The organism is Nocardia sp. 2TAF39 (genome assembly GCF_052114905.1).
Lineage (GTDB): Bacteria > Actinomycetota > Actinomycetes > Mycobacteriales > Mycobacteriaceae > Nocardia.
Genome location: NZ_JBFRFQ010000042.1, coordinates 1 through 56,581 on the forward strand (window position 1 = coordinate 1; position 56,581 = coordinate 56,581).

Here is a 56,581-nt window from a genome sequence, read left to right on the forward strand (position 1 = left end):
TGCACTGGAGCAATGGTCCAACTGAGGGCACCGTGAACAAGGTCAAGGCCCTCAAAAGGCAGTGCTTCGGAAGGTCGAACCTGGACCTGCTCCGGAAGCGAATACTACTCAGCCACAACGAGTCCGGCTCGACTGCGGAAATTCTGCGGTTCCCGGAATGATCACGCTATCTGCGTCAGAACCCTTCCTCCTGGCAGCCGACAGGGGTTGTCTGGCGCCGCAACATCCACACCCACTGCTCGGTGTCGACATCACCGACGCGGCAACCGGAGACTTCACCTATCCGGGTTGCCGTGCACGCGGCGAACACCACCGACTCACCCCAACCCTGGTACCGCCTGCTCGACATCGATGGATGGGACTGCCCGCGAGCCCGCTGGTGATCGGATGCCCGACCTCCATCGCGCCGCCGGCGGGATCGTCGGCTAGCTCGGTGGGCATCATGTTCGTCGACTTAGGCGACCTGCCCGACCGCCCCCAAGATGAGGCTGCCGAACGCTGACCACTTCGCGTAGCTGCGGGTTCGGTCCGAACGGATCCGTCCCGACAGCCAGACGTACAGCGCGTAGGAGGCGTAGGCCTCCATGCCGACCGGCAGGGTGATCGCGGTGTTGACCACGAAATCGTCCGCGATGCCCGTCAAGGGATGGACCGGACCGAACCCGCGGGCACCGACCAGACCGATCCCGGCAACCGGCTGTCGGTGATCTCCCGCTCGACCAAAGCGGCGAAGTCCCATCTGGCGACCCTGCCGCACGAAGCCCTGGTGAGCCACTCGATCCTCGCCATGGCACCCCACAAGCTCCGGCAACTCGTCCCCGGCGCGGTCGGACGCTTCGCGCCGATGTTCAACCTGATCGTCTCGAATGTCCCGGGCCCGGACCGGCCCTGCTACCTCGCCGGAGCGCGGATGGTCGGGCTGTATCCGCTGTCACTGGTGTTCAAAGGGGAGGGACTCAACATCACCGCTGTGTCCTACGACGGGCGAATGCACCTGGGATTCACCGCGACCGGAACAGCGCTCTCTTGGTCCGTCTCTTCGGTCGCTATCTCGAAGACGCGATCGACGAGCTCGAAAACCGCTACACCGCAGGGATTTCCGATCTCTCTCGCCCCGCGTGAAAGCGTCTCCGAGCGCGTCGTCGGACCGACGGTGGTGTCATTCGGTGCGGATCACGGCGACCGAGCGCTCGATCGTGTAGGCGTGGGCCGCGGTGAGCACTCGGGCTTGATCGTCAATGACGGCCGAAACGCCTGGCGAGGCGAGCAGCTCCGTCAGGTGGTCGCGGCTGCTCGCGCCGATCACGATCGCACCGTGGTACCGGCGATGCGTCGGATTGTCATGGGAAACACCGGGAGTCATGTGGGCGAGTGGGGTGTAGGGCAAGAACGTGTACGTCCTGAGGTCGCGGGCGCCCGCCGCGTACAGGGCCGGACCGAGCTCCTCGTGGAGGAAGCGGCGGAAGGCGCGGCCACTCACGCCCCGGCGTCGCCGCAGCAGCACGGCGGTCCGATGCGCCACGGCATCGTCGTGGCCGGTGGTCCACCACCGTCCGCCGCGCGGGCCGGTCAGGTGCCCGAGGACTCGCTGGAAAGCGTTCTGCTCGTCGAGGAAGACTCCCCGCATGTGCATCGGCGTGGTCAACGCCGCGACAGTCAAGCTGCGCAGCCGTACCTCGGCGAACCCGTCCACCCGCCACGCCGGAGCAATCAGGGTCCCGACCCGTGGCGTCACCGGCCAGTATCCGTGGCCGGAGGGTGAGAACTGACGCTGGATGTAGTCGAGGATGTGTCGATGCCGCCGCACGATTTCGGCATGCGGTCCGGCCCAGTAGTCCGTGGCGATCTCGCGGGGCGTGTCGTCACGCAGCGACACCGGATACAACGCGGAGCTCGTGCGGAGGAAACCTGTCATCGTCGAGCCTCCCTATCAGCCAGGTCCAGCACCTGAGCGAATCGACCACTGCGCGTCAACGTCCGCTCGCTCAGCGGCGACCAGATCCCGCGCAATACCTCGAGCGCTCGCCACCTCGCCGGAAACACCAGCGTATCGGTGCCCGTCACCATGGCCGCGGCCATCGCTTTTCCGACTGCTTGCGGGGTGACGTGGCGTTTGAGCGGCCGCGGAACCGTCTTCTCGTATTCGCGGGCCACCTCACCGGTGCGGAAGGTGGCGAGCATTTCGGTGTCGACGTAGCCGGGGTACACGATCGTCACACCGACGTGATGCGGTGCGAGTTCGACTCGCAGTGCGCGACCCAATGCTTCGAGCCCGGCCTTGGAGGCCGCGTAAGGCGACTGCAGCGCGCCGTTGTTGAAGGCCAGCACTGAGGCGACCACCAGGAATTGGCCGGAACCCGCCAGCACTGCCGGCAGCGTGGCGCGGACCGTATTGGCGGCGCCCACCAGGTTCACCTCGATCACGCTGGCGAACTGCTCCGCCGTGGTAGCACGGAACGTACGGTGCCCGACCCCGACACCCGGGTTGACCAGCACTGTGTCGTAACCGCCGAACCGGTCCTCGACAGCGGCCAGGGCCGCGCCGAGCGCGGACGGGACGTCGGCCGCGAATCCTTGGGCCATGGAAGTGCCCGCGCCGCGGCCGATGCGGATGGTGGTCATGGCGGCGATGACGACGTTCTCTCCAATCGCGACGTCGTCGCCGATGACGATGCGCCCGCCGTGGTTGGCTCGCAGGGTGGTGCCGCGGCGGATGCTGACCCGGTCGCCGATGGTGATGGTGGCGTCGGTGTCGATGATGATGTCGACGTCGTCGGCGATGTCGCAGTTCGCGCCGATGCGCACCGCGTCACCGTGGCGAGTGCGGATCCGGTCGTTGGTGGCGATCGTGTCGGTGTCGGTCAGACTGGTGACATAGCGGTATTGCCATCCTGCGGTTTTCGGTGGACAGCGCCGGCTTCGTCGCGGACATCGGCGGCGGCGTGGGGTGCCGAATCGGTCCGCGCCGGAATGGCGAGGTCGTGGCTGTATCAGGTTCGGAGGCGTTCTCGCAGTTCGGCGTTCAATTGTGCGGTGGCGTCGAGCAGTGCCTCGAGCAATGAGGCGGTGGTCGGTGCCAGGGGTGTGAGCCAGGCCCGTGTGGCGCGTCGCGGCGGGGTCCCGCACCGCCGGGATTCCCGCTGCCTCGCACGCTTCCGCTGCTGGACACTGTCGTCGGGCTGACACTCGTTGCGGCGCATACGACTACGGTGAAGATCGCCAGCGGCATCATCATCCTGCCCCTGCGCAATGCCGTGGTGCTGGCCAAGGAGTTGACCAGCCTCGACCGAGTGGCCGCCGGCAGACTGATCGTCGGCGTCGGGCCGAGCTACATGCCGGAGGAATTTGCCGCCGTTGGTGTCGCCGTGTCCGGGTGGGCGGCCCGCGCCGCCGCCAGCGCCGCTGTGTCCACCAGCACGCTGCCCGTCGCCCGCGCCAGCGACTCCTGCACCCGCTCCGGCAGTTGCGCTTCCGTCACATCCACACCGAAATGCCAACCGTGCGCAGGCCTGTCGGAGACGGCAAACCTGATCGCTACCGACCGCCGATATCACCGCGGCCGCCGGACACACCGCGTAGCCTGAAAGGCGATCAGCCAAATGCTCACCAGCGCAACGTTCTTGCGCACGAGCCCGTCGACGGAGGGGAGCATCTCGAATGTCCGACTCGACCCACAACCTCGAAGACCAGTCGGTTACATCTGTCATCAGCCGGGTTGTCAGAGCAGACGACTTCAACGACGGTGCAGGTTCCGGATTGGAGACCAAGACCGACGGCGCTGACGTCGTCGCCATCTCCGCGGGGGATAACCACGACTTGGCGCTGACCGCCGACGGCCATGTCATCGCCGCGGGCTACAAGAGGGCGTCGGAGATCCTGGCCAAGACCGAAGGCGAGCGCATCGTCGCCATCTCTGCGGGATTTCGCTACGATCTGGCGCTGACCGCCGACGGTCGGGTCGTCGGCGCAGGCGACGACCGGTACAAGCAGGTTTCCGGCATCGAAGCCGCAACCAAGGGCAAGCGCATCGTCGCCATCGCCGCGGGAGACGAAAAAAGCGTGGCGCTGACCGCCGAAGGTCGCGTCATCGCAGTCGGAGACGACTATTTCAAGGATGTATCCGGCATCCTGGCCAAGACCGAGGGCAAGCGCATCGTCGCCATCGCCAGCGGCTTTATCACCATTTTGGCGCTGACGGCCGACGGCCAGGTGGTGGCCGCAGGCGACAACGATTTCAAGCAGGTTTCCGGCATCGAGGCCGCAACCGAGGGCAAACGCATCGTCGCCATCGCCGCGGGACCGAACCACAGCCTGGCGTTGACAGCCGACGGCGACGTCATCGCCGTCGGCTGGGACGAAGGCGGTGAGGTTTCCGGCATCGTGGCCAACACCAAGGGCAAGCGCATTGTGGCCATCGCCGCGGGAGACGGGGAAAGCCTGGCGCTGACCGCCGGCGGTCATGTCATCGCCGCAGGCCGGGGCTCCAGGCTCGTGGCCAAGACCGGCGGTAAACGTGTCACCGCCGTCTCTGTCGGGCCGTACCACAGTCTGGCGCTAGTTCAACAGGTGCCGGTGATGTCCGGGCATGCGGCGGTGGCAGACCTGCCGCGGGCCACGGCGCCCCACGAACTTGTCTCCTCCGACATCGGTCGATCGGCCGTCGCGGTCTCGCAACATACCGCTGCTGCCAACGGGACGCTGACCAACGGGCATGATCAGTCGGTTCAGATATCGAGTGGCGCAAGCGAACTCTCCGGCACTGTCAGCGGTGACATCCGCACCGTGCACGGGACAGTCACCGCGGCAACCGCACAGGCCGGAACCAACGCCCCGCTGGTGGCCGCTGCCACCGCCATGAACCTCGATGTCACCGTCACCGCAGCCCACGGCGGCACTGCCACCCCTGCTGTGCGCCTGACATTTCAAGAGCTTCAGATCAATGGCCAGGCACAGCCGACGACGCCTGCGCCCAACACGACCGTCGCACTCGACGGCGGCGCCAAGGTCGTACTCAACCGCCAGCAACCTTTCAGGGACGGAATCGATGTCACCGCTGTCGCCCTGTACGACAGCACTGGTGAGGTGATGCGCCTGGGGCACATCAGCGCCCACCTGCCCACTGACGACGCCCAGGCGACGTCGGAGCGATGATCCGGGATCCAGCTGCGTCAGGGTCGAGGCGCTGGCCTGGACTGCCGGTGCACTCGGCGAGGCCGAGCGGGCCACCGTTCTGATGGCAGCCGCACAGCGTATCTGGCCGGCGGCAAACAGCGTATCGACGGTCTTTCCGAACCTGTCGCGCTTCCATGAGGAATGCGAGCGGGCGGCACGTCGCACCCTCGGCGCACGCGGATTCGACGCCGCTCGCCGGCAAGGCCGGGCTATGGGCATGGAAGTCGCCGCAGCATACGGCCTCGGGGAGCCCACCGACACCACATCGGCGTCGAGCCCGTCGGTGAAATTGACCCAGCGTGAATGCGAGATCGCCGACCTTGTCGCCCAAGGACTCAGCAATAAGCAGATCGCCGCCAAACTGGTGATCTCGCAACGCACCGCCCAAGGCCACGTCGAACACATCCTTGCCAAACTGGGATTCACCTCCGTACTCAGATCGCAGCCTGGATAGTCGAAGAGACCAAACACGGGAGTCCGTGAACCGCCGAACTACTCGAAGTCCACTGACACCAAACTGACGCGGTTCCCTCATGCAGCCGGGCAATGCCATCAGGCAGCCGTCGAGGGATTCGCCGGACGGCTTGGTCATCCGGCTTTCACTGCGGCAAGGTCCGACTCGACCTCGGGCGGCACCGTCCGATAACACAATCAGACCGCACCAAGCGCTCGGCGATCGAACGCCCAGCGCGGCCTACACCGGCCCAGACCAGCGTCAAAGCGCGCAATAATCGGCACGAGCGGACGCGGCCACTCAGCACGCAGGACGACATCCAGACGGCCGTCAACTCAAAGCGCACCTGGTCATCGGGTCTGCTCAGCCACAGCGACGACCACATGGACGAAGGAATCGGACCGGATTCCCGGCAGCTGCCCCGACGTTCAGTTGTCGATGTATCGCGATAGTTCGATAAGGTTCTGGTCAGGGTCGCGAAGGTAGACGCTCAGGATCGGCCCGCGGGCGCCGGTGCGTTCGACCGGTCCCTCTACGATCGCGATACCGTGCTCGGTCAACTCGGCGATCACGTCCTCGAGGGCATCGTCGACGATGAGGCAGAGGTCGGCGCTGCCGGGGGTCGGCGGGTTGGCCTTGGGCTCGAACTCGTTGCCGTGTTGGTGCCGGTTGATCTTGGCGGCACCGGCGACGCGGCATCGCACGAGCGCTTCTGCACAGCGTGCGATCACAGGCGGAGGAGTGGGGGTGCGAGCGCCTCTATCTGACATCCGAGCCCGAGAACCAGGCAGCTCACACCAGTTGGACCGCTCTCGGCTTCGACAACGTGCCCGGCGACCGCGAGATCAATGGAATCTCGATCATCACCGACTTCAAAGCACCGGGCCGCAGCCGGTCCGTCTACGAACTGCCCCTGACTTGAACGGCGGCGCCGGCCCGATCGCGATCCATTCAAGACGCTGCATCAGCTATCTCCAGCTCCGGACTTCCGAAACCCGGCTCATGTTATTCCGAAACACCAGCGCTGTGCGCGAATGGGTTGCTGGTCGGGCAACGATGTGTCAGGCCGGTATCACCGAATTGTTCGTGGTGGCGGCGCCCTTCCTGGTGAGGGTGTATGCGATTGGCCGGGCCGCGGGTGGCAGGCGGAGCTCGTTGTCTGCATCCAGCGATGGGAAGCGCCAGTCGTGGTATGCCGACTACCGTGCCCGGGGAACCGTTCCACCGAGCTGGGTGCACTGATCATGACTATCGAAAACCTCGAGCGCGCCCTCCCCGGGCTGGCGCAGTACCGCCGGGATGCGCCGGAAGTTCCCGACTGGCAGGTCGTCGAGAACGCGCTCGGCTTCCGATTCCCGTCCGACTACAAGGAAATCGCCGAAAGCTATCCGCTGTTCGTATTGTGCGACGACTTCATGTCTATCGTCAGGCCGCGACCCGGACGCGAACTCGCCTTCGTCGAGGGTGTGCGTGACGAACTGCGGATCCTGCAGGATAACTACGACGATGGCGTCGCGGAGTATCCGCCGCATCCTCAGCCCGGCGGATTACTTCCGTGGGGGGCATCAACATCTGGCGACACGTACTACTGGGCCGTGGCCGACGGGACGGCGGCGGCCGTCATCACCGGAAGCCGTAGCGACATCTACTGGCGGTTCGACGGCGACATCACGGATTACCTCGCAGCATGGCTCTCGGGTGACGTCACACCCGATGGGCAGCCCACTGCCGCTCAACTAGGTGGCCCCGACTTCACCATCCTGGAGTGAACCCGGCGTCTTCGACGCCGGTCTGGTGAATTCACGGGCTCGGCGGCGTAGCTTCCTGAAATGGCGAAAGGTGCTCTTGCCCGCAAAAATTCGGCTTGCTGAGGGTCGAATCGATCGCGGGGAACCTCGCCTTTCGCTGAGGAAGTCTACGTGGTCGACGGCGTTGCGGGTGGTCGGGCAGGCTGGGGGATGCTGCTGTTGCAGACGGCGGAGAAGGTGGGCCTGGCAGAGGGCCTGTCGCGGGGGCTGGCGTGGTGGCGCAAACCGATGGCCACCCACGATCCGGGCAAGATCGTGCTGGATTTGGCGGTCCCGCTCGCGATCGGCGGTGACTGTGTCTCGGATCTGGCGCTGCTACGAGCCGAACCGGGCGTGTTCGGTCTGGTGGCGTCGGATCCGACGGTGTCGCGGGCGATCGCGGCACTGGCTGCTGATGCGCCGAAAAAGCCCTATCCGCCATCGCTTCCGCGCGTGCTGACGCACGAGCGCGGGCGTGGACGCTGGCCAGTGCGCACGCCCCCGATCACGGTATCGACGCCGAGCATCCACTGCTGATCGATCTCGATGCCACCGTGATCGACGCGCACTCGGGGAAGGAACTCGCGGCAACGACATTCAAGCGCGGCTTCGGGTTCCACCCGTTGTGGGCGTTCATCGACCACGGCGCGACCGGCACTGGCGAGCCCGCCGCAGCGATGCTGCGGCGGGCAGCGCCGGGAGCAATACCGCCGCCGACCATAAACAGGTGTTGCACGAAGCCCTGTCTCAGCTGCCGTGGCGTCCGTCGTGACAGGTAGGCCGGAAAGTGTTGGTGCGCACAGACTCCGGTGGCAGCACCCATGAGTTCCTCGACTACTGCCACCGTCGCCGGGTGCAGAATGCGGTCGGATTCACTCTCACCGACGAGATCGTCGACGCCTTGGATACCCGCCTGACGCCAGGTGACTGGACACCGGCCTACGACGCCGACGGCGAAGTCCGCGACGGTGCCTGGGTCGTCGAAGCCACCGGAATCGTCGAGTTGTCCGGATGACCACCCGGGATGCGGTTGATCGTCAGAAAAGAGAGGCCGCATCCCGGCGCGCAACTGCGGTTCACCGACCGTGTCGGGATGCGGTTGCGAGGACCCTGATGTGTCGCCCACAGTTGCGGCCTCGGCCGAGCGGCTGCCGATCCACCGGAGGCCACGATTGAGATGAACGTCGAGCACTTGGAGATGCTGCTCATGGACCCGTGCCGGCGCCGGTTCGCCCGAACATGCCTGCTGTCGGGTCGAGCGACCGCAAACGGTCCGACGCCGCGCGCACATACTCGGCGGCCTCCTCGGTGCGGCTGCTACCACGCGCCAGGCGAAGATCACCTCTCGGGGTGGAGTCGGTGCGCTCATACGCGACCACCGGTCGACGAAAGGAACACCACCCGCTCTGCGGCGGCCCCTTTCGTCGACGCGGCATCGACAGCAGGTCAGTGGCTAGCGTGACTGCATCTGGCGGGCCTGCTGGCGAAGCTGATGCAGCTGCAGTTCCCACTGCCCGGAGCGGTCCTGGGTACGGCTGGCATGATCCTCGGCCTGCTGGGCCAACTGGCTGGCCTGCTCGGCCTGATCCTGCGCCGACTGAGCCCGCTGATTGGACTGGTTGGCCTCCCCCTGCGCCTGCTGGGCCTGGCTCTGCGCCCGATCGGCCTCGCCCTGGGCCTGCTGGGCCTGATTCTGTGCCTGCTGGGCCTGCTGGCGCGCCTGCTGGGCCTGCTGGTTGGCTTGATTGGCCTCATGCTGCGCGATCTGCGCCTGGTGCTGAACCTGACGAGTTTGGTGCTGCGCCTGCCGGGCAAGGTTCTGGGCCTGCTGGGCATACTGGCGAGCGTTCTGGGCTTCCTGCCGCGCCTCATCGATCTGAAACCGCAGCGTCATCTCCAAGTCCCGAATGTTCTGGATGTCCAGGACATCGCCGCGCTTGGTGTCGGTGTTTGTTTCCTGTGCCATGTGAGCTTCCCTTCAAAAGTTGGTCGAGTGGACAGACTCGATGGACCGGACCCATTCTGACCGAAGCACCAACAGTCGGCTAGCAACTTCGCCGCAACCGCACAGAAATAGAGGTGAAACCTGCCGGATCGACCTGCGCGGAGAGGGGCGCACGAGGATGGGTCCGACCCCTGCCACTCGCAGCGCCGCACAACACTCGAGCAGAACACGCGCCAGAGAGTACGAACGGTAGGGCGGATGCGTAGCACGGCAGTATCGTGGAATTAGCTAGCTATTATTCAGCTAATGGGCGATGCATCGTTGTGCACACGCCAGCGAAAGACCAGCGCGCACTGCCTGTCGATGAGGCGTGGCGGCGCCAGCGCCCCCGTCAGCGTCGTGGCCGGGTCGGGACCCGCGTGCGGAAGTTCAAGCCCGGCGACGAGGTCTACGCGCGACCGGATAAAGACCGAATCGGCACCTTTGCGGAGTTCATTTCCATCAACGAAGACGACCTGGCACCGAAGCCCAAGCAGCTCACGATGGAAGAAGCCGCCGCCATCCCGCTGGTCGGCCTGACCGCCTGGCAGGCGTTGATCGAAATCGCCAATCTGCAGAAAGGGCCGAAGGTCTTCATCCAGGCCGGCTCCGGCGGCGTGGGTACATCCGCGATCCAGCTGGCGCGCGAGGTCGAGGCACTGGGGCGATATGACCAGCTCACGCCGAGAGCCGACAACCGTCCGGCACAACATCCGTAACCATCAGGAGGCAGATATGAGCGACACGATGCAGGTCATCAGCCAGAACGAAGGTGCATACCAGCACTGATCCCGAGATGGGCGCCGCGAATCGCTGCTGACGCCGACGCCATTGCCCTCGGCTATTGGACTACGTGATCGAGGTCACGCCGACGGCCCTGCTCACCGAGGATGGACCGGCCGAGGGTTGATCGAGTTGTCAAGGCGCAGGGCCACCTCGTGCGAGACCTGGGCCCGTTCCCGCTCGTCGCCGAGTCCGACCGAAAAGTTGACGCCCATCGGCAGCATCACCTGCACAACCGCGTCGCTGATCGAATATTCGACCCGACACATCATCATTGCGTTTCGGAATCTGCGGCGCGGCACCGGCCTCGGCCGATTTGCTGGCCCGATTCGAGGCTCGATACGGATTCCCCCTGATCGAGGGTTACGGGCTGTCAGAAGGAACATGCGGCTCCACCATCAACCCCCTCGCGGGCCCACGACGCGCCGGCACAGTGGGGCTTCCCTTCCCGGGACAGGAGATTCGGATCCTCGACGCAGCCGGTTCCGAGGCGGCGGCGGGGGCCGACGGTGAGGTCGTCGTGCGAGGCCCCAACGTCATGCGCGGCTACCTCGGACGTCCGGAGGAAACGGCGCGCGTCATCATCGATGGCTGGCTGCACACCGGTGACATCGGCCATCTCGACGCGCACGGCTATCTGACACTCGTCGGGCGATCGAAAGACATGATCATTCGTGGCGGCGAGAACATCTACCCCAAGGAGATCGAGGACGTCCTGGTCGGCGACCCGGCCGTCCTGGAGGCCGCCGTGATCGGCGTACCCGACGAAAAATGGGGCGAGCTCGTCGTCGCCTACGTCCAACCACGACCGAACTCGACTGTCGACCCCACCACGCTGAAAGCAGCGTGCGCCCGGCACCTCACCCCCTACAAGCGCCCGACCTCGTACTTCATAGTGGACGCCATCCCGAAGAACGTGGTCGGCAAGATCGACAAACCGACACGGACTCACTTCACCGTGGTGGCCGCTGACAGCACCGCGTCGTTCAAGGCCGCAGGAGTTATCGCGACAACGAACCTCTGCGCCCGACTGGCGTTGTCGCACAAGTATCGACGCTTCGGACGCTTCGATGTCAGCGCGTGGTCGACGGCCTTCACGACCTTCTGGGGATCGCCCGCGTGCTTTTGCATGCGGCCCAACAACTTCCGAGTCCCAGCAAGGTGCGATGCGTACAGCTCGCGATGCTCATCGGCCAGTTGCGCGGTCATGCGGTCGTGCTCGTCGAGCATGCTACCCCACATGTCGGTACGGGTGGGCCCGGGCTCGATGAGCGAGACGGGGATCCGCCACGGGCGCAGCTCCATCCGGAGTGCATCGGCCAAGGACTCGACTGCATACTTCGATGCGCTGTAGGCGCCGGTACCCGGTGTGGTGATCAACCCACTGACCGATGACATGAACACCACCCGTCCACGTGTTTCACGTATTTTCGGCAGCACCACCTGCGTCACTCCGATCTGGGCCGTCACGTTGACGTCCAGTTGCCGTGACAATTCATCGAGTGACAACCCCTCCACCGGTCCGTTCACGATGATGCCGGCATTGTTGACAACGCCGTTCAGTTCAGCGGGGAGTCGATCGGGAAGAGCGGCGATGGCCGACCTGTCGGTGATATCGAGAGGGATCGCGTGCACATTGGGTAAGCGATCGAGACTTTCGAGGGCGGCATCGGATCGAGCGGTGGCATACACGTCCCAACCTCGTCCGCTCATGTGTTCGGTGATCGCCAGACCGATCCCCCTACTGGCGCCGGTAATCAATACGGAAGGCATGTGTTCTCTCTTCTCTCGTCGTCGAACGTCAACTGGCCAGGCCGCTCGGGCCCGGTGATCGATGCACCATTGATCGCTGATGCGTACCGATTGATGTATTTCTTCCCGCGACACGTGTTGTGCAGAACGACCAAGAGGAATGGTCCAGGTCCTCTGCCCCTTTCAGTCCGGCTTACCGAGTGCGAGACAGATGCTGCCGAGGCTCATGACGCCAGGAATTCGAGCGCCTCTCCGACGAACCTTTCGTGATACTGAAAGATCCCGCCATGTCCCGCATCCACGTAGATGCGGAGCTTCGCGTTCGGCAGACGACGTTGCAAGTCGAAGGAATTGCTGGTCGGCACCATACGATCGTCCTCACCGTTGGCGACGAGAACGGGATGTTGGATGCGGCTCAGGTCGGATGGCTCCTGCGCGCCCCACGCGTGGATGGCCTCGAGCTGAGTGCGGAATGCTCGCAGTGAAATTGCCTTGTCGCGGTCGACGCTGCGTTCCTTCAACCGTTTCACGAACGCACGAGCCTCCGACTTGCCGTGTGCGGTTCTGGTGAAGAACAGATTCTCCTTCGGATCCTTGAAAGTGGCCACCGCCTTGAACGTGTCGCGGTAAGTCACCGAAGTCACGTTGACGATACCTTCACCTCCCGCCGGACCCGTCCCCGCAAGGATCAGCTTTCGAACGAGCTCCGGCTCTTCTCGAGCGATCACCTGCGCTACGAAGCCTCCCAGCGAGAATCCCAAAATGTCGACCTGGTCGAAGCCCAGCGCGCGGATGAAGGCGACAGCATCTCGTGCCATCGCCTCGACCGAGTCCGGTGTCTTACCTTCGGACGCGCCGACGCCGCGGTTGTCGAAGGTGACCACGCGGTGCTTCGCCGCGATGCCGTCGACCACTCTGGGGTCCCAGTTGTCCAGATTTGCACCCAAGTGATTCAAGAAGATCACTGGTACGCCGGTATCGAGACCCAGCTCGCGATATGCGAACCGCGTTGCGCCGACATGCACGGATTTCGTCGGAGCATCTTGGTACAACGTGCCGCCCAAACGAGCACGCTGCGCCTGCTGATGACGTTCGGGAACACGCTGAGTGGATCGCCGGTCTGTCATGTCTACCTCCTGTTGTAAACCGATTGGTGTACCTTCGCAGTTCAACGTACCCGGCATCGCGCCACTTGTAAACAGATCGGTATACTTGCGTCATGACTTCGCTCACCGATACCCAGGAGCCGACCCGTCGGGGAGGGCGTGGCGCGCGTCAGCGCATCGTGAAGGCAGCTACCGAGTTGTTCTACAACGAGGGCATCAACGCCACTGGTGTCGAACTGATCGCGACCAAAGCGTCCGTGTCGAAAAGAACTCTCTACCAACACTTTCCGAGCAAGACCGCGTTGGTGGAGGAGTATCTGCGCATGCTGCGGCAAGCGGCGGGTGACATCACCGACACACCGCCGCCGGAGTCCGATTCGAATCCGCGTTCGCGGCTGCTCGCTTTGTTCGACAGCCCAGATGCCGCCGATGCGCCGATGCGCGGCTGCCCGTTTCACAACGCGGCCGTTGAGGCAGCCGAGGCCATGCCCGGTGTTCAAGACATCGTCCATGCGCACAAGCGGAACTACATCGACGGCCTCACCGAGTTGGCCCGACAGGCCGGCGCGGCGAACCCCCAGCTGCTGGGCGACCAACTCGCCGTCCTGTACGAGGGTGCAGCCGCACTGTCCACATCCCTCGATGATCCGGCGCCCTGGGCACATGCCCGAGGAGCAGCGGAGGCCCTCATAAGCCAGGCAACAAACCGCTGAGCTCACCTGATCGTTCCAGATCCCGATAGGACCACGACCCGTGTCCGCCGCCAGGAGTCGAGGGATGCAGGGCAGACGCGGCCCGGCAACCTCTCGATGGGCGCACGTCACGACGATTGTGGATCGCCGTCCACGATGGCGACGGCGCCACAAGCGCTGCTCGCAGTGTTTGTTGCTGAGCTGCGCCCTCAGGGACCAGCCCGAGGATGCGCTCGCCTCCTCAACCTCCGGCATCTGGCAGGCCGGCGCGTCCGCCCCGCAGGCGGTCGGCGCGCCGCTCACCGCCAGGCAATACTTTGCGGCGAAGTCGGTCGCCGCGCAGATCCGCCAGATCCCATCACCGGTCGTTTCGAACTCGCTGAAATCGGTCTGTCGATCTCGTTCAATGCGAGGAGATGCGCCTCTGCCAGGCAAGCATGATCGGCGGTCCGGCGGTTTCGAGCGCGGCCGCTGCACTGGCGGCGATACCCGTGGCCAGCGCCTTGGGCGAGATCGTGCGCGGTGCCGGGCGGTTCGCCGGACGATGATGTTGGGGCCGGCGGTCATGTAGAGCAGCGGTGTCGCGAAGGTCCTGCCAGACTTACGCCCACGGTGTTCGAGCAGCAGGGTCGGCATGGACGTGCCGAATGCGGCGCCGACGCGCCATTGGGCACCGATCCGCCCGCGGGTGCGGCGATAGATCCACACATGCGCCCTGCTGGCATACCGCGTGATCTTCGGTAGCAACGGAGAATTCAACGGGCACGCCGGCGCTCGGTCCGAACTCGCGATAGGCGAACCGCGTCCGGTCGACGTCGACGCTCATGGTCGGCGAGCTGTTCGCACTTCGGGGCTCGATGTCCTGGCTCATCGCTTCCTCTCGTTCATAGCCTGTCGATTCGCGAACAATCTCAGTCGAGCGTGACGACGACCTTCCCGGCCTTGACTCTGCCGCTCTCGACGTAAGCGAGCGCTTCGAGGGTCCGGTCGAATGCGAAGGTTGTGTCGAGGACCGGTCGGAGGTGGCCTGCGTCGTAGAGGGCGGCGAGCTCGCCGAGCTGCGCGGTATAACGCGACCGGAGAGTCCACACAAACGGATCATGCGGTGACCACCCAGTTACACCGGCAGGTCGAGATCGATGTCGTCGAGCAGCAGCGCTAAAACCTCATGCGGTCGCATCCCCGTGCCGGACACCACGTCCTGGCGACCGGACGATCACCAGTGCCAGAGGATCTGTATCCGCGGCGCCCTTCTTGCCACAGCCCGTGCCGCGGCTTTCGACATGCTCGATGCCAGCACTGTCGGCATTGTGGTCGACGTCCCCCCGGCGGAGCACGGTGACACGGCGTGGCGTTCGAGGGTGTTCTCCAAGTACGGCTGGTACAGGAAGTTGACCGCCGGCCGGCCCAGCCGCCGCTCAGTCTGGTTGCAAGTGCACCAGCACGGTCCCGTCGCAGCGCGCCCACTGGACCGTCGAATCAACGTTCATGTCCGCGGCGAGTTCGGCTGCCGCACTGACGGTTTGAAAGGCTTGCATGCCCTCGTCATCGGCATGGACGGCGCGGGTGATCCCGTAGTACTCCCGTTCGCGTTCCAACAGCACGCTCACCCCGCGCCGACCCAGCGGATCGGCCTCGGCCAACGGTTTGGCCGAGGCCGATGACCACCACGTCGTAGTCGGTATTCGTCATCTCGACAGTCCTCCTGTGAGCTGCGGGACGGTGATCTCCGCGTGGCCATTGTCCGCAGTGCCTGCCGGAATTGGGCGAACTTGTCCAGCACGGTGGTGTGGCACCAGCCGCCGATCCCCTGATAAGTCGTCGGGTCCCAGGTGGATTCGAGCTCGGGCCCGATCATTACCGGATTCCAGCCGACGTCCAACTCGAAACCCGACGGAGTCACGCAGTAACAGGACAGTTCGCGGTCGTTGTGCTGGCCGACCAACCACTGCGTGCGCAAACCCAGATCGGCGACATGCTGCAAAAACGCCAGCATGTCGTTCAGGGTCGCAGACTGATGCCCATCCAGGCGCACAGCGCCTGCAGGGCGAAAGACGCGCCGCCGAGCCGTGGTGCCTACACCGGCAGACCTTCCAGCAGCTCGTACGTCACGTTCATTCGTTACTCGGCGGGGCTGCGGCGGACCAGGATGAGTGTGGGGATCGCGACAGCAAGGACGACGATCCCGGCAACGAGCACGCCGAGATGATAGGCGTCGGTGAAGGCTTGCCGGACAGCGTCACCGACGAGCGTAGCCAGCCTGTCTGGTAGTCCGCTTGCGTGATGGCCGCGCTGAGCACCGTCAACGATCTGGTCGACTGCGGGCTTCGGGAGACCGTCTGCCGACAGTCGGTTGCTCAGATCATCGGCGAATTTCGTGGTCAGGATGGTGCCGAGAACGCTGGCGCCGAGGACGTTGCCGAGTTGGCGGAACATGTTCACCACGGCGCTGGCCATACCGGCTTGGGAATGTTTGACGCTGATGATCGCGGCCGCGGTCGAGGGGGCGATGAGCAGACCGCTGCCGATCCCGGCGACGACGAGGCCGGGCCAGACGTTGGAGAACCCGGGGCCTGCCTGGGCGGCGCGGAGGGCCATGATGCCGACGGCCATGACAACCAGTCCCACGGTGAGCATGACCTTGAAGCCGACCCTATGGACGATCTTGCCGGCGACGGCGCTGACGAGGATGAAGGGGATGAACATGGCGAGGCTGCGGACGGCGGCCCCGAGAGGTGTGACGGCTTGGACATTCTGGAGGTAGAGCACGGTGAGCAGGGCAGTGCCGACGAAGCCGAACATCGTGGTGGCCGCGACGCCCATGACGGCGCTGAAAGATGCCGACCTGAACAGCCTGACGTCGATCATCGGGTCGGGGTGGCGCGCCTCGTACCCGATGAACCCGAGCAGCGTGACAGCGAAAACGGCATAGGTGAAGATGATGGGCTCGGACGCGTAGCCGAGGGTCTTGCCTTCGATGATGGCGAAGGTCAGCGCGGCGACAGCAACTGTGCCGAGCGCCACACCCACCGGGTCGAGCTGGCGGTCGGGCTGTTTGCTCTCGGGCACCAGGAGCAGCGCGCCGGCGAGGGCGATGATGCCGAGCACGACGTTGATCATGAAGACCGAGTGCCAGGAGAAATACTGCAGCAGCGCACCGGAGCCAAGCGGACCCACAGCGAGGCCGAGGCCGGAGCTTCCCGCCCAGATGCTGACGGCTTCGGTCCGCTCGCGTGGGTCGACGAACGCGTGACTGACCACGGCGAGGCTGCTGGGCAAGATCGCCGCGCCGCCGACGCCCATGATCGCCTGAGCCGTGATCAGCAGTCCGGTGCTATCCGCGGCGAACGCGGTAATGCTGCCGCCGATGAAGAAGACCGCACCGACCAAGAACACGAGCCTGCGGCCGAGTAGGTCGCCCAAGGTGCCTGCGGCCAGGATCAAGCTGGCTACAACAAGGCTGTAGGCGCTGGTGACCCACACGGTCTCGGTCGGTGAGGAGTGCAGGTCGGCCTGTATCCGGGCGAGACTACCGATTGTCGAGGACAGACTGACGAAAGCCATCATTGTCCCGACACAGACCACCGCGAGGGCGAGCCAGCGGATTGCCGTTCGGCTGGATTCAGGGGCACGCGCCGACACGGCGGAGGTTGGTAACAGTGGCTCAGGCATGGTTCCCTTATCTACTTTTATCTACTTTGTCGGGTGTCTCAGAGATCGTTCTCGATTGCTCGTCCACAGGCGGTCCCGGCCTACAGAATCGTTGAACTCGGCTCACTCCGCATCCGGGGCGCCCCGACGGGTTGATCCCGCGATGGTTTGCGGCCGCCGTTCCCGTTCGGTGTCGGCACGGCCGAACAGAATATGGCAGGGGGAATCACCAGCTCATCGGCGGTAGCACGACGGTCGCGGCGGCCCAATCGTCTGCTGAGCGATGTCGACAGCAATATTGGCGCTTCCCTGGGCCAGGAAGCCCAGAGGCGGCAGTTCGGGCAGTGCCGGTGCGTCGATCGGCGCAGCATCGGCGACCGGCCGCTGCTCGGCGACCATCGCGATGCCGGGGCGGAACACCCGTACGCGATGCAAAACACAGCAATTTCTTGGTCACGCGAATGGATTTGTCTCAATTCGCACCGGGACGCGGGTTGGGCAGACCTTTGGGTGCCCCGCCGGCAAGCCTTTTCCTGCGTGCAGGATCCTCTTAGCGACGACGACACGGTCGCGCAACAGTTATGCCCCTTGCTGGCCACCAGCCCCTTGACCGAACGTCCGATATGCGGCCATGAGCGGTGTTCCGTCTGGCCTTGTCTCACCTCGGCCTCGATGTCGATGACCGCGATCCCGGCGGCTACTCACCCTGACCTCGGCATTACTGTGCGCTCGATCCGGTCAGGGTTAGGGTCGCGGGTGTGGGAGCCGATCAGCACATAAGCCTCGATGCAGCCGACCATCCCAGCATCGTCATCGCCCTGGATACGCGCGCGAGCGTGACCACGCATACGCATCCGCAGCATCAATTGTCTTGGGTGCCTGACGGTGTGCTGACTGTAGAGACGGACGACAGCCGGTGGATCGTGCAGCGCACGCGGGGGCTGTGGGTGCCCGGTGGTGTGCCGCATGCGGTGATGCCGAGCCCGGCCGGGCGGATGTTGTCGCTGTATTTCGCGCAGGAGCTGTGCCCGATCGGCTGGACCACACCGACGGTGGTCGACGCCACCGGGCTGACCGGGCCGCTGTTGACATATCTGGTGGAACTGGGTGAGCAGGATCAACATCGGCGTGCGCACGCGCTGTCGGTGTTGTGGGATGTGCTGCGGCCGATGTCGGTCACCAAGATTCCGACGACATTGCCGGTGGATCCGTACGCCTTGCGGGTGGCCTTGGAGATCCGGCGGAATCCCGCGCAGGACAAGGGATTGGCCGTTTGGGGACGGCTGGTCGGTGTGTCGGCACGGACCTTGTCGCGGCGGTTCCGCGCCGAGACCGGCGTGAGTTTCGAGAGCTGGCGCACCTTCGAACGGCTCAATGCCGCGCTGCCGCTGCTGGCAGCCGGCGCGACGGTGGCGGGAGCGGCGCGGGCGGTGGGCTATGGGACCGCCAGTGCCTTCATCGCGGCGTTCAAACGGGAGATCGGCACCACTCCCGCCGCGTATTTCAGCAGGAGCGATGCCGATCCGGAGGTCACGGCCTGATGAATCGCAGTGCGTCTCTGGCGAAGGCGGCCGCGGCGAACAGCGTAGCCATGACGCCGACCACAGTGCCCAGAGTGATCGCGGCATTGAGCCCGTCGACGGCGGCCCGGTTGGCGACATCGGCGAGGGCCGGTGCGAGCGTGGCGAATTCGTTCGGGACGGCGTCACCGACCTGTCCCCCGGCGCCTGCTGCTGCGGCATCGAGGAATGCCGTTGTATGCCCGGAGCCGATGGACTGTACACCGGGCAGTGCGGCCAAGCCGCTACGCGCGGTGTCGCGCGCAGTGCTGCTGAACAGCGCGCCCAGTCCGGCCACGCCCATGGCCATGCCGACCTGACGCAGGGTAGCGAAGGTTGCGCTGGTCATCCCGGCGTCCTCGGCCGGAGCGAAGGTCAGTGACGCGGCTTGGGCGAGCGCGGTGATCGCGCCGAGCCCGAGCCCCCCGACGACCATTCCGGGGATGAAATGCGTCCAGTCGCTAGTGATTTCAACGCCGCCGAGCAGCCACATACCCAGCGTCACCATGCCCATGGTGATCGGCAACGAGACACCGATGGGCACACGTTTGGCCAGGACGGCGATGGTAGCAGCGGCGACGAACGCCGTTAGGCTGATCGGCAGTAACCGCAGGCCCATCTCCAGCGGGCTGAGCCCGAAGGCGCCGATCATGAAGACCGCCAGATAGTTCGCGGCGGCCATCAGCGTCCCCATGTAGGCGACGGACACGATGGCGGTGCCGGCAAACCCGGGTTTGCGGACCATGAACAGATCCAGCAGCGGGTGCGCGGTCGTCGTCTGCCACCAAGCGAAGGCGGCCAGCAGGACGACCGAGGCGCCGACGAGGGTCAGCGCGGTGGCCGAGGTCCAGCCCAGCGCATTACCTCTCGTCAGGGCGAACACACCGGAGGTCAATCCACCGATCAGCAGCAGCGAGCCCAGCCAGTCGGTACGACGCCCGGACGTCCGCGAGGATTCAGGCATACGCACCAACGCGATTCCCGCGACCACGAGTCCGATGGGCACGTTGACGGTGAAGATGGATCGCCACCCCAACTGCGTGACCAGCGCCCCGCCGAGAACCGGCCCGGCGACGCTGGCCGCCGCCATGACCGCCCCGTACACGCCGATCGCCTTGGCGCGCTCTCGCGCCTCGGGAAACGCGACCGCCAGCAGCGGCAGCGCGGTGGCGAACAGCATGGCTCCCCCGACACCCTGCACCGCACGCAGCAGATTCAGCTGAATGACACTGCCGGACAAGGCGAGTGCCAGCGAGCTGGCGGTGAAGACCGTCATGCCGGTGACGAACAATCGTTTCCGGCCGAACCGGTCGCCGAAGGTGGCGAACGTGAGCAGTACCCCGGCCAGTGGAATCGCATAGGCGTCGACGACCCACTGCAGTCCGTCGATGGAGGAGTCGAAGTCGGCACGAATATCGGCCAAGGCCGCGGTGACGACGGTGGTGTCGAGCATCAGCATGAACACCGCGACGCTCACCAGGGATAACACCAGCGTGGGCCGTCTCCCGCGCACACGCTCCTCTGATGGAACTTCAATGGTTATGGACATCGGCGTCTCTTTCCTTTCAGCGCGGAACTCGCCTGCGCTGTAACGGTTCTCATAATTCGGCAGATGCCGTCGGGCGACTGCACAGCCAACGCTAGAGACCGCACGACCTGACGGAAACGACGTATCAGGACAACCAGTTGCGCATACACGACAGCGGATGGTGGCGCCCCGATCTCACGCCGGCAAACACGACCACGCACAACCGATACCGGTCGGGTACCGCTGCGATACCGGAACTGTCATTGTTCCCGCAGGTGAACGGTGTTGGACTCGATGCCATGAGTAAGCTCGACAACAAGGTCGCGGTCATCACCGGCGGCAGTTCAGGGAACTGGGCCGGACGATGCACCTCATGACTCCTCTATGTCCGGCACCGGTGGGATCGTTGCGCCGGCCGACAGAAGCCTCTCCGCCAGCGCGCGACAGCGCCTCCCGAGCGCCGGAGGGTCGAGTACCTCGAAGTCGTGCCCCAGCAGGAGCACGTGCATGAGCACGAAGTCGAGGCTGCTGGCGCCACTGAGCACCTCGCAGAGCTCGTTCCCTCGCCGTCGTACGACGGCCGCTGACGCCGAAATCTGCGCGCGCACCGTGTCGGCCGACGCGTGCACGAGGAAGCGCGCCTGGTGCGGGTAGACCCGACTCGCCACACCCTCTTGCACGTACGTCGCCGCGTCGGGTGCCGCGCGCGGGCGGAAGCGCCAGGTTCGTGCAGACACATCGGCCATCCGGTCGACACGGAAGCTACGCCAGTCGTCGCGATCGAGGTCGTAGGCGAGGAGGTACCAGCGCCGGTCGGAGGCGACCAGTCGGTAGGGCTCGACCCGCCGCTGTCGCACCTCGCTCCCGGACGGGTATTCGAAGCCCGCCTCGACTTCGTCGCGGCAGGCTCTGGCCAGTGTCATGAGCACCTCGGGGTCGACCGGCGTGCGGCCTCCACCGAAGGACTCCACCGAGCCAGAGAGCGCGCGCACCTCGTGCCGCAGCCTGGTGGGCAGCACCCGGTCGAGCTTGATCAGCGCCCGGAGAGCGGCGTCGCCGGCGCCGGCGACGGCGCCACCCGCGCCGGCGAGCAGCGAGACTGCGGTGACGATCGCCTCCTCGTCATCGAGAAGCAGCGGCGGCAGGTCCTGCCCCGGGCCGAGCCGGTAGCCGCCGCCGACACCCTGGCTGGCATGCACCGGATAGCCGAGCGTGCGCAAGCGCTCGACATCGCGCCGTACGGTGCGCGGCGTGACCCCGAGCCGGTCGGCGAGCTCGGGGCCGGTCCAGACCTGTCGCTGCTGCAGCAGCCCGAGCAGGGTCAGTACCCGCTCGGTCGTACCCCGCTCGTCACCGCTCACCACGTCCATGTCGCCTACCCTGCCAGAGATAGCGGACCGATTCTGTCCGCTATGGGTGTCAGGGTGACTCCATGGATGCAGACGAACTCGATTGGAACCGGACGCTGCGCGAGCAGTGGGAGTTCCACTGGAACCAGCTCCGGGCCCGGCTCGACGGCCTCACCGACGACGAGTACTTCTGGTCGCCGGTGCCGGACGCCTGGAGCGTGCGGCCGCGCGGCAGCTCGACGGCGCCCGCGCAGATCGGTGCCGGGGACTTCACGATCGACTACGCCTTCCCCGAGCCGGTTCCAGCGGCCTTCACCACGATCGCCTGGCGACTCGGTCACGTCATCGTCGGCGTGCTCGCCGCGCGCAACGCGGCGCATTTCGGCGCGCCGGCGGCGTCGTACGAGACTTGGAAATACGCCGGCAGCGCGGCCACCGCACTCGACCAGCTCGACGCCCAGCTCGACGTCTGGCTGGCCGGGGTGCGCAGCCTCGGCGAGGCCGGGCTGCGGGTCCCGGTCGGTGCGAAGGAGCCCTTCCCCGAGGTTCCCATGGCCGATCTGGTGCTGCACATCCACCGCGAGCTGATCCACCACCTGTCCGAGGTCTGCCTGCTGCGCGACCTCTACCTGCACACGGAACCCGGCACCTCCAGGAGGGAACTCATGACCGCAAACACGACACACCTCGACCCCGAAGAACTGCACAGCAACCCTGCCTTCACGCAGGGCGTGATCGCACCCGCTGCCCGGACGCTCTACGTTGGCGGCCAGCTCGGCACCGACGGCGCCGGAAACCTGCTCGACGGTATCGAGGCGCAAACCACTCAGGCGATGCGAAACGTGCTGACCGTGCTTGCTGCCGCGGGTACTGGTCCCGAGCATGTCGTCAAACTCAACGTCTACCTCGTCAACGGGGTCGACGCACAGGTGGGATACGCGGCGTCGCGATCAGTGTGGGGCGATCACCGCACAGCAATCACGGTCGTTTCCACCGCAGGACACGCTCGCCCGGGCGCGCTCGTGGAGATCGACGCAGTAGCGATCATCCCCGATACGACGAATCCACAAGTGTAACTCGCCGGGTGGCCGATGCCAGCATCGTTGGTCACGGTCCACCAGCCGAGCACATGCTATCTGGCCACGGTCACCCGCGGGTGCTCGGCGTCGACCGCACCCATGCCGCGACGCTGATCAGCGCACCGACGCTGATCAGCGCCGACGGCTGGCGACACAGCGTTTCGCCGGCGAAACGCCGAACCTCACGAGGGCCGGGGCCCTATGGTGCTCGGCGAGCGTGCTCGCCCTCGCGCCGCTGCTGGACATGTGAACCCGAGAATACGGCGAGCAGGCCGATCCCATCCCGCGCAGATCCGTTCGGTCAGCTGCTGCCGAACGAGCCGCCGCCACCCCAACCGCGGTCGCCCCAGCCGCCACCCCAACCACCGCCGCCCCAACCACCACCGTCACCCCAACCACCACCGTCACCCCAACCGCGGCCGTCACCCCAACCACCGCCACCGCCCCTACCACCACCGTCACCCCAGCCACCGCCGTCACCCCAACCACCACCGCCCCAAGGGGGATCGACCTGTACCACACCGAGTATGGGCGTCTGCGCGGCCGTGGCAGGAACCGCCGCCGTGATCGGAACGGCTATCGCAGCTCCCACGAGCACGACCTTCGCGAGCAATTGGCACGTGCCGGTTCGGCGCGTCTTGTTGATAGTCATCATTACCTTCTTCCGGCGAGTTCGCCGCACGGACCTGACTCGCCGATTGTCGAGTTCGTTGACATTCCCCGACCTATCCGATCGTAGGCCCGCACCGTCGGTGCCACCACCATGCGAACAGTCCGGATTGAGCGCGAGAATGGTGTGTCGGTTCAGCGCACGCTCAGGTACTCAGGAGCCGGTTCGAGCTGCGGCAACCGAGTTGATCCTGGGGTGCCCGGGCATGAATCTGCTCCCGGAGTGTGCGAGCTCGCGGCCGACGCCACCCGACTGAGCGAAGTCGACCATCATGAGCCCGGGCGGGCCGCCTGATGGCGCGCAGCATCGTACTGCTCGAAATATGCCTCGCCTACGACGAACATTCCGCGTTGCGGCAGCCAGAAGTCACCCAACCTCGCCTGCTCGGCCAGCGGCCCCGGAGGACCGATATCGATTCCGTCGATCCGTGCACCACTCTTCTCGACGGTCCACAGCATCCGCGGATTGGCCCGGAACCATTGACCGTTCGGGGAAGTGCCGCTGAGCCGCACCCGCCCGACACCCAGCGCCGGACCCGCAACCCGCGCCATGAGCGACAGGACACCAGGGCGTCGCCACAAAGCCGCGGGCAGCGTGCGACCGAGACCCGTCATCGCCACCGTCGCCGCCGATCGTCCCAGCTCGACATCCCACACGAGCCTGTCGCGCACCTCCACTGTGAACGCGGACGGGCCCGTCCAGGTCACCGAAATATGTTCAACCCGTACGTCTTCAAGGGCCGAGCCGAAATAGCGGGCGCAGCTGGCCTCCGGGGAAACACTGCTGTAGATCACCCATTCGCCGGCCGGCTCTCGATGCCACACCGAGTCGTACCCTGCACCGATCGAGCTCGCAGGGAAATGCCGAAACGCCAAGTAGTGGCCGCTGGCGAATGGCATTCCCATCAACCCGTAGCCGGAAAATCGCTCCTGATCCTCACCCGATGGGAGCGCTCTGTCGATTTCGGCGATCGATCGTGGGCTGTCGGTCATCGCCAGCCTCCTCGAGGAGTGGACCCCTACCAGTCATCTTACGTGGCGCGAAGGGTGGCCGACCCAGGCACAAACATCCTGCGATTCGATGCCATTCCAACGCGCCGGCGACCCGACCACCCTCGTTCCTCGGGTTGATCCGCCCGGCACGGCGCCGTCTGGTATTCGGCGCATTTTATTGCCTTGTTGATCCGGAAAGCGTTGGCGCACAAGCTAGATCCGCTCGTCAAGCTCCTCCGTGACGACCGTGCGCACAGTCGAGATGGCCCCTGCCTACAGCTGCCGCGAGGGTGCCGTATCGAGGAGAGGCACGACTCTATTCGTCAGGAGCACAGCAAGCATGGGGACCACACCCCCGTTCCATCACGACCACCAAGCAGGCATTAGGTTAGCCTGACCTTAGTCAGGTAGGGTTGGCATCCTGTGCGCGGTAGACGCTCGGCTGGCGACGTGAGTACACCGAATGCCTCGATGCGACCTCGCACGGTGTCGACGCAGTTGCGCTGGAGGCGCGACTCAGCACATCGGGCTGCAATCAACGGAGGCAATGGCATGCTACGGGAACATACATTCCGGGATCCTGCTCGGTGGCAACCCCGCAGGGTCTTCCGGCGTCTGCACACTCGAGCCACCGCGACTCGCTGTCGTCGCCGTGTCGTGTGGTTCCTGGCCTCGGTCCTGCCTCTCCTTGTTCTTCCGGGCAGTGTCGGTGCGGTAGCGACAGCGCAGAGCAATACAACCAGAGCGGGTGGGACGAGAATCTCGGCTCTGAGCTGGATGGAGATCCGGGACTCCTCGGGAGTACCGTTGACCGACTATCTCTTCGCCACTGGCCACGGCGGTCTGCTGAATCCGTTGGAGACAGCGGTGGCAATGGTTCTCGGCCTGGAGTTCATCGGATACATGGTCCTGGTGACCTCGATGGTGTGGGTGATCGGCTTTGCGATGAGCTTCCGGTGGCTGGATCCGTTCGGCAGCGCGTTGAACGGGGTCGCGGATGCCCTCACCGAACAGATCGCCACCCCCATTCTGCTGATGGTGGCGGCATCGATCGGCGCATTCTTCGTGGCGTGGTTCGTGGTGCGCGGATATCATGCCAAGGCGGCGATGCAGGTCGTGACGATGGTGGGGGTGGGACTGCTCGGCCCGATCGTGCTGGCGGAACCGCTGGCCGACGTCCTGTCGTCGGATGGCCTGCTGGCCACGGGCCGCAATCTGGGTATCTCGGTCGCCGCCGGATTGCACGGTCACCGGCGTCCGGATCCCGATCAGCTGGTGGCCACCATGCAGGCGGATATGGCCGACAATTTCGCACGACACCCGGTGCAAGTGTGGAACTTCGGACATGTAGTCGACAGCTCACCCAACTGCCGCGCCGCATGGTCGGCGGGAGTGCGAGCCGGCGACGACAGCCGAGTGCTGAACGGCATGCGGACCTGCGGTGACTCGGCAGCCTATGCCGAGGCCGACCATCCCGGGATGGGGCAGATCGGCTCCGGGCTGGTGCTGCTGGCCTGCGGGGCTATCGTGCTGTGCTTCGGGACCTATCTGGGATTGAAGGTCATCTGGGCCGCACTGGATGCGATCTATCACGCCTTCATGACCATATTCGGTTTCGCCGCAGGCGGATTCGTCTACGGGCCCACGCAAACCTTCCTGGTCCGGAATCTCGTCGACAGCTTCCTCGCGGCGGCGCGCATGACCATCTTCACCCTTTTCCTCGGCGTCTACACATTGTTTCTGGGCAATCTCTTCGCACAGGCCCACGACCAAGTCATGGTCGTGCTCGTCCTCGGCGCCATCGTGGAGATCGTCGCCATCGTCCAACTCAGGCGGCTCAGCGCCAATCTCACCAACGGCACCGATTGGATCACCAACCGGTTCAGCCTCGCCATCCAAGGCGCTGGGAACTCTGCCCGTGACGGCTCGAGCGGTAACGCCCCAGGTATGGGCTACGCCGGAGCTCGGCACGCCATGACCGGCCCGCACGGCACGCACGGCGGCGGGTTGCTTGCCGGGACGTACGCACTCAACGCCATCAACACCAACCCGCTGACCTCGTGGCTATTCCTGCGGGATCACCCTCTCGACCCTTATTCGAAGATGAAGAACAGGGCGCAACGAGAACTGTGGCAAGCCCAGGCCACCGCGATCGGCTCGTCCACGATCTATGGACGCGACGGACTGTTCACACACAATTTCCGGGACAAGCAGAGCCTTGTGCACGCTGCCCGTGCCGGCGTCACCGCGGCCGAACAAGCCGGTCGCGGCGGCATCAATACCGCTCGTGGCGCCGCCGCGGCCATCGAGGCGGCGGTGACGCAACGCGGCGCGAGCCTGTCCCAGCTGAGCTCCGCCTTGCGTGGCGCGGGTTTCACCGACGACGATCTGGTCCACCGAGCTGTCGACGCCCGCAGCCAAGTCATGCGATACAGTGCGGCCGATTCGCTGGCCGACAAGAACCTGTCCGGCGTCGTCGCCGCTGCCGCCTACGCCAATGCGGCGCAAACCCCCGCCGCGATCGCCGAGATCGAACGCGCGGCACTCACCTACCTGCACCACATGCCCGGCGCAGTCACCCTTCGCGGCAACACGACCGACATCCACACCCCGCTGGGGTACGTGCACGGCTATATGGCCGCTCCCAGCAAGGCGAAACTGTCCGCCCTGCAGAAAGTCGCGGACGGTGAGGAAACGGCTCCATACAGCCGCGAGGAAGCGCTGCTTATGATGCGATGGATCGGCACCGAACACGCACAGCGAACCGCCGCCGCCGTCGATAGGTTCGTCGCCGAGCCGGCCGAACGGGGCCACATGCGTGCCGTCCAAGCCGAACTCAGCGCCGCGATCGACACCGACCGCTGGTCCGGCGGCTCCAAAAGAACGCCCACCAACATCGTCCCCTCCCCCGCCATCCGGTGATTGCACTGCTTGCCGCCTACGGGGATAGTGTCATCGCGGACGGCCCGGTCCGTGTGCGGGCCCCCCATGGACACCGTCACACCCTGAGCCGGCAGTGCCCGCACACGCATCCGGTCTCGGCCTTGTGTCGGCGGCCATCTTCGAACTCGACGAGCTGCGCTTGCCTGCCAGGGGCACGCGGCGTCCGCGGCCACATGACAACCAGCGACGAAAACACCGAAACTACAACGCCGTCAATAACATTCACGTCATGCGTGGTATTATCGCGTTGTCGACCACGCCCATCGGCGAAAGTGGGACCGAGCCGGATTTCAGATAGTCCCCCCTCGGTCATGCCGCATACGACGACTCGACGGCAACATTCCGTCAGCATGTCGGTCCCGGCTTCCAGTGCTGCAGCCGGAGATCTTCGTGGGTAGTGCGCAAGGTGGATGGGGTGCACCCTGTTTCGTGCTGAAATACTCGGTAGAACTGGGCGTAGCTGCCGAAGCCGGCCGTGAGGGCGGCGGCCAATGCTGTGGTGTGTTCGCCGTTGCCGTAGGCGAGTAGGAATCGGTGCAGCCGTTGCTGGTTGCGATAGCGAGTGAGCGGGATACCGATCTGGGCTCTGAACAGACGACTCAGGTGTGTGGGACTGAGGCTCGCTGTGCGCGCCAGATCGGTTAGGGCGCCTGCGTTCGGGTCGGTCTGTAACACCTGGGCAACCGCGCGGACGCTGGGATGGACATCGTCACTGTCGACGACATCGTTGCTGTCGAGAAACGCGCGCCAGGCCAAAGTGAGAAGGTAGGCCAACCCGGTGTTGGCCAGGGCACGGTCCCGAGTCTCGGCGGCGCACACCTCACCGAACAGGATTTGCAGGCGACGGGCATGTGCGGCGCCGAGGCGGCGTGAGAACTGCTCGACCGGATCATCCTGCGCGAGAGGTCGTGTGTGTGGAGCCATCGCGATTCGGGCAACCAGCTCGGGCGTGAAGACCGCCCACCATAGCTCGTGGTCGGCCGATTGGTTTACCAGGATGTGTTCTTGTGCCGGAAACAGCCACGTCAACGTGCCGGGACCGAGTTCGTAGCGACGCTCACCCAGCAGGTAGGTGGCAGTGCCATGCACGACCAGATTGACCTCCAGCTCGGCGTGGCGATGGGCGCGAACACGGACGTCACCGGCGTTGTGGCGCACCGCTCGACCATCGAGACCGTCGGGCAGTTTCAGATCTTCGAACACGCAAGAAACGATAAGTACTTGCTGAGCCGTGAGAAGACCGTCGTGCCCTGATTCGCCGAAACTGTGGTGAAACATTTTCGCCGACCACCGGGAGAACCTCATCACTGCCTTGAATAACGTGTCTTCGCCGGTCACGGCTGAGCACATACGCCTGTTCCAGGACGAGGGGTTCTTCGTCCTCGAAAACGCCCTTGATTCGCATGATCTGCAAGCTCTTCGCGATGAGTGTCAGCGCTTCGTCGATGAACGCGACGCCGAAATGGATCAGCTCGGCGTCGACAGCCTGGACCTCGATCATCGCGGTCGACGCTACTTCGTCCACGCCTACGACCACAGCGCGGCGATACGACGGTTTCTGGTCTGCGACCTGATGATCCAGATCGCCCGAGCGACACTGGGCGAGACGATATACCTGTTCAACGAGCAGTACGTCGTCAAGGCTGCAGAGCGGGGTATGAGGTTCGGTTGGCACCAGGACTCCGGTTTCATCGACTACCCGCACACTCCATACCTCACCTGCTGGATCGCCCTCGATGACGTCACCGCAGCCAACGGCACCGTGTATCTTCTGCCGTACTCTCGGGCCGGAACGCGCGAGGTCGTTCGGCATGTGCGGGACGAGGAGACTCGGGACCGGATCGGCTACTTCGGCGACGATCCAGGCGATCCGGTGATCGTGCCGGCAGGCAGCATCGCCTGCTTCTCCAGCACGGTCCTGCACCGCAGCGGTCCCAACACAACAGATCGGATGCGCCGCGTCTACCTGGCGCAATACTCGGCACAGCCGATTCTCACCGCTGACGGGGCCCAGCCACGACACTTGGCCCTACCCCTGCTGATCAACGGCCACCGCAGCACCTGACCGGCACGGAACTCGGCGACTTGTAGAGCTTTCCCGCCGTCCTGGCCGACACCACAGAACCGGCACCCATCAAGCCGAACGTCGTGGCACGCAATGCGCGTCGGCGACCGCGTTTACGAGCACGTCGTATATCTCGCTGGACCTTGGTATCGCGTTGTCGAACCGAAACCTCATGAGTGACAGTTGCGTCAGTGCGCGCCTAGCGCATCGAGGATCATCGGACGTGCCGTCGCGAGCGCTTGCTGCCAGTAGGGCCAGGTGTGTGTTCCGTTGACGATGTCGACGCGAGCGGCAATTCCGAACTCCGCGGTTCGATCACGGAACATCTGGGCGGCAGCCATCGTCATCGCCTCGAGGCTCATCGCGTTCACAGTGTTGCCGATCCCGTACGGCAGGTCGAGCGGACCAGGCACGCCATTGCCCGTCGAGACGTATATCGGCAGTCCGCGCAGCGATTCTGCCTGCACAGTGGCATCGTTTCGGTCCCAGGCGGGGTCACCTGCCGGACCCCACATGTCGTCCACATTGAAGTTTCCCTCGTCCCACATGGCAGCACGCATCGCTTCGCTCCAGAGCGGAAACGTCGGGTGCACGAAGCCTGAAAAGGATCCGGCGAACGTGAACTGGTCGCGATGGTGGCCGGCCAGCGTCAAGGCGGCGTTGCCCCCCATGGAGGCCCCGACGATGGCGTTGTTGGTTCGCGACACGCCGTACCGTTGCAGGAAGGCAGGCAACTCCTGGGTGAGGAAGGCCTCCCATTTGTACGTCGTCGCCTGACGGTTGGTACTACTCGGTCGGTACCAGTCGGTGTAGAAGCTCGAGCGACCACCGACCGGGAACACCAACGTGACGTTATCGCCTGCGAACTGGCGCAGCGCGTCGGTATCGGTCGTCCACTGGTTGTGGTCGGCCGGCGCACGGAGACCGTCGAGCACATAGAGCGCTGCGCTCCCGCCGCGGGCCGCCCACTGCACCTGGACTTTGATCGGCCCCATGCTGGACGGCACGAATAGCTCCTCGTAACCGCCTACGGGTGCGCGCAATATCGGTGCGTGGATCGGTGCGGCGGTAGCCACCGCCGCACCGATCGACGACATCAGTACGGCTGTTGCCATGACAGCCCCGGTCTTTCTCCGCCACTCACGAATTACCCGCTGGTCCCCAGGTCGCGCTGCCACGCCCACCCCGCATACCTCCTATCTTCTTCCCCGGTCAGTGACCGAGGAGACCCGAATTCGGCTGTCGCTCAGACCGAGTCGTTTCCTGCGCGCTTGCGGCTCCGCAGCGCCCGGAATCGGAATGACCATCATAGATGGTGCCGCAATCGCGCTCGAGCCGCCGCGTACGCGGTGAACTGTCGTCAGCGCGTACGTGCACTGGCTCTACCGGCAGCTCCTCGACTTCGGAGTGCGGTTGATTAGGCCATCTACGCGGGTGTGCCGCAGGGTGTCCGCCGATGAGCACGCCACGTCCGCCGAGTCCACGGCTGACACAGCAACACGCGCCCGTGTCAGCGCTGTGTCAGCGGTGGTGGGCACTGTTCTGTGCATGCCGGACGCACGAAACACAACATCCGAAGAATTCGGCGCTGTCGGCGAACAGATCAGGAAAGGGAATGCCATGTCCGATGTCACGCTGTCCGAATTCGTCGAGGCCACAGCCACCGAGTTCGGATTACCCGGCGTTGCCGTCGGGGTCTGAGTGGACGGTAAGGAAGCCTTCGCCTGCCACGGCGTGACGAGCGTCGACAACCCACTGCCGGTCGACGTGGACACCCTGTTCGTATTGGGCTCGGTTACCAAGACCTATACGGCCACAGCACTGATGCGGCTGGTCGCCGACGGGCGAGTCGAACTGGACGCGCCGGTGTGCCGTTATGTTCCCGAACTCGTGCTCCCGGATGAGCGGGCCTCGGCGGAGATCACCGTATCTCAGCTGCTCAACCGCACCGCCGGGCTGGACTGGCGGATGAGCGGCGACACAGGCGAAGGCGACGATGCCCTGGCGGCGTACGTGGCGGAGATGGCCGATTCGGAGCTGATCGCGCCGCCCGGCGCCCGGGCCTCCTACAGCCAGGTCGGCTTCAACCTGGCCGGGCGGATCATCGAGAAGGTCACCGGCCTGACCTACGAGCGGGCCATCGCCGCACTCCTGTTCGAGCCGCTCGCGCTATCACATACGTTCTTCGCACTCGATGACGTGATCACCCGCCGGTTCGCAGTAGGCCACAACCTCGGCGAGGATGCCACGCCGTGTGTCGTCCGACAGTTGAAGGACAACCGTGCCAACAACCCCGGCGGTGGCGGCATGTCCTCGATAGCGGACCAGTTACGTTGGGCCCGATGCCATCTCGGCGGAGCAAATACCGAAAGCCGTGCCCGGATGCTACCCGCCGAGATCGTGGATCGGATGCAGGAGCAGACAGTCGAGTTGAACGGCAGCACCCTCGGCGACGCCTTCGGCATCTGCTGGTTCCTGCGCGACATGGACGGCGTCCGCGCCGTCGGACACGGCGGTTCGACGAACGGTCAATTCGCCGACCTGCTCATCGTGCCGGAACGCAACTTCGCCGTCGCCGTGCTGTCCAACGCAGGTCCGGACGGCGGCCTAGCCTTCAATCACGCTGTCGTCCGGTGGGCGCTCGAGCACTACCTGGGGGTGATCGACCGGGACCCGGAGCCGCTGCCCTATGACCAGACACAGGCCAGTGCGATCGCCGGCTGCCACGAGAACGAAACGATGGCACTCACGATTGCGACGGATGGGGCCGGGCTAGCCATCGAATGCGGGATCAAACCGGAGATCCGCGCGGCGGCCGATACCGAACTGCCCCCGGATCTCCCGCCGGCCGGTCTCGGTCTGCTTCCCGGCGATGCGGACGAATACATCATCACCAGCGGTGGATTGCAGGGCCAGCGCGGCTTCTTCACCCACGACGAGAGCGGCGCTATCGTCGGAGCCGACCTCGCGGGCCGTTTGTTCACCCGGGTACCGACGGCAGTCTGATCCGCAGCCCTCGCACCACAGCGCGGTTGGAATGCCGACGCGCGGGTAGTCGCCATCCAGGAGGTGTGAGATGCCCAAGGAATGGAGCAGCAAGGAAGAACGGCAGTACGAGCACGTCAAGGACTCGGCGAAGGGCCGGGGCGCGAGCACGGAACGTGCGAAGGAGATCGCCGCGCGCACGGTCAACAAGAACCGGGCACAGCAGGGCAGGACCAAGACCGCGAGCCGGACCTCTACCGAGGACAAGTCTCCGCAGCAGCGGGGCGGTCAGCGCTCCGGGCGCGGTGGGCCGAAGGGCCCGACGCGGGACCAGTTGTACAGCGAAGCGAAGAAGCGCAATATCAACGGCCGCTCCCGGATGACCAAGAGCCAGCTGGAAAAGGCGTTGGGCCGCAGCTGAGCCACGGCAGTCCGATCGGCGCCATACGGCCGGAAGCGAATTCAGCTGGAAAGCAAGGAACTTCGATGCGCGATTGCACTACCGGACCGGCGTGGTCGCACGCCGCGCTCGCCTCATTGGCCGCCGCCGCACTGGCAGTCGGCGGAGCCGGAGCCGCACAGGCCCGGTCCGACCCGCCCGCCGTCGGCGGCGGTTCGGGAATCATCATCGACAGCCGCGCCGAGTGCACGCTGACCACCGTCGGCCACGACCGTGACGGGCGTCTGCTCGGGCTGACGGCTGGTCACTGCGGTGACCAGGGCGCGAAGGTCCGCGCGGAAGCCGATCCCAGCTACGGGGTGGTCGGCCGTTTCGTGCACTCCGATCCCACGCTGGATTATGCGGTCATCGAATTCGACCAGGGTCGGATCACGCCCGTCGCTCGGGTGGGTGCGACGACCATCACCGGGATCGGAGCGCCCGCGCAGTTCCCGACGGTGGTGTGCAAGAAGGGCCGCACCACCGGCACCAGCTGCGGCGTGGCCTGGGGCGACGTGCGCGCGACCAACAACGAGACCTGGACTCAGATGTGCGTACTGAAAGGCGATTCCGGTGCGCCTGTTCTGGTCGGCACCACCCTGGTCGGCATGGTGAACGCATACCTGGGCATCGGCTGCTTCGGTCCGGAAGTCGGCACGAATATCAGCACGATCATCGCCGATCTGGAGGCGCGCGGCGACGTGGGCGCCGGCTACCGGCCGCTACCGGCCGGATGATCAGCCACGCGCGCCCGCTCTGTCGGACCGAACCGGGAGGTCGCACTGCAGGTAGCGGAGAGCCGTCCGCCGTCAAGACCTGATTCGGCATGTCCGGCGACGAGGAGGAGTAGTCCACACCTGGCCCGCTCGATGTTCGTTAGCTCACAATCACGTCGAGAATCGCCGGTCCATGGCATGGTTGTCTAGTGAGATCAGGCCGATCGACGTGATCCGCTTGGCTCATCTACAGAAAAGAATGAAATAAGCAATGACTCAAGGCAGTGTGAAGTGGTTCAACAGCGAAAAAGGCTTCGGCTTCATCGCGCAAGACGGTGGCGGCCCTGACGTCTTCGTTCATTATTCCGCCGTGTCCGGCTCGGGATTCAAGTCCCTTGAAGAAGGGCAGCGCGTGGAGTTCGAGGTCGGCCAAGGACAGAAGGGCCCGCAGGCCCAGGACGTCCGCGCTATCTGATCGACGCAGCTTGATAAAGCCCCGCGCTACGGCGCGGGGCTTTTGCGCGTTTTCGGGGCGCTCACCACAGCAGCCACGGTCGGCGATGGGGGACTCGAGGCGGGCAGCACCCGACTAGCGCGGGACTCCAGGTAGTCCGGCGAAGAGGATTTGAAAAACAGTGGGAGGGTTGGCGTCACCGCAGTCGACGGAACGTAGGGAGCGCCCTCGTTGGTATCGGTGACGCTCGAAACCAGCCATCAGTCTTCCGGTCGCGCAAGGTGCGCGCCGAGGCAGAGGGCGCATTCCGCTGAGCCCCGCGCGTCGCCCGCGCGCCGAAACTCGTCCGGCCAGAACGCTCATCGGTTGCTACGCGCGCTGCTAGGCTCCTCTGCGACCTCAGCGGCTGTTCTTGCGCTACCGGAGTGCGCGGGTCCGCTCGTGCAGGACGAAGCTGCGAAATCTCATGACGGAATGGATAAATCATGCAACTCCGCGGCATCACTGCGGCAGCGACACTGGCCATCGGTTCCCTGACTCTCAGCACCGGCGTGGCATACGCCGAGCCGACGACACCCGACATCGTCTACTCGGCCCGACTAGTGGACAAGACGGTGGTCGCCGCGCTCGAAGACGGAACGTTCGAGTTGTTCAAGGCACTTCGGGACCAGGTGAGTACCGACGCGAACGCCCGGCTGACCGAGCGGGACGGTGTGCTCGTCGACAGCAGCGGCATCCGCGCCGACGCCGCGCAGGTGATCGACATGGTCGACATCCGGGACCGCGACGGGCGCGTCGCCATGACGTTGCCGCTGGACTTCCGGGTCGCCGACACCGCGATCCCGGTGCGGCCGGAGCTGAAGAAGGACGCCACGGTGCTGGAGCTGACGCCGACCAGGCCCGAGGGGCTGGCGATCAGCGAACCACTCGTCGCCAAGCCTGTGGCGTCGACAACCGAAAACCAGCGCGCCCGTGACGAATTCGCTGGCCAGTTCGGGCTGGCCACCGCCGTCGGCGGCTTCATCGGCACCGCCATCGGCGCCACGATCGGCTGTATCGCCACGATCGCGGTCGGCTGTGTGGCGGGCCTGCTGACCGGCGCAACCCTCGGCGGCATCCTCGGGTCCATCGCGATCGGCGGCCCCACTCTCCTCACGGCGGGCGTGGACCTGCTCACCACGTTGCAGGCTGCCGACGGCACCACCCACTGGGCGGACAGGCCCGCGCAATCCGCACCGGCGCAGCCGAACTGACAGCTGGTCCCGGCGGCGCACGACGCCGCCGGGACGAGCACCGCGCCGCTACAGCGGCGCGGTCGTCGTGTTCGAGCGCCCCACGCGCTCGTCGTTGATCAAGTGGTAGGCCCAGCCGAGATCGTCGAGTGCCCGCTCCCACCTGGCTTCTGCGTCACCGCCGCGGGGGTTACGGCTGAGCAGGAGCAAGGCCTCGGCCGCGTCGGTGGAGCGTGCGGCGGCGTCGAGCAGGACCGGTACCGGATCCACGGTGATGCCCGCCGCAAGGGCACCGATCCGATCGTGCAGCCACTGTGCGTCGAAACGGACTTGTTCCGTGGCATTTTCGCCGTCCGCCGGTTGCGCGCTGACCGCGGCGGCCTTGGCGGCCTCGTCGTCCTCCGTGGTGGTGATGACCTGCCGCAGCTCGCTGCTCGCCACCCGATGTAGCAATCCGACCAGCATGGCCCGCTCCGTGTTCGGACCGCGTAGACCGGTGTCACCCAGCCGCGCGCCGACCTCGTCCGGGTCGACACGCAGAATCGACAGAACCGCTCGCAACTGCGCAATCGTGACCACTTCGTCCGCCCCTCTTCATCGTCGCGGGCCCACCATCACATCTCGGCGACGGTGTGCCAAGCCCACAGCACGTTAACCACCCGGTAGCCATCTTGCGCGATCGAGCGTGTCGAGACAACCACCACCGACATTGTGGTGCTCCTTCCGCCCCGATCCGGCCCTGCGGTCCAGGTCACGCGAACCGCAGGGTAAAGCTGCGAGCAGGTTGGGTACTCCATCATCTATGGGAGCGATACCGGCGCGGGTCACTGGCGACACGACCACGCCCACAGTGCGCGAGTCCGAACACGGCGATGCGATCGCGAGCACGAAATGGCGTCGGATCAGAGAAGTGATCGCGACCCGCACCATCGCCGACGCGACGCGGGAAGTGTCGATCGAAGTCGGCAAACCGCAGATGGCGCCCGGCGACACCGGTGTGGTGTGCGGATTCCGCATCCAAGACATCGGAGAGCGCTGGGCGCATGGCGCCGATACGATCGCGGCGCTGTACCGCGCCCTCCAAGAGATCGCCGCCGAGCTGCGACAGGCCAACGACCGGGGGGCGCAGTTCGAAGTGACCGAACCGTCCGATCCACGGTTCCCCGCCGCCCCTACCCGGCCGTCCCGTGCCGCAGCCACAGCCGATCACGAGCCGCAGGCGCTGATTGCCGCACGCACTCTGCGCGACGCCGACAGCTCGCTGTCGATCATCATCGGCAGGCCGTACCTCGCGGCCGACGGACGTCATCACCTATGCCGGTTCCACATCAGCGAGCAGGGCTCCTCCGTCGCCACCGGCGTCGACGAGATCCAGGCGCTGCACACCGCGATCAGCATGATCAGCGAACGCCTGGAGCTGCCGCACGATTGGCCGGTCAGCCGCCTGTCCTGAGCCGACACGCAAAAAGAACGACAAGCCGCCCAGCCGGTTCGGATTCGGCATCGAATCATCGGTTGGTGGATTGTCGTCGACCGCGCAACGCCGCTCCGTGCTCCTGAGCGGTGGGCATGCCCGACACCGACACCTGCCACACCCTGAACTCGAACCGGATCGTGGCGAAGCTGCAGCGTCGTCAGGAGGGACTGCCCATGGAATTCATTTCGCCGGTCGACGCTCTATTCCTGATCGCGGAATCACGAGAGCACCCGATGCACGTCGGTTCGCTACAGGTTTTCGATCCGTTGGAAAGCACCGGATCCGAGTTCGCGCGACGCGCGTACGCGACCTTGGCGGCCGACCGGAATTTCCATCGCACCTTCCGCAAGCGCCCGGCCCGCCTGTTCGGTTCCCCCCAGCTGGCGTGGACGGTGGACAGCACCGTCGAAATCGACTACCACGTACAGCGTTGGGCGCTCCCGGAATCAGGGAGCCTGGACGCACTGGTAGAGGTCGCCGCCGGACTGCACAGCACGCTGCTCGACCGCCATCGGCCGCTATGGGAAGTGCATTTGATCGAAGGGCTCGCGGACGACCGCGTCGGTATGTACGCGAAGATCCACCACGCCCTCATCGATGGCGTCGGCGCCCAGCGACTGCTGCAGCGCACACTCACCAGCGACCCCGACTCCGGCGAAGCGCTGGTGCCCTGGCATCTGCCATCATCCGGCCGACGCACCGAGAACCCACCGCGCCAACGCCTGCTCGGTGCCATGGCACGCGGGATACTCGCAGCGGCGGGCACCGCGCCGACGGCGTTGCGCCTGGCCCGCGCTGCGCTGGTCGAACAGCAGCTGACCCTGCCGTTCGCCGCGCCGCGCACCCTGTTCAACGTCCCGATCGGCGGGGCGCGCCGCTGCGCCGCCCGCTCCTGGCCGCTCGATCGGGTCCGGCAGGTCAAGAAGGCGACCGACGCGACGGTCAACGACGTGGTGCTGGCCATGTCGGCGGGCGCATTGCGCACGTACCTGATCGAGCACCAAGCCCTTCCTGACAAGCCGTTGGTCGCGATGGTGCCGGTATCGCTGCGACCGGACTCCGACGACGGCGACGACACCGACGGCAACGCGCTGGCGGCACTGCTGTGCAACCTCGCCACCGATCTCGCCGACCCGGCTGCGCGGCTGGCGGCGATCAGCTCCTCGATGCGGCGCAGCAAGGACATCTACCGCTCGCTATCTCCCGGGCAGGCCGTCTCACTGTCCGCGCTCACGCTGAGCCCACTCGCGCTGTCACTACTCATGCCCGCCACGGCTGCACTGACCAGCCCGCCGTTCAACATCGTCATCTCCAATGTGCCGGGACCACGCGAGCATCGGTACTGGAACGGCGCCCGCCTGGACGCCACCTACCCGCTCTCGATCCCGATCGACGGCCAAGCGATCAACATCACCCTCACCAGCAACGCCGACAACCTCGACATCGGCATCGTCGCCTGCCGCCGCAACGTGCCCGACGCGTCCGTGCTGCTCGACCACCTGGAGTCGGCGCTGGCCGACCTGGAGGAGGCGGTCCGCTGAGGCTGGACGGGGCTGCGGGACGGCGGCCGGACAGCGTGCGCGCGGCACTGACATGCCTGAGGCTTTCGACGACGACCTGCTCCGCTGGCCGGCTCAGAGAATCGGCCGTCCCCCGGTGACGGCGAACCGTGCTCCTGAGATATAACTGCCATCGTCGGAGGCAAGCAGGACGTAGGTGGGTGCCAGCTCGGCGGGCTGACCGGCCCGGCCGAGCGGAGTGTCGTCACCGAAACGGGTGACCTTCTCGACCGGCATCGTCGCGGGATCAGCGGCGTCCAGATCGGCCCGGGTGCGACACTGTTGACGCGAATCCCCCGCTCCCCCAACAATTGTGCGAGGCTCGCGGAGAAGTTGGCGATGGCGGCCTTGGTGGCGGCGTACGGCGCCAGGGTCGGAGAGGGCATGTCGGAGTTGACCGACGAGCTGCCGATGATGGACCCGCCCGAGGGCATATGCGGCAGCGCCGCCTTCACCAGGTGGAAGTAGGCGCTGACGTTCACCTTGAAGGTGTAGTCGAACTCCTCGTCGCTGATCTCCTCGAGGGTCTCGTGGGTCATCTGATAGGCGGCGTTGCTGACCAGCACGTCGATCTTTCCGAACTCCTGCACCGCACGGTCGACCACCGCGCGGCAGTGTTGTGGCTGCGACAGGTCACCGTCCACCAGGATCGCCTTGCGGCCGGCTTGCTCCACCAACTGCGCGACCTGTTTCGCGTCCTCCTCCTCGTCGAGGTAAGAGATCAGGACGTCCGCGCCCTCCCGCGCGAAGGCGATGGCGACAGCCCGACCGATGCCGCTGTCGGCGCCGGTGATCACGGCTGCCTTGCCGGTGAGTTTTCCGGAACCGCGATAGCTGTCCTCGCCGCAGTCCGGAATCGGCGTCATCCTGGCCTGCACGCCGGGGACTTCTTGCTGCTGCTCGGGAAAGCCCATGGTCGCGTTCCTCCTGTGCATCGCTGTTCGGGACGGTCATATGCACAGCGACTACCGCGAAAACCCTCCGGCAAACCCCTGTCCCCCCGCTCACAGCGGGCCCGACACCCGGAGTCCGTTGATCGAGGGCGGCGGCTCCCGTTGTGCCGCAGCCGGACCGGCCGGCAAACGCTCGAGGATCTTGCCGGAATCGCTGCGGGGCAGCGCCGAGAGGAACGTGGCATCGCATGGAATGAGGAAGCGGCTCAACGGATTTCGGCTATATGTTCGCACCATGTCCGAATCGAGCCCGGACCCCTCTCCGATGCCCGCCATCCCCCGACCCGCGCTCAGGCTGCCCGGGACGCCGCGTCTTCGGTGCCGAGGGCCCGCTCGCGCAACTGCCCGAGCACCCTGGTCAAAATCCGGGACACCTGCATCTGGGAGATGTCCAGGCGTTCCGCGATCTGGGTCTGGGTCTTCGATTCGAAGAAACGCAGGACCAGCACCTCGCGGTCGCGCGGCGGCAGCTCGGCGATCAGCGGCCGCACCGCCATCGCCTGCTCGACCAGGCAGTAGCACGGTTCCTCGGCGCCGAGCATTTCCGCGAGCGGCTGCGGCACCCCCGCACCGTCGTCGCGGGCCACCGACTCCAGCGAGTTCGTCTGGTAGGCGTTGCGCGCGAGAAGCGCCTGGGTCACCTCCCCGAGCTAGACGTCCAACTCTGCGGCGATCTCCCTGGCCGTTGGCATCCGCCCGAGCCGGTGCGACAGCGACTCGGTGGCCGGGCCGACGCGCAGCTGGATCTCTTTCACCCGCCGCGGTACCCGCAGCGACCAGGTGTTGTCCCGGAAGTGCCTGCGCACCTCACCCATGATGGTGGGGACCGCAAAGGCCAGGAAGGGGGTACCGCGGGAAACGTCGAAGCGGTCCACCGCGAGCACCAAGCCCACGCGGGCGATCTGCAGCACATCGTCGAAGGACTCACCGCGGCCGGAGAATTTGCGGGCGATGTGCTCCGCCAGGGGAAGGCACCGGCGCATCACCTCCTCGCGCAGCACCGCGCGATGCGGGTCGGTCTTCTCCAACGCGGTCAGCTTCTCCAGCCAAGGTTCGATGTTGTCGTAGCTGTCGCCGCCCCGCCGGGGCGTGTCGTTCCGGTCGGTCGTGAACTCACGTGTCATCGGATGTTCCTCGTTCCCAACTGAATTCGATGGCGGTCGGATACCCACGCGCATCTGTTTCAAAAGGGTCACGGGACATCGATGTGGAGCTGGTGAGCATCCGGACCAATTCCCAACTCAGCGGGTCGCCACTGACCTCGACTTCGTGTTCGGCGATCGCGTCGACCCGCACGACCATGCGGTTCGCGCTGTAGGTGAACGCACAGCCGAGCAACGAGCCCGGCACGGCGTCGATCATCAGCATTGTGGCTATCTCGTTGATCGCCAGCCGGATGTCGGCGGCCGCGGCGAGCGGAAAGTCGGCCACCAGGCACACGGTATCGGTCAGCCCGCGCACCATGGCCAAATGCTGCGCGGCGGCGGGAATCCGGACGGCGACCGTGGTGGTAGCCGCGGCTCGCGTGCCGAACGCGCCGGTGACCATGTGCATCACACCGCTGCGAGCTGCGCCTGCCACATCCAGTGCAGCTGCTCGAGTCGGGCGGCGATGGCCAGGAAGAGGTCCTGGGTGACCGGATCGGCTTTCTCGGTCGCGGCGATTCGCTCACGTAGTCGCTTGATCACCGCGGCGAGGTTGCCGACGATCGCGTCGATGACGTCAATGTCCTGTTGCCAGCCGTCGCCGATTCCGAGTGCGCCGGAATCCCTGGCCACCGTCGCGGCGCGCCCGTCCGGGCTGATCCCTATGGCGGTGCAGCGTTCCGCGGCGGCATCGGTGAATTCCCGTGCCGCCGTGACCAATTCGTCCAACGCCAGGTGCACCGAACGGAAATTGGCGCCGATCACGTTCCAGTGCGCCTGCTTGGCGATCAGCGACAGGTCGATCAGGTCGACCACTGTCGCACGCAGTGTCTCGCCCGCAATACGCTGCTGCTCCTGGTCGAGGGTGCCCGTGATGGGTTGGGTCATCGCTCCAGCCTTTCCGCATCGGTCACTGGTCATCGACGGGCTACCCACCTGTGCGGCGTTAAACCTCTTGCGGAATCCTCCGACCCGATTCTGAAATGACTGTTGCCTGTGGTCCGTCGACCGCCCGCGACCCACGGCGATATCATCTGCGCGGCAGCGGTAGTCGCGCTACACCGAGGGCGTCGACGAACCCAGGTTCGCGACCGCGTATCCGGCCGTGCACTCGCCGCGCACGAGGAGCGCCCGCGCTACCGTCGAGGAGCTGGCGCGTCAGCGCGGGGTGATGCGTGCTACCGCGCGGGCCTCCGCGCCGACGGCGAACCAGAGATCGAGGGACGAGCCCGTGCGGCGAGCGACGAGCTGGAGGTCGTCACCGAAGCGCACCGGCTTCATGTACTCGATGACGGTGCGGTGCGGGCCGGATTTCAGTTCGGCGTGATCGGCGAGGATCTCCTCGACGGCGCTCAGGTAGACCGCGTTGTTCACATGGTCGAGCAGGTCGATGTCGGTGACCCGGAGCGGGAACGGACGGGTCTGGACGCCGGGCTCCGCGGCGGGCGGCATCGGGTCGGTGAGTGCGGCCTTCCAGCGCAGACGGTGTTCGGTCGTGCTGGCCAGCATCGGTGCCATGAAGCGGTCGCTCATCCGGGCCGGAACGCCGGATTCGGTGCCGAAATGGATCAGGAAGGCCTCCGTCTCCATCAGCCCGCCCTGGGTACCGCACACCTGGACGCGCATGTTGCACCAGCGGTTGGACAGGGCCGAGCACCAGCGGCGCAGTGTGACCCGTTCGCCGATTTCGATGGGCTTGAGCACGTCGATCACCGTCCGGCGGACCACCCACCCGCGATGAGTGTCGCCCTCCTCGACGGCGTCGAGATGCTCGTACCCGATGTCCTGCAGGTAGCGCGCGACAGCATCGAGCCGCAGGCGCTGGTCGGGGGCGGTGTCGGCAACACGGACCGGCCAGCCGGTCTCGAACGGAGTTATCTCGGTCGGGGGTTCCGGCAGCACGCTGGGAATGACCATGATCGAATAATGCCAGGTGTTTGCTGCAGTCGCATAATTGGGCGCGCTATATGACATAAGTACAGTTGATCTAGGATTACTGCCGATAGCCTGTAATACGCCAGAATATCGGTGAGGGCAGGGCCAGCCCTCGGAAACTCGTCGTAGCGGTCATCAACCCAACCGTGGCGCGACCTATCGGCGGGCCGAGCCGGTTCCGGCGCTGTACTTGTCGACCAGGGCGCACAAGGTCCCGAAGGCCGGTTTGGGGATGTAGCCATCGGTCGTGAGCCCGAACTGATGAAACAGGTCAGGCTTCGCGCTGTCGGCGTCGCGCGGGCGAAGTGGGTGTATCCGCTCAGGCGCAGCGCCTCCGCCTCGGCGGCAACGATCCGGACGACGATGTCGACCACCTCGGCCTGCCGTCGCGGTGTCCGGTCAGGTCCGGTGGGCCAGCCGTGTTCGGTGATGTGCAACGGCGGGTGGTCCAGGCCCGCCGGGGTCAATACCGCGGCGCGGTGGTGCCGGAGCAGTCCGGCGACGGCATCGGCGAATTCGGCGTCCGGAACGGGGCGGAAGACGTCGGGGAAGAAGTCCAAGCCCACGTAGTCCAGGTCGCGGACGAACTCCACTCCCCCGCACTCGGTCAGCGTCGCCGGAAACGATGCGGCAGGCCCGAACAGCGGAGTGGTGTTGAAACCCACACGCAGGTGGTCGAATCCGAGCTCGCGCGCCCGCGCCTTGCCCGCGGACACGCCGCGCACGATCGCTTGGACGACGTTCGGGTAGTAGCCGTCCAGCGTCGATTCGCAATCGCGGCGATCGCCCAGGCGGACAAAACGAAGCCCCGAGAAGCGAACTCCCCGGGGCGTCGTGGCAGCGGACTACTTCCTGGAACGATCCCGCTTCTCCCGGACCCGCACCGAGATGCGGACGGGCGAGCCGTCGAAGCCGAACTCCTCGCGCAACCTGCGCTCCAGAAAGCGACGGTAGCCCGCCTCCAGGAAGCCGGTGGTGAACAGCACGAATGTCGGCGGACGTGTGGTCGCCTGGGTGGCGAACAGCACGCGGGGCAGCCTGCCGCCGCGCATCGGCGGCGGGGTCGCGGCGACCACATCCTTCAGCCAGGTGTTCAGTCTGCCCGTCGAAATCCGCTTGTCCCACGATTCCAGCGCGGTCTCCATGGCGGGCACCAGCTTCTGCACCGCGCGACCGGTGTGGGCGGAGATGTTCACCCGCTGCGCCCACGGCACCCGGATCAGATCCCGATCGACCTCGCGCTCCAACTGCAGGCGCCGGTCCTCGTCGACCAGATCCCACTTGTTGAACGCCAGCACCAGCGCGCGTCCCGAGTCGGCGACCATGCTGATCACCCGCAGGTCCTGCTCAGTGATCGGCTGCGAGGCGTCGATCAGCATGATCGCCACCTCGGAGGCCTCCAACGCGGACTTGGTGCGCAGCGACGCGTAGAACTCGGTGCCGCTGGCGTTGGCGACCTTGCGGCGCAGCCCGGCGGTGTCGACGAACTTCCAGATCTTGCCGCCCAATTCGACGAGGGAGTCGACCGGATCCACCGTGGTACCCGCCACGTCGTGCACCACAGAGCGCTCATCATCGGCCAGCTTGTTCAGCAAGCTCGACTTACCGACATTCGGCTTGCCGACCAGCGCGACGCGCCGCGGCCCGGTGCCGCCGGTTCCCTCCCGCGGGGTCTCAGGAAGCACCTGGAGCACGTCGTCGAGCAGATCGCCGGTGCCGCGACCGTGCGCGGCGCTGACCATCCGGGGCTCGCCGAGACCGAGGGACCACAACGCCGCGGCTTCGGATTCCACGCGCTCGTCATCGACCTTATTGGCGACCAGGATCACCGGAATCCGGGACCGACGCAGCTTCTTCACCGCGGCCTCATCGGTGGCGGTAGCGCCGACGACGGCGTCGACCACGAGCAGGACCGCGTCGGCGGTCTGCATGGCGAACTCGGCCTGCCTGGCCACCGACTGCTGCAGCCCCTTCGCATCGGGCTCCCACCCGCCGGTGTCCTGGACAAGGAAACGGCGGCCCGCCCAGTTCGCCTCGTAGGACACGCGGTCGCGGGTCACACCTGGAATGTCCTCGACGACCGCCTCTCGGCGGCCCAGGATCCGGTTCACCAGCGTCGATTTACCCACATTCGGACGGCCGACAACCGCCAGCGTCGGCATCGCGACATACGCATCGTCGTCGAACTCATCGTCGAGATCGGCCAACTCCCAGTCGGATTCGTCGCTCCAGATGCCATCGCCGGCCAGTACATCCTCGCTCATCGGTCGCGTCCTCTCCGGTTCGCCGAAAGCTGCTGCGCGACAACGCAGTACAGCTCGTCGATGACCTCGTCCATGGTCAGCTCGCTGGTGTCGACCAGCACCGCGTCCTCGGCGGGACGCAGCGGGGAGACCTTGCGCGTCGAGTCGAGGGTGTCGCGACGCTGCACGTCGGCGAGCACGCCCGGGTAGTCGTCGCCGCGACCTTCGAGGATGTTCTGCTGGTTGCGCCGATGGGCGCGCGCCTCCGCGGAAGCGGTCAGGTAGATCTTGGCGTCTGCTTCGGGCAGCACGACGGTGCCGATGTCGCGACCCTCCACCACGATTCGCTGCGTGGCCGTGGTGATGTCGCGCTGCAGCGCGACGAGCAGCTCGCGGACCTCGAGCACCGCCGAGACCGCGGAGACAGCCTTCGTGACGGCGGCGCCCCGAACTTCCGACGCCACATCCTCGCCGTCGAGCTGGATCACCTCACGGCTGGGGTCGGTGCCGATGGACAGGGGCAATTCCTTGACCGCGGCCGCGACAGCGGCCGAGTCGGTGAGCTCGATGCCGGTGCGCAGCACACGCAGCGTCGCGACCCGGTACATGGCGCCGGTGTCGAGGTAGCGTGCGCCGAGCCGGGCGGCCAGGCGCCGGGAAACGCTGGACTTGCCGGTACCGGAGGGCCCGTCCATGGCGACCACCAGCGGGCTCGTACCGGACATCCGCGCCGGCACCTCGACCGGGACCTCCACACCATTCACAACGACACCGCCTCGTAGAGTTTGCCGATTTCATCGCGGCCGAGCACGCGCAGCGTGCCGGGCCGTTGATCGCCGAGCGCGACCGGACCGATATGGGTGCGCACCAGCCGGGTGACCGGATGGCCGACCGCGTCCAGCAGGCGGCGCACGATGTGCTTGCGCCCTTCGTGCAACACCACCTTCACCAGGGAACGTCCTTCCCCCAGCTCGAGCACCTGGAAACGGTCGACCCTGGCCGGTCCGTCCTCCAGCTCGACGCCGTCCTTCAGTCGTTTGCCGACCGTGCGGTTGACTTCACCGTTCACCGTCGCCAGGTAGGTCTTGGAGACCTCGAAGGAGGGGTGCATGAGCCGGTGCGCGAGGTCGCCGTCGTTGGTGAGCAGCAGCAGGCCCTCGGTGTCGGCGTCGAGCCTGCCGACATGGAACAGGCGCTGACCGGCGGCGATCCGCTCGGCCACGATGTCACCGACGCAGGGGCGGCCCAGGTCGTCGGACATGGTCGACTGCCAGCCCTTGGGTTTGTTCAGCGCGACGTGCACCAACTCCTCGCGCACCATCACCCGAGTGCCGTCGACCCGCACCACCGCGCGCTGCGGGTCGATGCGCAAGCCCTGCTCTCGCACGATGAGGCCGTCGACCTCGACGCGGCCCTGCGCGATCATCTCCTCGGCGGCGCGGCGCGAGGCGACACCGGCCTTGGCGAGCACCTTCTGCAGCCGCTCGCCCTCACCCCACGGCAGCTTCGTCGGGGAAGCAGCCTCGGTGGGCTCCACGTTCTGGCGACGGGCAGGCTTGGCGTTGCTCAGCAATGTCGGCTGTGCGACCTGGCGTTGCGGCTTCGGCTTCTTCTTCGCGGTCGGGGTGGACTGGGCGCCGTGCCGCGGCGAGTTCGCGGCCTGAGCTCCACGCTGGGCGGTACCGCGTCCCGCGCCACTAGCCTGTTGGGCGCCACGAGTGGTATGCCCTCGTTGCGCTGAACGGGCGTCGCGTGCGCCTGCGCCGCCCCGTTCGGGCTGAGCGCCGCGTTTCCTACGATCCGGTGTGCCATCTCGGCGAGCGGGCGTATTCATGTTGTCCTGTCATTGTTCGGTGCCGAGGTCCAAATCGGCCTCGGCGGGTTTCTTCAACCTGGTGTACCGGGGGTCGGTCTCCAAGCTCTCGTTGATCTCGTCGATCAGGTCGACGCCCGGAAGCAGGGGCGCCAGCGGCGGCAGATCGCTCAGCGCTGCGAGCCCGATCCGTTCCAGGAACAGTTCGGTCGTGCAGTACTGCGTCCCGTTGGTCTCCGGGTCGACGCCTGCCTCGGCGATCAAGCCCCTGGCCAGCAGCGTGCGCATCACCCCGTCGACGTTCACGCCGCGCACCGCGCTGACCCTGGTCCGGGTCACCGGCTGACGGTATGCCACCACCGCCAGCGTTTCCAATGCCGCCCGCGTCAGTTTCGAGCGGGAGCCGTCGAGCAGCATCCGTTCCACATACTGCGCGTACTCGCTGCGAGTATAGAAGCGCCAACCGTCACCGACGAAACGCAGATCGATGCCGCTGGACCGGGCGGACAGCTCCGCGGACAATCCACGCAAGGTGGTCTCGACCCGCTCGGCGGTGTCGTTCAGGGCGGCCGCGAGCTGCTCTACCGGGGCCGGAGCGTCCACGATGAGCAGCATGGCCTCCAGCGCCGAGCGGAACTCGGCGTCGTCCAGCGGTTGCGGGGTGAGTTCCGCCACTGCCTCACTCAAGACTGCGCCTCCCTCGCACTCGGCTCCGTCGTGCACGACCACGCACTGTGCCCTCGGCTCACTCGTTGACGCTCACTCACGGGCGTGCCCCGCCGACGGTGTTGTCGTTCCGCTCGCTCACCCGTAGTCCTCCTCGATAGTCACGGTGTCCACCTGTTCGGCGGCGTCGTCGCCGATCCAGCTGACCGACAGCGGGCCGAGCGGGTCGGGCTGGTCGAACTCGATCGTCTTGCCGCGATACAGCTCGAGCAGCGCCAGGAAGCGGGCGACGATCTGGACGGGTACCTCGCAGTCGGCGACGAGCTCACCGAAGGTGGTCCAGCAGCCCGCACCGCGCTGTTTGAGCCGCTCCAGCACGAGCGCCGCCTGTTCGGCAACCGAGATGGCATGCGTATGCAGGTGGTCGAGCCCGACCTTGGGCACCGGGCGGGGCTGGAAGGCCGCCGCGGCGATTTCGGCGAACTCGGCCGCCCCGACACCCAGCGTAACCTCGGGCAGCAGGTCGGCGTAGCGCTCCTCCAGTCCGACCGCGCGCGGATAGCGGCGCAGCGCAGCCGCCTCCAACTCGGCCAGCAACTCGGCGACCTGTTTGAACGCCCGGTACTGCAGCAGACGGGCGAACAACAGGTCGCGCGCCTCGAGCAGTTCGAGGTCCTCGGTGTCGGTCATCTCGCCGGACGGCAGCAGTCGTGCCGCCTTCAGGTCGAGCAGAGTGGCTGCGACGACCAGGAATTCGGTGGTCTGGTCCAAGATCTTGTCTGCCCGCAACGTGTTCTGTCGCGCCATGTTCGCGGTCAACGCCTTGGTATAGGCGATGAACTCGTCGGTCACCTTGTGCAATGCCACCTCGGTGACATCCAGCTTGCGCGAGCTGATCAGGGTGAGCAGCAGGTCGAACGGCCCCTCGAAGTTGCTCAGGCGCAGCCGGAATCCGGAGGACTGGTCGGGGCTTTCATCAGGCACGCTATCCGGTACAGCGGCAGGCAGGTCGTCCGGCTCGTCGACAGACGCCACCGACGAATCATCCTGTTCTGCGGCGGTATCGCGCATAGCCACCGCTGCGCGGGGCTCCGGTTCGGTCGTCGGCGGTTCCTGCGCCGACGTGCCCGGGCCGGACGCGAAGAGCGGGGCGGCTTCGGTGTCCGATTCGGTCCGCGCGCGGGTCTCGCCCACGATGGCGGCGTTCGGGCGCTGCGTCGACGCGCCCCGGCCGGCGGTGATATACGCCGCCGCTACATCGCCCAGCGCAGGGGCTTTTCCGGAAGCGCCGCGTTCGAGTGGCGGTTCTGTGGGTTCGTCGGCACTGTCCGACGCACCGGCATCGCACGCGCCACCATCCGGTGTGGGGGTCGCACCAGCGGCGGAAGGCCCCGTGCCGGGTGTGTGCGTAGTTCTCGCGGACTCGGGGTCGGAAGGGCCGATCACCGGCCCGACCGGTGGATGACTTCCCGTGCCATCGCCCGATACGCTTCCGCCCCACCAGATTTCGGCGCCCACGTGGTAATGGGCTCGCCCGCGACGCTGGCGTCCGGGAAACGGACGGTGCGCGAGATCGCGGTGTCGTAGACCAGGTCGCCGAATACCTCGACGACTCGCGCCATGACTTGGCGGGAATGCAACAGCCGGGCGTCGAACATGGTGACCACTATTCCGTACAGGCTCAGCCTCGGGTTCAACCGGTCGCGCACCTTCTCCACGGTGTCGTTGAGCAGCGCGAGCCCGCGCAGCGAGAAGTATTCGCATTCCATCGGGATGATCACGCCGTCCGAGCAGGCCAGAGCATTGACGGTGAGCAGGCCGAGGGAGGGCTGGCAGTCGATCAGGATGTAGTCGTAGCGGTTGCGCACGGGGTGCAGAGCGCGACCGAGCGACTGCTCCCTGCCCACCTCGTTGACGAGCTGGATCTCCGCGGCGGAAAGGTCGATGTTGCTCGGCAGCAGGTCCATGTTCTCGACGCGGGTCTGCATCAGCACGTCGTCGATCGACACCTTGGAGCCGATGAGCAGGTTGTGCACAGTCGAGTCGAGATCGTGGTGTGCCACACCGAGTCCCGCGGACAGCGCGCCCTGCGGGTCCAGATCGACGAGCAACACCCGGCGGCCGTATTCGGCCAGTGCGGCGCCGAGGTTGATGGTGGAGGTGGTCTTGCCCACTCCGCCCTTCTGGTTGCACATCGCGACAACCAGGGCATCGCCGTGCCGGTCCAGCGGCGGCGGGTCCGGGACCAGCCGCAACGGGCGTCCGGTCGGACCGAGCGTCGTGTCATCCGGCACCGGCTCCATTCCGCTGCCCCACAGCGTTTCCGCCGCGGCGTCCGAGTACGGGCCCGGTCGCGGGCCCATAAGCGGCTCCGCCCCAGCACCCATCGGCGGCTCTGCCGCTCCGGCTGTCGTCACGATCCGCTGCTCCTTATACGTTCCTGCCCGTTGCCTCGCCGAGCGTAGCGAGGCCGATCAGGGCCCGACCTCGCTTTCGTACGGTCCAGCTCTCGATAGACGCTACAGCTTGACGGCACTCGAGTGCCGCGCCTGCGCGCGGCGTGTTCGCCACGCGCTGGTCAGCGCCATTGCGGGCCTCCGTCGAAATGGACTTCGCACCCGTTGTGTTCGTCGATGCTGCCCGGTCCGCCTCCCCACGCGATCCGGCCGAGGTGCCGGAAAGTGCTCGCAGCGGACGATACCCGCTGTGTGCACCGCCGTGAACTCGGCGGGGCCGTCCGCCGCGTCGCACGGCACCCGGCAGGACGACAGTCGGGCCAACCAGCACAACGGACTTCGCAGACACGAGCGGGCTTCGCAGACATGGCTCGTCCTCGCACACGAGTAGCAGTAGAGTCCACTGCGCGGGGGAAGCGAGCAGGTTTGCGAAGTCGACCTCGCCCGTCAGCGGGCACGGGGGTGGGCGGTTGCCCAGACTTCGCGCAGGGTGTGAACCGTGACGAGGGTGTAGATCTGAGTCGTGGTCACCGACGCGTGACCGAGAAGTTCCTGCACGACGCGAACGTCGGCGCCACCGTCGAGCAGGTGGGTGGCGAACGAGTGACGCAGGGTGTGCGGCGACACCGCCGCTGCGATGCCCGCGCGTTCGGCGGCGCTCTGCAGGACCTGCCAGGCGCTCTGACGGGACAAGCGTCCGCCGCGGACGTTCAGGAACAGGGCTCCGGCGTTGCCCTTTCCCTGCGCGGCGAGCGTCGGCCGCCCACGCACCAGGTAAGCGTCCACGGCGGCGAGGGCGGGGCGGCCGATCGGAACCATGCGCTGTTTGCCGCCCTTGCCGCGCAACACGACCGCACGCTCCTCGGTGTCGAGATCGTCGACGTCCAGCCCGACCGTCTCCGAGATCCGGGCGCCGGTCGAATACAGCAGTTCCAGCAGCGCGCGATCGCGCAGCCCGCGCGGTCCGCCGTCCGCACCCGCAGCGCCGTCCGAATTGTCCACAGGCGCACCACCCGCGGCCTCCAGCAGTTGCAGCACCTGGTCGTAAGGCAGCGCCTTGGGAAGCCTGCGGCCTGGGGTGGGCGGCTTCACCGCATGCGCGACGTCGGTACCGGTCAGTCCCTCCGCGGCGGCAAAGCGATGCAGCCCGCGCACGGCGATCAGCGCGCGGGCCACCGAACTCGCCGCGAGCGGCGGATGGCTGCTTCCGCCGGCGCGCAGCGCCATGGTGAACTCGGCGACGTCCGATTCGGCGACCTGATCCAGCGAGCCGATGCCGCGTCCGGTCAGGAAGTCGAAGTAGCGACCGAGATCGCGTCGGTAGGCGCCGAGGGTGTTGCGTGCGACGCCGCGCTCGACCGCGAGATGGTCGAGATATGTATCGAGCTGCCGCGCGAGCACTGTCGATCAGCCTTCGGACTTCTGCGCCGCCTTGCGGCGAAGGAACGCGGTGGGCTGTCCGGCCCATGGCGCGTCCGCCGCCCGTAGCTCGATGCCGCATGCCCGCGCGGCCGCCAGCGCGAGTACGCCGGAGACCGCGGTGGCGTTGACGATCTCCCCCGCCAGCGCCGCACGGACGGCCGCGTCGACCGGCATCCGGACCACCTCGAGGTCGGCCTCCTCCAGCTCCGGCTCGGGGCGGTGGGTCTCATGCAGGCCGCGGGCCAGGTAGACCCGCAGCGCCTCGTCGGTGAAGCCGGGCGAGAGCACCACATCCACCAGCACCGCCCATTCCCGCGCGGCCAGCCCCGTCTCCTCGGCCAGCTCGCGCTGCGCTGCGACGAGCGGATCCTCGCCGGGGAGGTCGAGCAGACCGGCGGGCAACTCCAGCAACCGTCTGCCGATCGGGTGGCGGTACTGGTTGATCAGCACCACACTGTCGTCATCATCGATCGCGGCGACAGCGACGGCCCCGTGGTGCTCGATCACCTCGCGTTCGACGACCCGCCCGCCCGGCATCGACACCTGGTCGAGCCGCAGTGCCAGGATGGCGCCACTGTAGACGGTCTCGGTGGATACGGTCTCGAAGTCGTGGCTGCCTGGTTCGGCAGCTCCCCCGTCGGTCATGCCGCTATCCCTTTTCCGTCGCACCCGCGAGTTCTTCGCCCGGGATGTCGACCGGGAGCTGTTCGGCCGCTTTGTATTTCAGCGCCGCCGAGACGAGTGCCGCGAACAGCGGGTGCGGGCGGGTCGGGCGACTCTTCAACTCGGGGTGGGCCTGGGTGGCGACGAAGAACGGGTGCACGTCGGCGGGCAGCTCGACGAACTCGACCAGATGCCCATCCGGCGAGGTGCCGCTGAACTTCAGGCCGCTCTCGGCGATCTTGTCGCGGTAGGCGTTGTTCACCTCGTAGCGGTGCCGGTGACGCTCGGAGACGTGCTCACCGCCATAGGCGTGCGCGACGACCGAGCCCTTCGCCAGGGTCGCGGGGTAGGCGCCGAGCCGCATAGTGCCGCCGAGATCGGCTTCACCGGCCACGGCCTGCTCCTGGTCGGCCATGGTGGAGATGACAGGATGCGGTGTGTCGGGCTCGAATTCGGCCGAATTGGCCTCGGTCAGGCCGACCGAGCGGGCCGCTTCGATCACGATGCACTGCAGGCCGAGGCACAGGCCGAGCAGCGGAATACCGCGGGTGCGCGCGTACCGGATGGCGCCGACCTTGCCCTCGATGCCGCGGATACCGAATCCTCCGGGGATGAGCACGGCGTCCACGTCGCGCAGCGCGTGCTGTGCGCCCGCCGCGGTCTCGCACTCGTCCGAGGGCACCCAGCGAATGCTGACCTTGGCGCGCGAGGCGAATCCGCCGGCACGCAGCGCCTCGGTGACCGAGAGGTAGGCGTCGGGCAGGTCGACGTACTTGCCGACGAGCGCGACCTCGACTGTCTCGCGCGGCGAGTGCACCCGCTCGAGCAGGTCGCCCCACACGGTCCAGTCCACATCGCGGAACGGCAGCCCGAGCCTGCGCACCACGTAGGCGTCCAGTCCTTCACGGTGCAGCACGCGGGGGATGTCGTAGATCGACGGCGCGTCCGGGGTGGAGATGCAGGCGTCCACCTCGACGTCGCACATCAGCGCGATCTTGCTTTTCAGCGCCTGCGGGACCTCGCGGTCGCAGCGCAGGATCAGCGCGTCGGGCTGGATACCGATGTTGCGCAGCGCCGCCACCGAGTGCTGCGTCGGCTTGGTCTTGAGCTCGCCGGAGGGAGCGAGGTAGGGCACCAGCGAGACATGCAGGAAGAAGACGTTGTCCCGGCCGACGTCGTGGCGGATCTGGCGGGCCGCCTCCAGAAACGGCTGCGACTCGATGTCGCCGACGGTGCCGCCGATCTCGGTGATCACCACGTCCGGGGCGTGTCCCTGCAGATCCGGGCCGCTCATCGCGAGGATGCGGCTCTTGATCTCGTCGGTGATGTGCGGGATCACCTGCACCGTGTCGCCGAGGTATTCGCCGCGCCGCTCCTTGGCGATGACCGACGAATAGATTTGCCCGGTAGTCACATTCGCGTCCCGGGACAGGTCCCGATCGAGGAACCGCTCGTAGTGGCCGACGTCCAGATCGGTCTCGGCGCCGTCTTCCGTCACGAATACCTCGCCATGTTGGAAGGGGTTCATCGTGCCGGGATCGACGTTCAAGTACGGGTCGAGTTTCTGCATCGTGACGCGCAGCCCACGCGCCGTCAACAGCTGACCGAGGCTGGAGGCGGTAAGACCTTTACCCAATGAGGAGGCGACTCCACCGCTGACGAAGATGTGCTTCGTGGCCGTTCGCGCCTGAATCCGTGTTTGACCCACGGGTCTTCACGGTAACACGAATCCGCCCGTCCGTTCGACGCCACGCATGTTTGCCACCCGATCGCCACAGCATCCTTCAGAGCGGGGCAACCCCTGCGGTGAGCGGGGTCGCGGGTCTCTCTGCTCGAGCACGAATGCCAGCCGGAGAAACCCGCCGGTTCAGCCGGGCAGGGCAGCGAGGGTGAGGGAGGCGGCTTTGGTGCCGGTGCCGTATCGGCCCGCGCCGCCGTCGAGTTGTTCGCCGAGGCCGAGGACGGTGGTGACGCGGCCGATTTCGCGGTCGAGATTGTCGACGGTGGTGACCTGGGTGGCCAGGGCCGCGTCGGCACGGACGACGGCGATCGGGCCGGGACCTTCCGCGGCGCCGGGGCGGCCCGCCAAGACCACGCCCGAACCACGGCCGCGCAGGGCCCCGGCGAAGCGGGCGATGTTGGAGCCATGACCGTTCTCGGCGGGCTCGGCGCCGTTTCCGCTGACTACTACGGCGAGCTGTGCGGGACGGGCCGGTGTGTCGCCGTAGGCGAGGAAACCACCGCCGCGCAGGGTCTCCAGGACCAGGCCGAGTTCCTCCGGGGTGCTGCGGGCTTGCCCGTCGACCGGGTCGAGCAGCAGAACCAGGCCGAGAAGATCGCCCGCCATGCTGCCTTGATCGACCGCGCCGGTGCGCAGCTGGGCGCCCGCGGGAATTACGTTGGTGACGGCGGTACGCATCCGGTCCCCCTCGGCGGCGTCGACGAAGGCGTCGGTGAGCGCGATCCGTCCGGTCACCGCGACCCCGGACGTCTCCAGCGCCTTGGTCACTCCGTCGACGTCGCCGGGATCGGCGTCCGGCGTTGTGAACACCACGACGCTGCGGTCGACGAGGGTGCCGGCCAGGATACGGCCGGACGATCCGGCGATGAAGCGATCGGCGGAGGTCAATTCATCGGTGAGCTGCCGATTGTGTTCGGCGAGCACGTCCACCCGTTGCCGGAGATCTGTCTTGTCCGCGCGCAACCCGGACAGCAGATCCGCCGCCAATGTCTGCGATCCGAGCACCACTCCCATTGCCAGGGCGAGAAAGATCCCCACGATCGAGATGGCATGTTGCCGCATCGAAACCATCGCTCTCCCTAGATTATTTGTCGCCGACGAGCCCATGTACCCACAGCGCGAACCGGTTCCAGGTCTCAATAGTCCAGTCCGTGACGTCCCCGCCGCTGTCGGCCGTGAGCAGCACGACGATCACCGCGACCAGCGCGGCGAGCACCACCAGCGCGATGGCGATCCCGGATACCCGGTTGCGGTAGAGCGTGGCGACTGCCTTCGCGTCGGTCACCTTGGTGCCGACCTTGAGGCGGGTGAGGAAGGTAGCCGGATTGCTGCCGCGGCGGCCGCGGTCGAAGAAGTCGTCGAGCGAGGCCGCGGCGCCCACGGTGACGATGAGCGACGCGCCGTGGTGGTCGGCCAGCAGCAGCGCCAGATCGGCGGGCGAACCCGACGAGGGGAACGTCGTAGCGCCGATGCCGAGATCCTGGATTCGTTCGAGTCCCTTGGCGTGACCGTCCGTGTCGGCGGGCAGGATCACCTCGGCTCCGCACTTCATCGTCGCGGAGGTGATCTCGTCCGGGTCGCCGACGATGAGGTCGGGTCGGTAGCCTCGCTTCACGAGGGTGTCCGCACCACGACCGACGCCGATCATGATCGGCACATACTCCTTGATGAACGGCTTGAGCCGCGCGAGATCATCGGCGTGATCCGGGCCGTCCGCCACGACCACGACGTGCCGGTGTTTCATGACCAGCTCGAGCTCCGGCACGCCGATGCCGTCGATGAGCAGCGGGCTTTCGGTGCGGATGAACTCGATGGTGTTGCCCGCGAACGCCTCCAGGTGATCGGCCAACCCGTCGCGAGCCTCGATCATCCGCTCGGCGACGGCCGAGTCGGTGAGCTCGATGCCCTCGACCAGGACCTCCGGCTCCTTCTTGATCATCTTGTCGGCGTAGACGACACCCCCGTCGATACGGACCTTGCTACCGTCCTTGATCTTGCCGAACGCGTCCGAACTCACAGTGTCCAGCAGCAGAACCCCGTTCGCCACCAGCACTTCCGGGCCGAGGTTCGGATAGCGGCCGGAAATAGACGGCGAGGTGTTGATCACCGCCACCACGCCGGCCTCGACCAGCCGGTCGGCGGTCATCCGGTCGATGTCCATCTCGTCGAGAACGACGATGTCACCCGGTCCCACCCGCTTCAGCAGACGCCGGGTGTTGCGATCCACCCTGGCTGTCCCGGTCAGACCGGGCGGCGTTTCGGTGTTCTTCGACAACAGCGCCAGCATCCTCATGTGGCCGATGATGGTGGCAAACCATCAACCATTGATGGAGGCGCGCCGCATCATCTATCACATCCGTCACTGTGATAGCCCCACGCACCACACGGTTCCGATACTTCTTCAGCGTCGGTCCACCCACGGATTCAGGATCGGGCACGCCGCAAAGGGCCACCTTGCACCACATTTTTCCTGTTCATGACGTTCTGAGCGAACCAGCGACACTGCAGAACCGTAGCCATGGATTACCGTTCACGGTCATCACAGGAGATCGAACGACAGGACGCGACCGGAAACTCCTCCAACGCAACTCTCCGTTCGGATTCGCTATCCAGCGAATGAGTCGCTATCGCACGATCCGATGCGAAGTGTCGATCCCGATTCAGGTCACGTGAACCTCAACCGCTGGGCACGTGTCCTGTGATTCCACGAAGGGTTCAGGATCGGCCCAGCGACCCGCCTGAGACGACACCCGTCCCGTGCCGTGCGCATCAGCCATCATGACGCGCCCGCAACCGACTGTGATGCGGACAACACGATCAGCGAGCAGGGCAAGGAGTACCTATATGCTGCCCGTCACAGGTAACTCGAAGAGGAGGCCCCATGGCCAGCACCACCGTCGACGCCGTCATCGCCGCGCCGCGCGATGTCGTGTACCGGCTCTTCGCCGACCGCGAAAGCATCAACCCCTACCTTCCGGTCCAGGTCAAGCTGACCAAGCCCGGCCTGACCGAACGTGAGGGCGTCGGCGCCCAGCATATGTTCGGACTCGGTCCGCTCGGCATCACCGAGGAGATCACCAAGCTGGTGCCCGGCGAGCGGATGGAATACAGGATCA

General features: G+C 66.2%; 55 protein-coding genes and 7 pseudogenes (1 of these 62 cut by a window edge). 26 read left to right on the forward strand and 36 right to left on the reverse strand.

What is annotated here, in order from left to right; translation table 11 throughout:
- Window positions 1-161 (forward strand): transposase (locus tag AB4Z47_RS23385; RefSeq protein ID WP_441953633.1); only part of this gene is annotated, 161 nt, incomplete at its 5' end.
- 14 nt (window positions 162-175) lie between these two features.
- Here the strand turns inward: AB4Z47_RS23385 and AB4Z47_RS23390 are convergent.
- Window positions 176-349, reverse strand: coding sequence for a hypothetical protein (locus tag AB4Z47_RS23390; protein WP_441953529.1), 174 nt, complete (start codon window positions 347-349; stop codon window positions 176-178).
- 105 nt (window positions 350-454) lie between these two features.
- Window positions 455-643, reverse strand: a complete 189-nt coding sequence (locus AB4Z47_RS23395; protein WP_441953531.1) for a hypothetical protein — start codon at window positions 641-643, stop codon at window positions 455-457.
- Between the two features lie 3 nt (window positions 644-646).
- Here AB4Z47_RS23395 and AB4Z47_RS23400 point away from each other — a divergent pair.
- Window positions 647-958: pseudogene (locus AB4Z47_RS23400) on the forward strand (WS/DGAT domain-containing protein); the annotation flags it as partial.
- 201 nt (window positions 959-1,159) lie between these two features.
- Here the strand turns inward: AB4Z47_RS23400 and AB4Z47_RS23405 are convergent.
- Together AB4Z47_RS23405 and AB4Z47_RS23410 are read right to left on the reverse strand one after the other, a co-directional pair.
- A complete protein-coding gene (locus AB4Z47_RS23405) occupies window positions 1,160-1,915 on the reverse strand; it encodes a hypothetical protein (RefSeq protein ID WP_441953647.1) in 756 nt (251 codons plus the stop codon).
- Window positions 1,912-2,805: an SDR family NAD(P)-dependent oxidoreductase gene (locus tag AB4Z47_RS23410; RefSeq protein WP_441953533.1), complete on the reverse strand. Its 894-nt coding sequence runs from the start codon at window positions 2,803-2,805 to the stop codon at window positions 1,912-1,914. The genes AB4Z47_RS23405 and AB4Z47_RS23410 overlap by 4 nt, the downstream gene beginning before the upstream one ends.
- A 356-nt stretch (window positions 2,806-3,161) precedes the next feature.
- Here AB4Z47_RS23410 and AB4Z47_RS23415 point away from each other — a divergent pair, with 356 nt between their 5' ends.
- The 3 genes from AB4Z47_RS23415 to AB4Z47_RS23425 all read left to right on the forward strand — a co-directional run bounded on the left by AB4Z47_RS23415 (window position 3,162) and on the right by AB4Z47_RS23425 (window position 5,626).
- Window positions 3,162-3,584 (forward strand): LLM class flavin-dependent oxidoreductase, encoded by a 423-nt coding sequence (locus AB4Z47_RS23415; protein ID WP_441953635.1) that lies wholly within the window; start codon window positions 3,162-3,164, stop codon window positions 3,582-3,584.
- Window positions 3,585-3,756: 172 nt separating this feature from the next.
- A complete protein-coding gene (locus tag AB4Z47_RS23420) occupies window positions 3,757-5,151 on the forward strand; it encodes a choice-of-anchor P family protein (RefSeq protein ID WP_441953535.1) in 1,395 nt (464 codons plus the stop codon).
- 82 nt (window positions 5,152-5,233) lie between these two features.
- Window positions 5,234-5,626 (forward strand): response regulator transcription factor, encoded by a 393-nt coding sequence (locus AB4Z47_RS23425; protein ID WP_441953537.1) that lies wholly within the window; start codon window positions 5,234-5,236, stop codon window positions 5,624-5,626.
- A 428-nt stretch (window positions 5,627-6,054) separates the two neighbouring features.
- Here AB4Z47_RS23425 and AB4Z47_RS23430 read toward each other — a convergent pair whose 3' ends face one another.
- Window positions 6,055-6,330, reverse strand: coding sequence for a hypothetical protein (locus AB4Z47_RS23430; protein ID WP_441953539.1), 276 nt, complete (start codon window positions 6,328-6,330; stop codon window positions 6,055-6,057).
- A gap of 17 nt (window positions 6,331-6,347) precedes the next feature.
- Between AB4Z47_RS23430 and AB4Z47_RS23435 the strand changes: the two genes are divergently transcribed.
- From AB4Z47_RS23435 to AB4Z47_RS23460, 6 genes and pseudogenes are all read left to right on the forward strand, one after another.
- Window positions 6,348-6,548: a hypothetical protein gene (locus AB4Z47_RS23435; protein ID WP_441953541.1), complete on the forward strand. Its 201-nt coding sequence runs from the start codon at window positions 6,348-6,350 to the stop codon at window positions 6,546-6,548.
- A 322-nt stretch (window positions 6,549-6,870) separates the two neighbouring features.
- On the forward strand, window positions 6,871-7,395 hold the full coding sequence (locus AB4Z47_RS23440) for a hypothetical protein (protein WP_441953543.1): 525 nt from the start codon (window positions 6,871-6,873) through the stop codon (window positions 7,393-7,395).
- 136 nt (window positions 7,396-7,531) lie between these two features.
- Window positions 7,532-8,515 (forward strand): annotated as a pseudogene (locus AB4Z47_RS23445) (IS1380 family transposase); the annotation flags it as partial.
- 438 nt (window positions 8,516-8,953) lie between these two features.
- Window positions 8,954-9,439 (forward strand): hypothetical protein, encoded by a 486-nt coding sequence (locus AB4Z47_RS23450; protein WP_441953544.1) that lies wholly within the window; start codon window positions 8,954-8,956, stop codon window positions 9,437-9,439.
- Window positions 9,440-9,777: 338 nt separating this feature from the next.
- Entirely contained in the window at window positions 9,778-10,116 is a 339-nt protein-coding gene (locus AB4Z47_RS23455) for a hypothetical protein (protein WP_441953546.1), read from the forward strand.
- A 317-nt stretch (window positions 10,117-10,433) separates the two neighbouring features.
- Window positions 10,434-11,132, forward strand: a pseudogene (locus tag AB4Z47_RS23460) (class I adenylate-forming enzyme family protein); the annotation flags it as partial.
- On the opposite strand, the gene AB4Z47_RS23465 reads toward AB4Z47_RS23460, so the two are convergent.
- Both AB4Z47_RS23465 and AB4Z47_RS23470 read right to left on the reverse strand, forming a co-directional pair.
- Entirely contained in the window at window positions 11,129-11,953 is an 825-nt protein-coding gene (locus tag AB4Z47_RS23465; protein ID WP_441953637.1) for an SDR family oxidoreductase, read from the reverse strand. The pseudogene AB4Z47_RS23460 and the gene AB4Z47_RS23465 overlap by 4 nt on opposite strands.
- A gap of 203 nt (window positions 11,954-12,156) precedes the next feature.
- On the reverse strand, window positions 12,157-13,059 hold the full coding sequence (locus tag AB4Z47_RS23470; protein ID WP_441953548.1) for an alpha/beta fold hydrolase: 903 nt from the start codon (window positions 13,057-13,059) through the stop codon (window positions 12,157-12,159).
- A gap of 92 nt (window positions 13,060-13,151) precedes the next feature.
- On the opposite strand from AB4Z47_RS23470, the gene AB4Z47_RS23475 reads away from it, so the two are divergent.
- Complete coding sequence (locus AB4Z47_RS23475) at window positions 13,152-13,751, forward strand: TetR/AcrR family transcriptional regulator (protein WP_441953550.1); 600 nt, start codon at window positions 13,152-13,154, stop codon at window positions 13,749-13,751.
- Window positions 13,752-14,330: 579 nt separating this feature from the next.
- On the opposite strand, the pseudogene AB4Z47_RS23480 reads toward AB4Z47_RS23475, so the two are convergent.
- The 5 genes and pseudogenes from AB4Z47_RS23480 to AB4Z47_RS23500 form a co-directional block, all read right to left on the reverse strand.
- Window positions 14,331-14,438, reverse strand: a pseudogene (locus AB4Z47_RS23480) (nitroreductase family deazaflavin-dependent oxidoreductase); the annotation flags it as partial.
- Window positions 14,439-14,641: 203 nt separating this feature from the next.
- Window positions 14,642-14,821 (reverse strand): zinc-binding dehydrogenase, encoded by a 180-nt coding sequence (locus tag AB4Z47_RS23485; protein ID WP_441953552.1) that lies wholly within the window; start codon window positions 14,819-14,821, stop codon window positions 14,642-14,644.
- Window positions 14,822-15,148: 327 nt separating this feature from the next.
- Entirely contained in the window at window positions 15,149-15,340 is a 192-nt protein-coding gene (locus AB4Z47_RS23490; protein ID WP_441953554.1) for a hypothetical protein, read from the reverse strand.
- Window positions 15,337-15,726, reverse strand: coding sequence for a hypothetical protein (locus AB4Z47_RS23495; protein ID WP_441953556.1), 390 nt, complete (start codon window positions 15,724-15,726; stop codon window positions 15,337-15,339). Before AB4Z47_RS23495 ends, AB4Z47_RS23490 begins: the two co-directional genes overlap by 4 nt.
- A gap of 125 nt (window positions 15,727-15,851) precedes the next feature.
- Entirely contained in the window at window positions 15,852-17,402 is a 1,551-nt protein-coding gene (locus tag AB4Z47_RS23500; protein WP_441953558.1) for an MFS transporter, read from the reverse strand.
- A gap of 737 nt (window positions 17,403-18,139) precedes the next feature.
- Between AB4Z47_RS23500 and AB4Z47_RS23505 the strand changes: the two genes are divergently transcribed.
- A complete protein-coding gene (locus tag AB4Z47_RS23505) occupies window positions 18,140-18,922 on the forward strand; it encodes an AraC family transcriptional regulator (protein WP_441953560.1) in 783 nt (260 codons plus the stop codon).
- On the opposite strand, the gene AB4Z47_RS23510 is transcribed toward AB4Z47_RS23505, so the two are convergent.
- Together AB4Z47_RS23510 and AB4Z47_RS23515 are read right to left on the reverse strand one after the other, a co-directional pair.
- Complete coding sequence (locus AB4Z47_RS23510) at window positions 18,912-20,489, reverse strand: MFS transporter (protein WP_441953562.1); 1,578 nt, start codon at window positions 20,487-20,489, stop codon at window positions 18,912-18,914. The two genes, AB4Z47_RS23505 and AB4Z47_RS23510, sit on opposite strands and share 11 nt — an antisense overlap.
- 350 nt (window positions 20,490-20,839) lie before the next feature.
- Window positions 20,840-21,838: a helix-turn-helix transcriptional regulator gene (locus tag AB4Z47_RS23515; RefSeq protein ID WP_441953564.1), complete on the reverse strand. Its 999-nt coding sequence runs from the start codon at window positions 21,836-21,838 to the stop codon at window positions 20,840-20,842.
- A 62-nt stretch (window positions 21,839-21,900) separates the two neighbouring features.
- Between AB4Z47_RS23515 and AB4Z47_RS23520 the strand changes: the two are divergent.
- Window positions 21,901-22,449: pseudogene (locus AB4Z47_RS23520) on the forward strand (DinB family protein); the annotation flags it as partial.
- Between the two features lie 33 nt (window positions 22,450-22,482).
- Window positions 22,483-22,893, forward strand: a complete 411-nt coding sequence (locus AB4Z47_RS23525) for a RidA family protein (protein WP_441953639.1) — start codon at window positions 22,483-22,485, stop codon at window positions 22,891-22,893.
- A 304-nt stretch (window positions 22,894-23,197) separates the two neighbouring features.
- Here AB4Z47_RS23525 and AB4Z47_RS23530 read toward each other — a convergent pair whose 3' ends face one another.
- Window positions 23,198-23,548, reverse strand: coding sequence for a hypothetical protein (locus AB4Z47_RS23530; protein ID WP_441953566.1), 351 nt, complete (start codon window positions 23,546-23,548; stop codon window positions 23,198-23,200).
- 287 nt (window positions 23,549-23,835) lie between these two features.
- On the reverse strand, window positions 23,836-24,558 hold the full coding sequence (locus tag AB4Z47_RS23535) for a hypothetical protein (RefSeq protein WP_441953568.1): 723 nt from the start codon (window positions 24,556-24,558) through the stop codon (window positions 23,836-23,838).
- Window positions 24,559-25,365: 807 nt separating this feature from the next.
- On the opposite strand from AB4Z47_RS23535, the gene AB4Z47_RS23540 reads away from it, so the two are divergent.
- Window positions 25,366-27,480, forward strand: coding sequence for a hypothetical protein (locus tag AB4Z47_RS23540; RefSeq protein ID WP_441953570.1), 2,115 nt, complete (start codon window positions 25,366-25,368; stop codon window positions 27,478-27,480).
- Window positions 27,481-27,846: 366 nt separating this feature from the next.
- Here AB4Z47_RS23540 and AB4Z47_RS23545 read toward each other — a convergent pair whose 3' ends face one another.
- Window positions 27,847-28,704 (reverse strand): helix-turn-helix domain-containing protein, encoded by an 858-nt coding sequence (locus tag AB4Z47_RS23545; RefSeq protein WP_441953572.1) that lies wholly within the window; start codon window positions 28,702-28,704, stop codon window positions 27,847-27,849.
- Window positions 28,705-28,822: 118 nt separating this feature from the next.
- Here AB4Z47_RS23545 and AB4Z47_RS23550 point away from each other — a divergent pair, with 118 nt between their 5' ends.
- Window positions 28,823-29,566 (forward strand): phytanoyl-CoA dioxygenase family protein, encoded by a 744-nt coding sequence (locus AB4Z47_RS23550; RefSeq protein ID WP_441953574.1) that lies wholly within the window; start codon window positions 28,823-28,825, stop codon window positions 29,564-29,566.
- A 188-nt stretch (window positions 29,567-29,754) separates the two neighbouring features.
- Here the strand turns inward: AB4Z47_RS23550 and AB4Z47_RS23555 are convergent, their stop codons facing one another.
- Complete coding sequence (locus AB4Z47_RS23555) at window positions 29,755-30,681, reverse strand: alpha/beta hydrolase (protein WP_441953576.1); 927 nt, start codon at window positions 30,679-30,681, stop codon at window positions 29,755-29,757.
- 433 nt (window positions 30,682-31,114) lie between these two features.
- On the opposite strand from AB4Z47_RS23555, the gene AB4Z47_RS23560 reads away from it, so the two are divergent.
- The 6 genes from AB4Z47_RS23560 (at window position 31,115) to AB4Z47_RS23585 (ending at window position 35,413) form a co-directional block, all read left to right on the forward strand.
- Window positions 31,115-31,267: a hypothetical protein gene (locus AB4Z47_RS23560; protein WP_441953578.1), complete on the forward strand. Its 153-nt coding sequence runs from the start codon at window positions 31,115-31,117 to the stop codon at window positions 31,265-31,267.
- Window positions 31,268-32,572, forward strand: coding sequence for a serine hydrolase domain-containing protein (locus AB4Z47_RS23565; RefSeq protein ID WP_441953580.1), 1,305 nt, complete (start codon window positions 31,268-31,270; stop codon window positions 32,570-32,572).
- A gap of 70 nt (window positions 32,573-32,642) precedes the next feature.
- A complete protein-coding gene (locus AB4Z47_RS23570) occupies window positions 32,643-32,972 on the forward strand; it encodes a plasmid stabilization protein (protein WP_441953582.1) in 330 nt (109 codons plus the stop codon).
- Window positions 32,973-33,037: 65 nt separating this feature from the next.
- Window positions 33,038-33,727, forward strand: a complete 690-nt coding sequence (locus AB4Z47_RS23575; RefSeq protein WP_441953584.1) for a S1 family peptidase — start codon at window positions 33,038-33,040, stop codon at window positions 33,725-33,727.
- A 250-nt stretch (window positions 33,728-33,977) separates the two neighbouring features.
- Window positions 33,978-34,181: a cold-shock protein gene (locus AB4Z47_RS23580; protein ID WP_327114982.1), complete on the forward strand. Its 204-nt coding sequence runs from the start codon at window positions 33,978-33,980 to the stop codon at window positions 34,179-34,181.
- Between the two features lie 464 nt (window positions 34,182-34,645).
- On the forward strand, window positions 34,646-35,413 hold the full coding sequence (locus AB4Z47_RS23585) for a hypothetical protein (RefSeq protein ID WP_441953587.1): 768 nt from the start codon (window positions 34,646-34,648) through the stop codon (window positions 35,411-35,413).
- Between the two features lie 48 nt (window positions 35,414-35,461).
- Here the strand turns inward: AB4Z47_RS23585 and AB4Z47_RS23590 are convergent, their stop codons facing one another.
- Window positions 35,462-35,953, reverse strand: coding sequence for a hypothetical protein (locus tag AB4Z47_RS23590; protein ID WP_441953589.1), 492 nt, complete (start codon window positions 35,951-35,953; stop codon window positions 35,462-35,464).
- Window positions 35,954-36,194: 241 nt separating this feature from the next.
- Between AB4Z47_RS23590 and AB4Z47_RS23595 the strand changes: the two genes are divergently transcribed.
- Window positions 36,195-36,845, forward strand: coding sequence for a DUF6968 family protein (locus AB4Z47_RS23595; RefSeq protein ID WP_441953591.1), 651 nt, complete (start codon window positions 36,195-36,197; stop codon window positions 36,843-36,845).
- 197 nt (window positions 36,846-37,042) lie between these two features.
- The gene (locus tag AB4Z47_RS23600; protein ID WP_441953641.1) at window positions 37,043-38,410 is read left to right on the forward strand and encodes a WS/DGAT/MGAT family O-acyltransferase; all 1,368 of its coding nucleotides are present in this window, start codon (window positions 37,043-37,045) and stop codon (window positions 38,408-38,410) included.
- Between the two features lie 93 nt (window positions 38,411-38,503).
- Here AB4Z47_RS23600 and AB4Z47_RS23605 read toward each other — a convergent pair.
- The 17 genes and pseudogenes from AB4Z47_RS23605 to steA form a co-directional block, all read right to left on the reverse strand.
- Window positions 38,504-39,342: pseudogene (locus AB4Z47_RS23605) on the reverse strand (glucose 1-dehydrogenase).
- Between the two features lie 90 nt (window positions 39,343-39,432).
- Window positions 39,433-39,618, reverse strand: a complete 186-nt coding sequence (locus AB4Z47_RS23610) for a hypothetical protein (RefSeq protein WP_441953593.1) — start codon at window positions 39,616-39,618, stop codon at window positions 39,433-39,435.
- Between the two features lie 53 nt (window positions 39,619-39,671).
- Window positions 39,672-40,505, reverse strand: a pseudogene (locus AB4Z47_RS23615) (RNA polymerase sigma factor SigF).
- A complete protein-coding gene (locus tag AB4Z47_RS23620) occupies window positions 40,495-40,962 on the reverse strand; it encodes an anti-sigma factor (RefSeq protein WP_441953595.1) in 468 nt (155 codons plus the stop codon). The pseudogene AB4Z47_RS23615 and the gene AB4Z47_RS23620 overlap by 11 nt, the downstream one beginning before the upstream one ends.
- Window positions 40,935-41,414, reverse strand: coding sequence for a Dps family protein (locus tag AB4Z47_RS23625; RefSeq protein ID WP_441953597.1), 480 nt, complete (start codon window positions 41,412-41,414; stop codon window positions 40,935-40,937). Before AB4Z47_RS23625 ends, AB4Z47_RS23620 begins: the two co-directional genes overlap by 28 nt.
- Before the next feature lie 270 nt (window positions 41,415-41,684).
- Entirely contained in the window at window positions 41,685-42,443 is a 759-nt protein-coding gene (locus AB4Z47_RS23630; RefSeq protein ID WP_441953599.1) for an acyl-[acyl-carrier-protein] thioesterase, read from the reverse strand.
- Window positions 42,444-43,306: 863 nt separating this feature from the next.
- Window positions 43,307-44,725 (reverse strand): ribosome biogenesis GTPase Der, encoded by a 1,419-nt coding sequence (der, locus tag AB4Z47_RS23635; protein ID WP_441953601.1) that lies wholly within the window; start codon window positions 44,723-44,725, stop codon window positions 43,307-43,309.
- Window positions 44,722-45,429, reverse strand: a complete 708-nt coding sequence (cmk, locus tag AB4Z47_RS23640) for a (d)CMP kinase (protein WP_441953603.1) — start codon at window positions 45,427-45,429, stop codon at window positions 44,722-44,724. Before cmk ends, der begins: the two co-directional genes overlap by 4 nt.
- A gap of 35 nt (window positions 45,430-45,464) precedes the next feature.
- The gene (locus AB4Z47_RS23645) at window positions 45,465-46,538 is read right to left on the reverse strand and encodes a pseudouridine synthase (RefSeq protein ID WP_441953605.1); all 1,074 of its coding nucleotides are present in this window, start codon (window positions 46,536-46,538) and stop codon (window positions 45,465-45,467) included.
- A gap of 9 nt (window positions 46,539-46,547) precedes the next feature.
- The gene (gene scpB, locus AB4Z47_RS23650) at window positions 46,548-47,204 is read right to left on the reverse strand and encodes an SMC-Scp complex subunit ScpB (RefSeq protein ID WP_441953607.1); all 657 of its coding nucleotides are present in this window, start codon (window positions 47,202-47,204) and stop codon (window positions 46,548-46,550) included.
- Between the two features lie 117 nt (window positions 47,205-47,321).
- The gene (locus AB4Z47_RS23655) at window positions 47,322-48,254 is read right to left on the reverse strand and encodes a segregation and condensation protein A (protein ID WP_441953643.1); all 933 of its coding nucleotides are present in this window, start codon (window positions 48,252-48,254) and stop codon (window positions 47,322-47,324) included.
- Between the two features lie 371 nt (window positions 48,255-48,625).
- Complete coding sequence (locus AB4Z47_RS23660) at window positions 48,626-49,486, reverse strand: ParA family protein (RefSeq protein ID WP_441953645.1); 861 nt, start codon at window positions 49,484-49,486, stop codon at window positions 48,626-48,628.
- 600 nt (window positions 49,487-50,086) lie between these two features.
- The gene (gene xerD / locus AB4Z47_RS23665) at window positions 50,087-51,040 is read right to left on the reverse strand and encodes a site-specific tyrosine recombinase XerD (RefSeq protein ID WP_441953609.1); all 954 of its coding nucleotides are present in this window, start codon (window positions 51,038-51,040) and stop codon (window positions 50,087-50,089) included.
- A 6-nt stretch (window positions 51,041-51,046) separates the two neighbouring features.
- Complete coding sequence (locus AB4Z47_RS23670; RefSeq protein WP_441953611.1) at window positions 51,047-51,706, reverse strand: NUDIX domain-containing protein; 660 nt, start codon at window positions 51,704-51,706, stop codon at window positions 51,047-51,049.
- A gap of 4 nt (window positions 51,707-51,710) precedes the next feature.
- A complete protein-coding gene (locus AB4Z47_RS23675) occupies window positions 51,711-53,432 on the reverse strand; it encodes a CTP synthase (protein WP_441953613.1) in 1,722 nt (573 codons plus the stop codon).
- A 159-nt stretch (window positions 53,433-53,591) separates the two neighbouring features.
- Complete coding sequence (locus AB4Z47_RS23680) at window positions 53,592-54,536, reverse strand: copper transporter (RefSeq protein WP_441953615.1); 945 nt, start codon at window positions 54,534-54,536, stop codon at window positions 53,592-53,594.
- A 13-nt stretch (window positions 54,537-54,549) separates the two neighbouring features.
- Window positions 54,550-55,758, reverse strand: a complete 1,209-nt coding sequence (gene steA, locus AB4Z47_RS23685) for a putative cytokinetic ring protein SteA (RefSeq protein ID WP_441953617.1) — start codon at window positions 55,756-55,758, stop codon at window positions 54,550-54,552.
- Window positions 55,759-56,346: 588 nt separating this feature from the next.
- On the opposite strand from steA, the gene AB4Z47_RS23690 reads away from it, so the two are divergent.
- Window positions 56,347-56,581, forward strand: partial view of an SRPBCC family protein gene (locus AB4Z47_RS23690; protein WP_441953619.1) — the 5' portion only. 185 nt of this gene lie beyond the right edge of the window; 235 of the gene's 420 nt are visible here — the first part of the coding sequence; the start codon lies at window positions 56,347-56,349; the stop codon falls past the right edge of the window.

What these genes read in the sequence shown, in the direction of transcription:
- AB4Z47_RS23390 (WP_441953529.1), bottom strand. Translation starts at nt 349, where the DNA reads ATGTCGAGCAGGCGGTACCAGGGTTGGGGTGAGTCGGTGGTGTTCGCC.
- AB4Z47_RS23405 (WP_441953647.1), bottom strand. Translation starts at nt 1,915, where the DNA reads ATGACAGGTTTCCTCCGCACGAGCTCCGCGTTGTATCCGGTGTCGCTG.
- AB4Z47_RS23425 (WP_441953537.1), top strand. Translation starts at nt 5,234, where the DNA reads ATGGCAGCCGCACAGCGTATCTGGCCGGCGGCAAACAGCGTATCGACG.
- AB4Z47_RS23440 (WP_441953543.1), top strand. Translation starts at nt 6,871, where the DNA reads ATGACTATCGAAAACCTCGAGCGCGCCCTCCCCGGGCTGGCGCAGTAC.
- AB4Z47_RS23450 (WP_441953544.1), top strand. Translation starts at nt 8,954, where the DNA reads ATGATCCTCGGCCTGCTGGGCCAACTGGCTGGCCTGCTCGGCCTGATC.
- AB4Z47_RS23465 (WP_441953637.1), bottom strand. Translation starts at nt 11,953, where the DNA reads ATGCCTTCCGTATTGATTACCGGCGCCAGTAGGGGGATCGGTCTGGCG.
- AB4Z47_RS23470 (WP_441953548.1), bottom strand. Translation starts at nt 13,059, where the DNA reads ATGACAGACCGGCGATCCACTCAGCGTGTTCCCGAACGTCATCAGCAG.
- AB4Z47_RS23475 (WP_441953550.1), top strand. Translation starts at nt 13,152, where the DNA reads ATGACTTCGCTCACCGATACCCAGGAGCCGACCCGTCGGGGAGGGCGT.
- AB4Z47_RS23495 (WP_441953556.1), bottom strand. Translation starts at nt 15,726, where the DNA reads ATGCTGGCGTTTTTGCAGCATGTCGCCGATCTGGGTTTGCGCACGCAG.
- AB4Z47_RS23500 (WP_441953558.1), bottom strand. Translation starts at nt 17,402, where the DNA reads ATGCCTGAGCCACTGTTACCAACCTCCGCCGTGTCGGCGCGTGCCCCT.
- AB4Z47_RS23510 (WP_441953562.1), bottom strand. Translation starts at nt 20,489, where the DNA reads ATGTCCATAACCATTGAAGTTCCATCAGAGGAGCGTGTGCGCGGGAGA.
- AB4Z47_RS23515 (WP_441953564.1), bottom strand. Translation starts at nt 21,838, where the DNA reads ATGGACGTGGTGAGCGGTGACGAGCGGGGTACGACCGAGCGGGTACTG.
- AB4Z47_RS23525 (WP_441953639.1), top strand. Translation starts at nt 22,483, where the DNA reads ATGACCGCAAACACGACACACCTCGACCCCGAAGAACTGCACAGCAAC.
- AB4Z47_RS23530 (WP_441953566.1), bottom strand. Translation starts at nt 23,548, where the DNA reads ATGACTATCAACAAGACGCGCCGAACCGGCACGTGCCAATTGCTCGCG.
- AB4Z47_RS23535 (WP_441953568.1), bottom strand. Translation starts at nt 24,558, where the DNA reads ATGACCGACAGCCCACGATCGATCGCCGAAATCGACAGAGCGCTCCCA.
- AB4Z47_RS23555 (WP_441953576.1), bottom strand. Translation starts at nt 30,681, where the DNA reads ATGGCAACAGCCGTACTGATGTCGTCGATCGGTGCGGCGGTGGCTACC.
- AB4Z47_RS23560 (WP_441953578.1), top strand. Translation starts at nt 31,115, where the DNA reads ATGCCGGACGCACGAAACACAACATCCGAAGAATTCGGCGCTGTCGGC.
- AB4Z47_RS23570 (WP_441953582.1), top strand. Translation starts at nt 32,643, where the DNA reads ATGCCCAAGGAATGGAGCAGCAAGGAAGAACGGCAGTACGAGCACGTC.
- AB4Z47_RS23575 (WP_441953584.1), top strand. Translation starts at nt 33,038, where the DNA reads ATGCGCGATTGCACTACCGGACCGGCGTGGTCGCACGCCGCGCTCGCC.
- AB4Z47_RS23580 (WP_327114982.1), top strand. Translation starts at nt 33,978, where the DNA reads ATGACTCAAGGCAGTGTGAAGTGGTTCAACAGCGAAAAAGGCTTCGGC.
- AB4Z47_RS23585 (WP_441953587.1), top strand. Translation starts at nt 34,646, where the DNA reads ATGCAACTCCGCGGCATCACTGCGGCAGCGACACTGGCCATCGGTTCC.
- AB4Z47_RS23595 (WP_441953591.1), top strand. Translation starts at nt 36,195, where the DNA reads ATGGGAGCGATACCGGCGCGGGTCACTGGCGACACGACCACGCCCACA.
- AB4Z47_RS23600 (WP_441953641.1), top strand. Translation starts at nt 37,043, where the DNA reads ATGGAATTCATTTCGCCGGTCGACGCTCTATTCCTGATCGCGGAATCA.
- AB4Z47_RS23610 (WP_441953593.1), bottom strand. Translation starts at nt 39,618, where the DNA reads ATGGTGCGAACATATAGCCGAAATCCGTTGAGCCGCTTCCTCATTCCA.
- AB4Z47_RS23625 (WP_441953597.1), bottom strand. Translation starts at nt 41,414, where the DNA reads ATGACCCAACCCATCACGGGCACCCTCGACCAGGAGCAGCAGCGTATT.
- AB4Z47_RS23630 (WP_441953599.1), bottom strand. Translation starts at nt 42,443, where the DNA reads ATGGTCATTCCCAGCGTGCTGCCGGAACCCCCGACCGAGATAACTCCG.
- der (WP_441953601.1), bottom strand. Translation starts at nt 44,725, where the DNA reads ATGAGCGAGGATGTACTGGCCGGCGATGGCATCTGGAGCGACGAATCC.
- cmk (WP_441953603.1), bottom strand. Translation starts at nt 45,429, where the DNA reads ATGTCCGGTACGAGCCCGCTGGTGGTCGCCATGGACGGGCCCTCCGGT.
- AB4Z47_RS23645 (WP_441953605.1), bottom strand. Translation starts at nt 46,538, where the DNA reads ATGAATACGCCCGCTCGCCGAGATGGCACACCGGATCGTAGGAAACGC.
- AB4Z47_RS23655 (WP_441953643.1), bottom strand. Translation starts at nt 48,254, where the DNA reads ATGCGCGATACCGCCGCAGAACAGGATGATTCGTCGGTGGCGTCTGTC.
- AB4Z47_RS23660 (WP_441953645.1), bottom strand. Translation starts at nt 49,486, where the DNA reads ATGGAGCCGGTGCCGGATGACACGACGCTCGGTCCGACCGGACGCCCG.
- AB4Z47_RS23670 (WP_441953611.1), bottom strand. Translation starts at nt 51,706, where the DNA reads ATGACCGACGGGGGAGCTGCCGAACCAGGCAGCCACGACTTCGAGACC.
- AB4Z47_RS23680 (WP_441953615.1), bottom strand. Translation starts at nt 54,536, where the DNA reads ATGGTTTCGATGCGGCAACATGCCATCTCGATCGTGGGGATCTTTCTC.
- steA (WP_441953617.1), bottom strand. Translation starts at nt 55,758, where the DNA reads ATGAGGATGCTGGCGCTGTTGTCGAAGAACACCGAAACGCCGCCCGGT.